The sequence below is a fragment of the Actinomycetospora corticicola genome, from assembly GCF_013409505.1.
GTDB classification, from domain to species: Bacteria; Actinomycetota; Actinomycetes; order Mycobacteriales; family Pseudonocardiaceae; genus Actinomycetospora; species Actinomycetospora corticicola.
On record NZ_JACCBN010000001.1, the window covers coordinates 3968025 to 4023200 of the forward strand.

General features: G+C 73.5%; 59 protein-coding genes and 4 tRNA genes (2 of these 63 running past the window's edge). 26 read left to right on the top strand and 37 right to left on the bottom strand.

Annotation, left to right across the window (positions count from 1 at the left end; all coding sequences use genetic code 11):
- From nusG to BJ983_RS19265, 3 genes are all read right to left on the bottom strand, one after another.
- Positions 1–303 carry the 5' portion of a transcription termination/antitermination protein NusG gene (gene nusG, locus BJ983_RS19255; RefSeq protein WP_179798007.1) on the bottom strand. 639 nt of this gene lie to the left of the window's left edge, so only the first 303 of its 942 coding nucleotides appear in the window; the start codon lies at positions 301–303; its stop codon lies off the left edge, out of view.
- Between the two features lie 128 nt (positions 304–431).
- Positions 432–809 (bottom strand): preprotein translocase subunit SecE, encoded by a 378-nt coding sequence (gene secE / locus BJ983_RS32435; RefSeq protein WP_179795293.1) that lies wholly within the window; start codon positions 807–809, stop codon positions 432–434.
- Positions 810–895: 86 nt separating this feature from the next.
- Positions 896–968: transfer RNA gene (locus BJ983_RS19265), tRNA-Trp, on the bottom strand.
- Positions 969–1196: 228 nt separating this feature from the next.
- Here BJ983_RS19265 and BJ983_RS19270 point away from each other — a divergent pair.
- Positions 1197–2447, top strand: coding sequence for a pyridoxal phosphate-dependent aminotransferase (locus BJ983_RS19270; RefSeq protein ID WP_179795294.1), 1251 nt, complete (start codon positions 1197–1199; stop codon positions 2445–2447).
- A gap of 61 nt (positions 2448–2508) precedes the next feature.
- Here BJ983_RS19270 and BJ983_RS19275 read toward each other — a convergent pair whose 3' ends face one another.
- The 6 genes from BJ983_RS19275 to BJ983_RS19300 form a co-directional block, all read right to left on the bottom strand.
- Complete coding sequence (locus tag BJ983_RS19275; protein WP_179795295.1) at positions 2509–2928, bottom strand: MaoC/PaaZ C-terminal domain-containing protein; 420 nt, start codon at positions 2926–2928, stop codon at positions 2509–2511.
- A complete protein-coding gene (locus BJ983_RS19280; protein ID WP_179795296.1) occupies positions 2925–3374 on the bottom strand; it encodes an FAS1-like dehydratase domain-containing protein in 450 nt (149 codons plus the stop codon). Before BJ983_RS19280 ends, BJ983_RS19275 begins: the two co-directional genes overlap by 4 nt.
- Before the next feature lie 13 nt (positions 3375–3387).
- Positions 3388–3552, bottom strand: a complete 165-nt coding sequence (rpmG, locus tag BJ983_RS19285) for a 50S ribosomal protein L33 (protein WP_179795297.1) — start codon at positions 3550–3552, stop codon at positions 3388–3390.
- A 40-nt stretch (positions 3553–3592) separates the two neighbouring features.
- Positions 3593–3665: transfer RNA gene (locus BJ983_RS19290), tRNA-Met, on the bottom strand.
- A 49-nt stretch (positions 3666–3714) separates the two neighbouring features.
- A tRNA-Thr gene (locus BJ983_RS19295) sits at positions 3715–3787 on the bottom strand.
- Between the two features lie 15 nt (positions 3788–3802).
- Positions 3803–5863 carry an EAL domain-containing protein gene (locus BJ983_RS19300; protein ID WP_179795298.1) on the bottom strand — a complete coding sequence of 687 codons (2061 nt, stop codon included), beginning with the start codon at positions 5861–5863 and terminating at the stop codon, positions 3803–3805.
- Positions 5864–6208: 345 nt separating this feature from the next.
- Here BJ983_RS19300 and BJ983_RS19305 point away from each other — a divergent pair, with 345 nt between their 5' ends.
- Positions 6209–7510, top strand: a complete 1302-nt coding sequence (locus BJ983_RS19305; RefSeq protein ID WP_179795299.1) for a competence/damage-inducible protein A — start codon at positions 6209–6211, stop codon at positions 7508–7510.
- On the opposite strand, the gene BJ983_RS19310 is transcribed toward BJ983_RS19305, so the two are convergent.
- A complete protein-coding gene (locus BJ983_RS19310; RefSeq protein ID WP_179795300.1) occupies positions 7495–7662 on the bottom strand; it encodes a hypothetical protein in 168 nt (55 codons plus the stop codon). The genes BJ983_RS19305 and BJ983_RS19310 overlap by 16 nt on opposite strands.
- Positions 7663–7787: 125 nt before the next feature.
- Between BJ983_RS19310 and BJ983_RS19315 the strand changes: the two genes are divergently transcribed.
- Entirely contained in the window at positions 7788–8618 is an 831-nt protein-coding gene (locus BJ983_RS19315) for an alpha/beta fold hydrolase (RefSeq protein ID WP_246325620.1), read from the top strand.
- Here the strand turns inward: BJ983_RS19315 and BJ983_RS19320 are convergent.
- The 3 genes from BJ983_RS19320 to BJ983_RS19330 are packed head-to-tail and all read right to left on the bottom strand — an operon-like array spanning position 8615 to position 12415.
- Positions 8615–9430: an alpha/beta fold hydrolase gene (locus tag BJ983_RS19320; RefSeq protein WP_179795302.1), complete on the bottom strand. Its 816-nt coding sequence runs from the start codon at positions 9428–9430 to the stop codon at positions 8615–8617. The genes BJ983_RS19315 and BJ983_RS19320 overlap by 4 nt on opposite strands.
- Positions 9427–10974, bottom strand: a complete 1548-nt coding sequence (locus BJ983_RS19325; protein ID WP_179795303.1) for an AMP-binding protein — start codon at positions 10972–10974, stop codon at positions 9427–9429. The genes BJ983_RS19320 and BJ983_RS19325 overlap by 4 nt, the downstream gene beginning before the upstream one ends.
- Positions 10975–10984: 10 nt before the next feature.
- On the bottom strand, positions 10985–12415 hold the full coding sequence (locus BJ983_RS19330) for an aldehyde dehydrogenase family protein (protein WP_179795304.1): 1431 nt from the start codon (positions 12413–12415) through the stop codon (positions 10985–10987).
- 90 nt (positions 12416–12505) lie between these two features.
- Here BJ983_RS19330 and BJ983_RS19335 point away from each other — a divergent pair, with 90 nt between their 5' ends.
- On the top strand, positions 12506–13078 hold the full coding sequence (locus BJ983_RS19335) for a TetR/AcrR family transcriptional regulator (protein ID WP_179795305.1): 573 nt from the start codon (positions 12506–12508) through the stop codon (positions 13076–13078).
- Here BJ983_RS19335 and BJ983_RS19340 read toward each other — a convergent pair.
- The 4 genes from BJ983_RS19340 to BJ983_RS19355 form a co-directional block, all read right to left on the bottom strand.
- On the bottom strand, positions 13075–14349 hold the full coding sequence (locus BJ983_RS19340) for a cytochrome P450 (protein ID WP_179795306.1): 1275 nt from the start codon (positions 14347–14349) through the stop codon (positions 13075–13077). The genes BJ983_RS19335 and BJ983_RS19340 overlap by 4 nt on opposite strands.
- A gap of 94 nt (positions 14350–14443) precedes the next feature.
- Complete coding sequence (locus BJ983_RS19345; protein ID WP_179795307.1) at positions 14444–14635, bottom strand: ferredoxin; 192 nt, start codon at positions 14633–14635, stop codon at positions 14444–14446.
- A 132-nt stretch (positions 14636–14767) separates the two neighbouring features.
- On the bottom strand, positions 14768–15058 hold the full coding sequence (locus tag BJ983_RS19350) for a hypothetical protein (protein ID WP_179795308.1): 291 nt from the start codon (positions 15056–15058) through the stop codon (positions 14768–14770).
- A gap of 74 nt (positions 15059–15132) precedes the next feature.
- Positions 15133–16656 (bottom strand): long-chain-fatty-acid--CoA ligase, encoded by a 1524-nt coding sequence (locus BJ983_RS19355; RefSeq protein WP_179795309.1) that lies wholly within the window; start codon positions 16654–16656, stop codon positions 15133–15135.
- Positions 16657–16823: 167 nt separating this feature from the next.
- On the opposite strand from BJ983_RS19355, the gene BJ983_RS19360 reads away from it, so the two are divergent.
- Both BJ983_RS19360 and BJ983_RS19365 read left to right on the top strand, forming a co-directional pair.
- Positions 16824–17966, top strand: a complete 1143-nt coding sequence (locus tag BJ983_RS19360) for an acyl-CoA dehydrogenase family protein (RefSeq protein WP_343054255.1) — start codon at positions 16824–16826, stop codon at positions 17964–17966.
- A gap of 43 nt (positions 17967–18009) precedes the next feature.
- Positions 18010–19050 carry an LLM class F420-dependent oxidoreductase gene (locus tag BJ983_RS19365; protein ID WP_179795311.1) on the top strand — a complete coding sequence of 347 codons (1041 nt, stop codon included), beginning with the start codon at positions 18010–18012 and terminating at the stop codon, positions 19048–19050.
- A gap of 71 nt (positions 19051–19121) precedes the next feature.
- Here the strand turns inward: BJ983_RS19365 and BJ983_RS19370 are convergent, their stop codons facing one another.
- Positions 19122–19700, bottom strand: coding sequence for a TIGR03086 family metal-binding protein (locus tag BJ983_RS19370; RefSeq protein WP_179795312.1), 579 nt, complete (start codon positions 19698–19700; stop codon positions 19122–19124).
- 152 nt (positions 19701–19852) lie between these two features.
- Between BJ983_RS19370 and BJ983_RS32440 the strand changes: the two genes are divergently transcribed.
- A complete protein-coding gene (locus BJ983_RS32440) occupies positions 19853–20725 on the top strand; it encodes a helix-turn-helix domain-containing protein (RefSeq protein WP_179795313.1) in 873 nt (290 codons plus the stop codon).
- A gap of 1 nt (position 20726) precedes the next feature.
- Here BJ983_RS32440 and BJ983_RS19380 read toward each other — a convergent pair whose 3' ends face one another.
- Positions 20727–21398, bottom strand: a complete 672-nt coding sequence (locus BJ983_RS19380) for a TetR/AcrR family transcriptional regulator (protein WP_179795314.1) — start codon at positions 21396–21398, stop codon at positions 20727–20729.
- A gap of 241 nt (positions 21399–21639) precedes the next feature.
- Between BJ983_RS19380 and BJ983_RS19385 the strand changes: the two genes are divergently transcribed.
- The 5 genes from BJ983_RS19385 (at position 21640) to BJ983_RS19405 (ending at position 28061) form a co-directional block, all read left to right on the top strand.
- Positions 21640–22848 (top strand): acetyl-CoA C-acetyltransferase, encoded by a 1209-nt coding sequence (locus BJ983_RS19385; RefSeq protein WP_179795315.1) that lies wholly within the window; start codon positions 21640–21642, stop codon positions 22846–22848.
- A gap of 47 nt (positions 22849–22895) precedes the next feature.
- Positions 22896–25064, top strand: a complete 2169-nt coding sequence (locus BJ983_RS19390; RefSeq protein ID WP_281376527.1) for a 3-hydroxyacyl-CoA dehydrogenase NAD-binding domain-containing protein — start codon at positions 22896–22898, stop codon at positions 25062–25064.
- A gap of 123 nt (positions 25065–25187) precedes the next feature.
- Positions 25188–26336, top strand: coding sequence for a CaiB/BaiF CoA transferase family protein (locus BJ983_RS19395; protein WP_179795317.1), 1149 nt, complete (start codon positions 25188–25190; stop codon positions 26334–26336).
- A 69-nt stretch (positions 26337–26405) separates the two neighbouring features.
- Positions 26406–27716, top strand: coding sequence for an alpha/beta hydrolase (locus BJ983_RS19400; RefSeq protein ID WP_179795318.1), 1311 nt, complete (start codon positions 26406–26408; stop codon positions 27714–27716).
- Between the two features lie 24 nt (positions 27717–27740).
- Positions 27741–28061 carry a hypothetical protein gene (locus BJ983_RS19405; protein WP_179795319.1) on the top strand — a complete coding sequence of 107 codons (321 nt, stop codon included), beginning with the start codon at positions 27741–27743 and terminating at the stop codon, positions 28059–28061.
- A gap of 56 nt (positions 28062–28117) precedes the next feature.
- Here the strand turns inward: BJ983_RS19405 and BJ983_RS19410 are convergent, their stop codons facing one another.
- Entirely contained in the window at positions 28118–28285 is a 168-nt protein-coding gene (locus BJ983_RS19410; protein WP_179795320.1) for a hypothetical protein, read from the bottom strand.
- 245 nt (positions 28286–28530) lie between these two features.
- On the opposite strand from BJ983_RS19410, the gene BJ983_RS19415 reads away from it, so the two are divergent.
- A complete protein-coding gene (locus BJ983_RS19415) occupies positions 28531–29529 on the top strand; it encodes an aldo/keto reductase (RefSeq protein ID WP_179795321.1) in 999 nt (332 codons plus the stop codon).
- A gap of 88 nt (positions 29530–29617) precedes the next feature.
- Here BJ983_RS19415 and dprE2 read toward each other — a convergent pair whose 3' ends face one another.
- Positions 29618–30361, bottom strand: coding sequence for a decaprenylphospho-beta-D-erythro-pentofuranosid-2-ulose 2-reductase (gene dprE2, locus BJ983_RS19420; RefSeq protein ID WP_179795322.1), 744 nt, complete (start codon positions 30359–30361; stop codon positions 29618–29620).
- 68 nt (positions 30362–30429) lie between these two features.
- On the opposite strand from dprE2, the gene BJ983_RS19425 reads away from it, so the two are divergent.
- The gene (locus BJ983_RS19425; RefSeq protein ID WP_179795323.1) at positions 30430–30753 is read left to right on the top strand and encodes a P-II family nitrogen regulator; all 324 of its coding nucleotides are present in this window, start codon (positions 30430–30432) and stop codon (positions 30751–30753) included.
- Positions 30754–30957: 204 nt separating this feature from the next.
- Here BJ983_RS19425 and BJ983_RS19430 read toward each other — a convergent pair.
- Positions 30958–31038, bottom strand: a tRNA-Tyr gene (locus BJ983_RS19430).
- Between the two features lie 126 nt (positions 31039–31164).
- On the opposite strand from BJ983_RS19430, the gene BJ983_RS19435 reads away from it, so the two are divergent.
- Entirely contained in the window at positions 31165–31656 is a 492-nt protein-coding gene (locus tag BJ983_RS19435; protein WP_179795324.1) for a YajQ family cyclic di-GMP-binding protein, read from the top strand.
- On the opposite strand, the gene BJ983_RS19440 is transcribed toward BJ983_RS19435, so the two are convergent.
- Positions 31640–32809 carry a DUF6596 domain-containing protein gene (locus tag BJ983_RS19440; protein WP_179795325.1) on the bottom strand — a complete coding sequence of 390 codons (1170 nt, stop codon included), beginning with the start codon at positions 32807–32809 and terminating at the stop codon, positions 31640–31642. The genes BJ983_RS19435 and BJ983_RS19440 overlap by 17 nt on opposite strands.
- Positions 32806–33198, bottom strand: coding sequence for a YciI family protein (locus tag BJ983_RS19445; RefSeq protein ID WP_218891328.1), 393 nt, complete (start codon positions 33196–33198; stop codon positions 32806–32808). The genes BJ983_RS19440 and BJ983_RS19445 overlap by 4 nt, the downstream gene beginning before the upstream one ends.
- A 131-nt stretch (positions 33199–33329) precedes the next feature.
- On the opposite strand from BJ983_RS19445, the gene BJ983_RS19450 reads away from it, so the two are divergent.
- Entirely contained in the window at positions 33330–34085 is a 756-nt protein-coding gene (locus BJ983_RS19450) for a TSUP family transporter (RefSeq protein ID WP_179795327.1), read from the top strand.
- Here BJ983_RS19450 and BJ983_RS19455 read toward each other — a convergent pair.
- Positions 34075–34497 (bottom strand): Clp protease N-terminal domain-containing protein, encoded by a 423-nt coding sequence (locus BJ983_RS19455; protein ID WP_179795328.1) that lies wholly within the window; start codon positions 34495–34497, stop codon positions 34075–34077. The genes BJ983_RS19450 and BJ983_RS19455 overlap by 11 nt on opposite strands.
- A gap of 153 nt (positions 34498–34650) precedes the next feature.
- Between BJ983_RS19455 and BJ983_RS19460 the strand changes: the two genes are divergently transcribed.
- Positions 34651–35673, top strand: a complete 1023-nt coding sequence (locus BJ983_RS19460; protein WP_343054256.1) for an oxygenase MpaB family protein — start codon at positions 34651–34653, stop codon at positions 35671–35673.
- Positions 35674–35722: 49 nt separating this feature from the next.
- Here BJ983_RS19460 and BJ983_RS19465 read toward each other — a convergent pair whose 3' ends face one another.
- The gene (locus BJ983_RS19465) at positions 35723–35980 is read right to left on the bottom strand and encodes a hypothetical protein (protein WP_179795330.1); all 258 of its coding nucleotides are present in this window, start codon (positions 35978–35980) and stop codon (positions 35723–35725) included.
- Between the two features lie 148 nt (positions 35981–36128).
- On the opposite strand from BJ983_RS19465, the gene rfbA reads away from it, so the two are divergent.
- The gene (rfbA, locus tag BJ983_RS19470; RefSeq protein WP_179795331.1) at positions 36129–37019 is read left to right on the top strand and encodes a glucose-1-phosphate thymidylyltransferase RfbA; all 891 of its coding nucleotides are present in this window, start codon (positions 36129–36131) and stop codon (positions 37017–37019) included.
- A 28-nt stretch (positions 37020–37047) separates the two neighbouring features.
- Here the strand turns inward: rfbA and BJ983_RS19475 are convergent, their stop codons facing one another.
- The gene (locus BJ983_RS19475; RefSeq protein ID WP_179795332.1) at positions 37048–37824 is read right to left on the bottom strand and encodes an SDR family NAD(P)-dependent oxidoreductase; all 777 of its coding nucleotides are present in this window, start codon (positions 37822–37824) and stop codon (positions 37048–37050) included.
- A gap of 28 nt (positions 37825–37852) precedes the next feature.
- Between BJ983_RS19475 and BJ983_RS19480 the strand changes: the two genes are divergently transcribed.
- Together BJ983_RS19480 and BJ983_RS19485 are read left to right on the top strand one after the other, a co-directional pair.
- Positions 37853–38758, top strand: a complete 906-nt coding sequence (locus BJ983_RS19480; protein ID WP_179795333.1) for a polysaccharide deacetylase family protein — start codon at positions 37853–37855, stop codon at positions 38756–38758.
- Between the two features lie 8 nt (positions 38759–38766).
- On the top strand, positions 38767–39957 hold the full coding sequence (locus tag BJ983_RS19485; protein ID WP_179795334.1) for a DUF998 domain-containing protein: 1191 nt from the start codon (positions 38767–38769) through the stop codon (positions 39955–39957).
- Here the strand turns inward: BJ983_RS19485 and BJ983_RS19490 are convergent.
- From BJ983_RS19490 to BJ983_RS19505, 4 genes are read right to left on the bottom strand one after another with little or no spacing between them, the layout of a single operon-like run.
- Positions 39944–40465 (bottom strand): RNA 2'-phosphotransferase, encoded by a 522-nt coding sequence (locus BJ983_RS19490; protein ID WP_179795335.1) that lies wholly within the window; start codon positions 40463–40465, stop codon positions 39944–39946. The two genes, BJ983_RS19485 and BJ983_RS19490, sit on opposite strands and share 14 nt — an antisense overlap.
- Positions 40462–40857: an EVE domain-containing protein gene (locus BJ983_RS19495; protein ID WP_179795336.1), complete on the bottom strand. Its 396-nt coding sequence runs from the start codon at positions 40855–40857 to the stop codon at positions 40462–40464. Before BJ983_RS19495 ends, BJ983_RS19490 begins: the two co-directional genes overlap by 4 nt.
- Positions 40854–41906 carry a glycoside hydrolase family 172 protein gene (locus tag BJ983_RS19500; protein ID WP_179795337.1) on the bottom strand — a complete coding sequence of 351 codons (1053 nt, stop codon included), beginning with the start codon at positions 41904–41906 and terminating at the stop codon, positions 40854–40856. Before BJ983_RS19500 ends, BJ983_RS19495 begins: the two co-directional genes overlap by 4 nt.
- Positions 41907–41957: 51 nt before the next feature.
- On the bottom strand, positions 41958–42416 hold the full coding sequence (locus BJ983_RS19505) for a hypothetical protein (protein ID WP_179795338.1): 459 nt from the start codon (positions 42414–42416) through the stop codon (positions 41958–41960).
- 236 nt (positions 42417–42652) lie between these two features.
- Between BJ983_RS19505 and BJ983_RS19510 the strand changes: the two genes are divergently transcribed.
- Positions 42653–43300: a hypothetical protein gene (locus BJ983_RS19510; RefSeq protein WP_179795339.1), complete on the top strand. Its 648-nt coding sequence runs from the start codon at positions 42653–42655 to the stop codon at positions 43298–43300.
- Complete coding sequence (locus BJ983_RS19515) at positions 43297–43914, top strand: hypothetical protein (protein WP_179795340.1); 618 nt, start codon at positions 43297–43299, stop codon at positions 43912–43914. The genes BJ983_RS19510 and BJ983_RS19515 overlap by 4 nt, the downstream gene beginning before the upstream one ends.
- On the opposite strand, the gene htpX is transcribed toward BJ983_RS19515, so the two are convergent.
- Together htpX and BJ983_RS19525 are read right to left on the bottom strand one after the other, a co-directional pair.
- Entirely contained in the window at positions 43905–44735 is an 831-nt protein-coding gene (gene htpX, locus BJ983_RS19520; protein ID WP_179795341.1) for a zinc metalloprotease HtpX, read from the bottom strand. The two genes, BJ983_RS19515 and htpX, sit on opposite strands and share 10 nt — an antisense overlap.
- Positions 44736–44810: 75 nt before the next feature.
- Positions 44811–45386: a PaaI family thioesterase gene (locus BJ983_RS19525; RefSeq protein WP_179795342.1), complete on the bottom strand. Its 576-nt coding sequence runs from the start codon at positions 45384–45386 to the stop codon at positions 44811–44813.
- A 27-nt stretch (positions 45387–45413) separates the two neighbouring features.
- Here BJ983_RS19525 and BJ983_RS19530 point away from each other — a divergent pair, with 27 nt between their 5' ends.
- From BJ983_RS19530 to BJ983_RS19540, 3 genes are all read left to right on the top strand, one after another.
- Positions 45414–46256 (top strand): enoyl-CoA hydratase-related protein, encoded by an 843-nt coding sequence (locus tag BJ983_RS19530; protein ID WP_218890360.1) that lies wholly within the window; start codon positions 45414–45416, stop codon positions 46254–46256.
- A gap of 134 nt (positions 46257–46390) precedes the next feature.
- A complete protein-coding gene (locus BJ983_RS19535; RefSeq protein WP_179795343.1) occupies positions 46391–48313 on the top strand; it encodes a 2-oxoacid:acceptor oxidoreductase subunit alpha in 1923 nt (640 codons plus the stop codon).
- Positions 48310–49404: a 2-oxoacid:ferredoxin oxidoreductase subunit beta gene (locus BJ983_RS19540; RefSeq protein WP_179795344.1), complete on the top strand. Its 1095-nt coding sequence runs from the start codon at positions 48310–48312 to the stop codon at positions 49402–49404. Before BJ983_RS19535 ends, BJ983_RS19540 begins: the two co-directional genes overlap by 4 nt.
- A 195-nt stretch (positions 49405–49599) precedes the next feature.
- Here the strand turns inward: BJ983_RS19540 and BJ983_RS19545 are convergent, their stop codons facing one another.
- A complete protein-coding gene (locus tag BJ983_RS19545) occupies positions 49600–50532 on the bottom strand; it encodes a patatin-like phospholipase family protein (protein ID WP_179795345.1) in 933 nt (310 codons plus the stop codon).
- 434 nt (positions 50533–50966) lie between these two features.
- On the opposite strand from BJ983_RS19545, the gene rarD reads away from it, so the two are divergent.
- Entirely contained in the window at positions 50967–51920 is a 954-nt protein-coding gene (gene rarD / locus BJ983_RS19550; RefSeq protein ID WP_179795346.1) for an EamA family transporter RarD, read from the top strand.
- Here rarD and BJ983_RS19555 read toward each other — a convergent pair.
- The 3 genes in view from BJ983_RS19555 to BJ983_RS19565 are tightly spaced (at most 4 nt apart) and all read right to left on the bottom strand, a layout consistent with a single transcriptional unit that may run on beyond the window.
- Positions 51896–52921: a polyprenyl synthetase family protein gene (locus BJ983_RS19555; protein ID WP_179795347.1), complete on the bottom strand. Its 1026-nt coding sequence runs from the start codon at positions 52919–52921 to the stop codon at positions 51896–51898. The genes rarD and BJ983_RS19555 overlap by 25 nt on opposite strands.
- Before the next feature lie 4 nt (positions 52922–52925).
- Entirely contained in the window at positions 52926–54554 is a 1629-nt protein-coding gene (nuoN, locus tag BJ983_RS19560; RefSeq protein WP_179795348.1) for an NADH-quinone oxidoreductase subunit NuoN, read from the bottom strand.
- Positions 54554–55176, bottom strand: the end of a protein-coding gene (locus tag BJ983_RS19565) for an NADH-quinone oxidoreductase subunit M (RefSeq protein WP_179795349.1). Its footprint extends 1036 nt past the window's final position; 623 of the gene's 1659 nt are visible here — the last part of the coding sequence; its start codon lies off the right edge, out of view; it ends in the stop codon at positions 54554–54556. The genes nuoN and BJ983_RS19565 overlap by 1 nt, the downstream gene beginning before the upstream one ends.

The window sequence follows — 55176 nt, forward strand, 5'->3', positions numbered from 1 at the left end:
GGGCTCGGTCGGCACGACCACCGGGGCGCCCTCGGCGTCGACGACGGCCGCGTCACCGGTTCCCGCCGCCTGCGAGGGCAGGTCCTCGGCCTCCTCCTCGGGGGTGCCCCCGAGCGCCTCACGGGCCGCGGCCAGGTCGGCCTCCGGGTCGACCTCGTCGTCGCCCTCGGGGACCTCGCCGTCCGCACGCGCCTGCGCGGCGGCCCGGGCGACCTCGGCGTCGTCGAGGGTGGCCGGGGCCTCCTCGGTGCTGAGGTCGGAGCCCTCGCGGATGATCACACCGCGCGTGCGGGCCTCGCCCACGAGTTCGGGCTCACCGCCCTCGGGGCCGGTGGCGGGAACATCTGCGGAGGTCACTTCTTCTCTCACTTCCTTCGGGTGCGCGGCGTCGGACCGCACGGCGGGGCCGGCCGTGGCCGGTGGGCGGGCGGTCAGCCGAACAGCGTGAAGGTCAGCTTCTGGAACCCGACGTCCAGGAGCCCGACCAGGGTGACCATGAACGCCACGAAGACCAGGACCACCGCCGTGTACACGACGATCTGCCGGCGCGTCGGCCAGTGCACCTTGCGCAGCTCGGCGACGACCTCCCGCAGGAAGCGACGCAACCGCGCGATGACGGAGCCCTCGGACCCCGTCGACCGGCCGTCGCGGGACGGGGTGGCCCCGCCCTTCGTGGCGACCGACCCGGTCCCCGACTCGTCACCCGCGCCACGACGGCGTCGACCGGCGGCCGTGGTGGGACGGGCGTCGGCACGCGCGTCGTCGCCGTCGGGCCGATTGGCCCCGCGGCCGCTGCGCTCCTCGCTCACTGTTCCGTCCTCACCCGGCCCTCCGGCCGCCGAACGCTCGGCGGCCGGCAACCGGGCGCCGTCTCGATGTCTGCACCGTCGCAGTGCAGGGGCGACAGGACTTGAACCTGCAACCTGCGGTTTTGGAGACCGCTGCTCTGCCAGTTGAGCTACGCCCCTGTGGCGACCCGTCGGGGGCCGCCGGGTGACGGGAACCCCGGGGCCGGACGTGCAGGTACGCACGCCGGACCGAGGACTCATCGCCCTTCACCGACCATGCTACGGCACCCCGTCCGCGCCGATCGCGACGACCCCGCGGGCCGGGCACCGGCCCGACCTCCCGGCCCGACCTCCCGGCCCGACCTCCCGGCGGAATCGGCGTGCGCGTGCGTGGGAGAATCCCATGACATGACCGCAGTCACGTCCTCGTCCTCGGGGGGCTCCTCCCCCGCCGCCACCGATCGGCGCATCTCCGAGCGCATCGGAGGGATCGCGGAGTCCGCGACGCTGGCCGTGGACGCCAAGGCGAAGGCGCTCAAGGCGGCGGGCCGCCCCGTGATCGGGTTCGGCGCCGGCGAGCCCGACTTCCCCACCCCGCAGCCGGTCGTCGACGCCGCGATCGCCGCGTGCAGCGACCCGAAGAACCACCGCTACTCCCCGGCCGGCGGGCTGCCCGAGCTGCGCGAGGCGGTCGCCGCCAAGACGCTGCGCGACTCCGGCTGGGAGGTGTCCGCCGCGCAGGTGCTCATCACCAACGGTGGCAAGCAGGCGGTGTTCGAGGCCTTCGCGACCGTCGTCGACGAGGGCGACGAGATCCTGCTGCCCGCGCCCTTCTGGACGACCTACCCGGAGGCCGCCCGGATGGCCGGCGGCGTCCCGGTGCAGGTGGACACCGACGCCACGACCGGCTTCCTGCCCACGGTCGAGGCCCTCGAGGCGGCGCGCACGCCGCGGACGAAGGTCCTCCTCTGGTGCTCGCCGTCCAACCCGACCGGCGCCGTCGCCCCGCGCGAGCTCGTCGAGGCCGTCGGACGCTGGGCCGAGGAGCACGGCATCTGGGTGATCGCCGACGAGATCTACGAGCACCTCGTCTACGACGGCGCCGAGCACGTGTCCATGCCGGTGGCGGTCCCCGGGATCGCCGACCGCTGCATCGTCGTGAACGGCGTCGCCAAGACCTACGCGATGACCGGCTGGCGCGTCGGCTGGCTGATCGGCCCGACGGACGTCGTCAAGGCGGCGGCGAACATGCAGTCGCACGTCACCTCGAACGTCTGCAACGTCGCGCAGCGGGCCGCCCTCGCCGCGGTGTCCGGGCCGCTCGACGCGGTCGAGGAGATGCGGGCCGCCTTCGACCGTCGCCGGCGGACCATCGTCGAGATGCTCTCCGCCATCGACGGCGTCGAGTGCCCGACGCCGAAGGGCGCCTTCTACGCCTACGCCGACGTCCAGGGACTCCTGGGCAGGGAGCTGCGCGGGGAGCGCCCGAAGACGTCGGTCGACCTCGCCGCCGCGATCCTCGAGCACGCCGAGGTGGCCGTCGTCCCCGGTGAGGCGTTCGGGACGCCGGGCTACTTCCGGCTCTCCTACGCCCTCGGCGACGACGACCTGCGGGCCGGCGTCAGCCGGATGGCCGATCTCCTCGCCGAGATGTCCTGAGTCCACGACGGACCGGCACGGGGGGACGCCCCTCGTGCCGGACCGCGGGGCGGGAGTCCGCTCAGCGGCCGCGGACGACCGCGACGGCCTTGCCCAGGACGGCCTTGCCGTCCGGACCGACGGCGGTGACCCCGAGGGTCACCGACCCGTCGTCGTCGACCGCCTTCACCGTGGCGCCGAGGATGACCGTCGCGCCCGCGTCGTCGTCCGGGACGACGACCGGGCGGGTGAAGCGCGTGCTGAACGACCGGACGGCCGCGGGGTCCCCGGCCCAGTCCGCGACGAACTGTGCGGCGAGCGCCATCGTCAGCATCCCGTGGGCGATGACGCCGGGGAGGCCCACCGCCGTGGCGGTACGCTCGTTCCAGTGGATCGGGTTGAGGTCGCCGGACGCGCCCGCGTACCGGACGAGGTCGGCGCGGGTGAGCGTGACCGGGCGATTCTCGAGCTCGTCGCCGACGGAGACCGCAGGCACGCTCATGCGTCCGCCCCGGCCCGCCCGACGAGGGTGGCGGTGCTGACCAGCACCGCGACACCGTCGGGGTCGGTCACGTCGCACCGGAAGGTGACGACGTCGTTGCCCGCGAGTTCCTTGATCTCCGCGACGGTCACGACCGTCGTGAGCACGTCACCGGCCACCACGGGCCGGTGCAGCTCGAACGACTGGTCGCGGTGGACGACGCGGGTGAAGTCCAGGCCGAGGGCCGGGTCGTCGACCACCTCACGCGTGGCCTCCCAGGTGAACACGACCGGGAAGGTCGGCGGGGCCACCACGTCCGCGTGACCGGCCACCCGGGCCGCCTCCACGTCGGTGTGTACCGCATCGGTGGCCCCGACGGCCCGTGCGAACTCACGGACCTTCTCGGCCCCCACCCGGTAGGTGCGGGCCGGCCAGGTGCGACCGACGAAGGAGGCGTCCAGCGGCACGGCGGGCGTCGACCTAGCGGGTCTCGCGGTGCCCGCGGTGGGTGCCGCAGTTCGGGCAGAACTTCTTGATGGTGAGCCGGTCGGGGTCGTTCCGCCGGTTCTTGCGCGTGATGTAGTTGCGGTTCTTGCACTCCTCGCACGCGAGCGTGATCTTCGGGCGCACGTCGGTTGCGGCCATGGGAGTGTCCTCTCGAGTACTACGACTTCGTCTGTTCCGGTAGCGGTGGCCGGACTTGAACCGGCGACACAGCGATTATGAGCCGCTTGCTCTGCCACCTGAGCTACACCGCCACGGCATGACGAAACCGGCGGGTACGTTCCCGCCGGTCTCCTCTCGCCGAGCCCCTTTACGGAATCGAACCGTAGACCTTCTCCTTACCATGGAGACGCTCTGCCGACTGAGCTAAAGGGGCCAGTCCTGCTGCAGTTCAGGCCGCCCCGGGAGTGCCGGGCGCCGTCTCTGCGGGCGGTGACCAGCGTACAGGGCCGCCCTCCGCGCCCTGTGCGGCACCCCCTGCCTCGGCGAGCGCGTCCAGCCACTGCTCGAGACACCCGGCGGGCAGGGGCCGGGAGACCAGGTACCCCTGGGCCACGTCGCATCCCATCTCCGCGAGCGCGGTGCGCACGGCGGCGCTCTCGACGCCCTCGGCGACCACCGTGAGGCCCAGCGTGTGGCCCATCTCGACGATCGCCCGCACGACGGCGACGTCCCCCGACTCCGTGCCCATGCCGAGCACGAAACTCTTGTCGATCTTCACCGTGTCCACCGGCAGCCGGCGCAGGTGTGCCAGGGAGGACTGCCCCGTGCCGAAGTCGTCCACGGCGAGCCGGCACCCGAGCGCGTGGAGGCGGCGCAGGGCGGGCAGGGCCTGGTCCCGCTCCACCGAGACCCCGCTCTCGGTCACCTCCAGCGTCAGCAGTTCGGGCGGCACGCCGTGGCGGGTGAGCGCCGCGGCCACCACCTCGGGGAAGTCGTCGTCCAGCGATCCCACCGACAGGTTCACCGCCACCGAGAGCCGGCGGCCCCGGTCGAGCCAGCGGCGGGCCGCGGCCAGGGCCTCGTCGAGGACGAAGCGGGTGAGCCCGCCGATCTGCCCGGTGGCCTCCAGGACCGGGACGAACTCGTCGGGCAGGAGCGCCCCCAGCTCCGGGTGCTCCCAGCGCGCGAGCGCCTCCACCCCCAGCACCGTGCGGCCCTCGAGGGAGACGGTCGGCTGGTAGTGCACGCGCAGGTGACCGTCGGTGACCGCGGGCCCGAAGCCGCGGATCACGGCGAGCCTCCGGTCCGCGCGTTCGCCCATGCTCGGCTCGTAGCAGCGCACCGGACCGGCGGCGCGGGCCGCGGTGAGCGCGACGTCGGCGCGGGCGAGCAGGCGCGACGCGAGCGCGTGCGGGTCGCGCTCACCGGCGAGCCCGGGGACCCCCGCCGCCGCCACGCCCACGAGGACCGGCGCCTCGAACGGGATGCCCTCGAGGAGCAGCGGCCGCGCGAGGTGCTCGCGCATCTCCTCCGCGCTGAGCTTCGCGGTGCCCGGGTCGACCCCGGCGACGACGACGGCGAAGGTGTCGCCCTCGAGCCGCGCCGCGAGGCGGGCGCCGGGGGCGACGCTCGCGGCCCGCACGCTGTCGCAGACCGCGCCGAGACGGCGGGCCGCGAGGGCGACGAAGTGCTCGCCCCCGGCGTGCCCGAGGGTGTCGTTGACCTGGTCGAGGAGTCCGAACGAGACGACCGCGACCGCCCCCGTGCCGTCGCCCAGCTCGCGCGCGCACGCCTGGAGGAACCCGGACCGGTTGAGCAGGCGGGTCTGCGGGTCGAGATGGGCGTCGCGCCGCAACCGCGCCTCGAGCCGGGTGTTCTCCACCTCGGCGCCGACCTGTCGGGCGATCGTGGCCAGGAGGGCGAGCTCGCCCCGGACGACGGACGGCCGCGGGCGGGCCCGGCCGCCCGGCCGGCGCGACCCGCCGCGACCGGGGTCGTGGATCTCCACCACCCCGCGGCGGGCCCGGACCACGTGGGAGGACATCGGTTCGCCGGCGGCGTCGTAGAGCTCGGGCGCGGCGACGGGGGCGACCAGCACCTCGGTCGCGCGTCGGGCCGCCATCCAGCCCCGGACCGCGGGCGGCGCGGTGCGGCGGTGCCAGCGGGAGGCCCCCCGGGCGGGGCTGAACGCCTCGTCCGGGGCGACGAGGTCGACGGCCCGGACGTCCCCGGGCAGTGGCACCCCCGCGTACTCGACCACGGAGGCGACGGCGAGGACCACGCGCCGGGCGTCGTAGCGGACCCGCAGCGCCTCGGCGACCGCCCGGGCCGCGATGCGCCCGTCGTCGGCGCCCCGGCGGCTCGCGTGCGCAGCGAGGGCCCGCCCGACGGCACCCAGCGTCCGCAGGTCGGACGAGCGGCGGCGCCGGGACGCCCGCAGCGCCGCGGCGACGACCACGAGCAGGCACACCGCACCCGCCGCGACGCTCGCGAGGACCGGCCCGGTCACCGCCGGGCCCCGCTGGCGGGACGGGCCGGGCGGGCACGGGTCGACCGTGCGGGGCGGAGCGTGGGCGTCGACGACCGCACCGCTCCCACCTCCGCCTCGTCCCGACGCGCTCCGGCGTCACCCCATCAGGTACCCGCTCACTCTACGCAAGAATCCTGGCGAATCCGGGGCGCCGTACATCACCCGGATGAACCAATTGTGGGAAACCGAGCGTCCGAGCGACCCGGAGCGTCACGCTGAGGTGCGTCTCCCCCACGGTCGGGCACCGCTGCAGCCGTCCGGCGGACCGGGCTCGGCCCTGGTGGGATGACGGGGTCGCAGCGTCGTCGCCACGAGGAGGAGCGGATGGCCGCGGGAGCACGGGTCACGGCGGGCATCGTCGCCACCGGCAGCGAGTTGCTCGCGGGCCGGGTGCGGGACGCCAACGGGCCCTGGATCGCCGAGCGTCTCGGTCGGCTGGGGATCGACGTCACCGAGATCGTCCTGGTGGGCGACCGTCCCGAGGAGATGGCGGCCGCGCTGCGGTCCCTCGCGGGCCTCGACCTCGTCGTCACCAGCGGCGGTCTCGGTCCCACCGCGGACGACCTGACCGCCGCCGTCGTCGCGGACCTGACCGGCCGACCGCTCGAGCTCGACGAGCACATGGAGAAGGTGGTCGGCGACATCATCGCCCGCTTCGCGGACCGCCTGAACTGGGACGCGGACGCCCTGGCCGAGGCGAACCGGAAGCAGGCCATGGTCCCGCGGGGGGCCACGGCCATCCCGCCGGTCGGGACCGCGCCCGGGCTCGCCGTACCGCCCGGGGACGACTACCGCCCCACCGTGCTGGTGCTCCCCGGCCCGCCGCGCGAGGTGCAGGGGATGTGGGACGACGCGGTCGCCTCCGCGCCGGTCCAGGCCCTGCTCGAGCGCACGGAGCCGTTCGCCGAGACCCACCTGCGGCTGTTCGGGGTGCCGGAGTCCGAGATCGCCGCGACGCTGCGCGCGGTCGGGGAGCACACCGACCTCGCGCCGTTGGAGATCGTCACCTGCCTGCGCGACTTCGCCCTCGAGGTCGACCTGCGCCGCGCCCCGGGCGACGAGGCCGCCGCGGTCGCGCACGACGCCGTCGTCGCCGAGATCGACGCCCGCCACGGTGCGGCGGTGTTCTCCCGGACCGGCGAGACCATCGACGAGATCCTGTTCGACCTGCTCTCGGGCCACACCATCGCCACCGCCGAGTCCTGCACCGGCGGCCTGCTCGCCGGTCGGCTCACCGAGCCCGCCGGCGCGTCCGCCCACGTGCAGGGCGGCATCGTCTCGTACTCGAACGAGGCGAAGGCGAACCTCCTCGGCGTCCCGCAGCAGGTCCTCGACACCCACGGGGCGGTGTCCACCCAGGCCGTGCAGGCGATGGCCCGGGGGGCGATCGAGCGGTTCGGGGTGGACGTCGCGGTGGCGATCAGCGGGATCGCGGGGCCGGGGGGCGGCACCGAGGAGAAGCCGGTCGGCTACGTCTGCTTCTGCGTGCGCACCGCGGACGGCACCGAGATCGTCCGCGACCCGGTGCTGCCCGGGGCGCGCGGCGACGTGCGGGAGCGCTCCGTCGTGCTCGCGATGCACCTCGTCCGGCGCATCCTCACCCCGCGGGATCAGGCGGTCAGCTGACGGAAGAACCGGATGATCTGCTCGACCGCCTGGCCGATCGCGGCGAGGACGGCGCGGACGAGGGCGGCGGCGTTGTCGGGCTGGGCGATGACGAAGTAGAGCACGATCGCGACGACGGCTAGGATGATCAGGAGCCGCACACGGGGGTTCATCGCGTCCTTCCGACGGTCTCGCACACCCACCCGGGTCGCGTCGGCGCCGACCGTAACGTGACCACCCCCTCGCGGGGGGTCGTTCGGCGACGTGTCGCGGGGTCGGCTCGGGCACCATGTCCGCCATGACCCGGCTGACCGCGTTCACGCACGGCTCCCTGCGCTTCGAGGTCGTCGACGCCGGGCCCGCGGACGCCGATGAGACGGTGCTGCTGCTCCACGGCTTCCCGCAGACCTCGGCGTCCTGGGGCCCGGTCGCCGCGCACCTGCACGCTGCCGGCCTGCGCACGCTCGCCCCGGACCAGCGGGGCTACTCCCCCGGCGCCCGGCCCGCGGGGCGGCGGGCGTACCGCATCGAGCACCTCGTGGACGACGCCGCGGCGCTGGTGGAGTCGTCCGGCGCCGGATCGGTGCACGTGGTCGGGCACGACTGGGGTGCGGTCGTGGCCTGGGCCCTGGCGGCGCACCGGCCGGAGCTGGTCCGCACCGTCACCGGGGTGTCCGTGCCGCACCCCGCCGCGTTCCTCCGGGCAATGTACGCCGGCCCGCAGCTGCCCCACTCCTGGTACATGGGCGCCTTCCAGCTGCCCCGCCTGCCCGAGCTGCTGGTCGGCGACGAGCGACGCTTCGCCGCGATCCTGCGCCGGACCGGGGCGGGCCGCGAGCAGGCCGCCCGCGACGCGGCGGCCGTCTCGCCGTACCCGACCGGACCGCTCAACTGGTACCGCGCGCTGCCGTTCGCGGCCCCCGGCTACACCCGCCGGCCGGTGCAGCGCCCCGCCCTGCAGGTGTGGAGCGACGGCGACGGCTTCATCACCCGCGCCGCCGTCGAGAACAACGACCGGTTCGTCCTCGCCCCGCACCGGCTCGCCGTGCTGTCCGGCGTGTCGCACTGGATTCCCGACGAGGCCCCCGACGAGCTCGCGGACCTCGTCCTGGAGCACGTCCGGGGCTAGATCGCCTCCCGCTCGCGGCCGTCGACGGCCCGGGTGACCCCCAGGACCGCGTCGACGACGAGGGCGGGGTCGTCCCACATCGGCACGTGGCCGACGCCGGGCAGGCGCACGAACTCGGCGTCCGGGACGACACGGCGCATCGGGGCGCCGTAGGACCGCCACGGGATCATCCGGTCGTGCTCGGCCCAGGCGATCCGCACCGGACAGGGCAGGTCCCGCAGCACCCGGGTGGACCCGTGGTCCACGGCGGCGTCGAGCAGCGGCAGCAGGACGTCGCACTGCCGGACGTCGGCGATCATGTCCGGCACCAGCTCCGGGCCGACCCGTTCCCCGTGCTCCATCGTCTTGCGCAGCAGGGCACGCCGCAGGCGCGGGCTCCCGGCGAGCGCCGACGCGAACGACGGGCGGGCCACGACCCGGAGCACCCGGAAGGTCCACAGCAGGCGACGCAGGTCCCAGCCCGAGCGCCAGGCGCCGGCCGGCGAGAGCGCCACCGCCGAGCGCGCCCGGCCGCGCCGGACGAGCTCGAGGGCCACCCAGCCGCCGAGGGAGTTCCCGACGACGTGCGCGGTGTCGATCCCCTCCGCGTCGAGCTGGGCGCAGACGCCGTCGACGAGGCGGTCGATCGTGAAGGGGCCCAGCGCGGTGTCCCACACCGGACCGCCCCGGTGCCCCGGCATCGTCGGCGCGAACACCCGGTGCTCCCGCTCGAGCGGCGTGAGCACCGGTTGCCACGACCGCCACGACACCGAGGCGCCGTGCAGCAGCACCAGCGGCGAGCCGGCACCGCCCCGGTGGGCGTCGGTGCTCACGCGGCGCCCGCCGCCGCGTAGCGCTCGCGCAGCTGTCCCTTGACGAGCTTGCCGGTGGGGGTCCGGGGCAGGTCGTCGTCGAACACGAGCCGCTTCGGCACCTTGTAGCCCGCGATGCGCGCGCGCAGGTGCGCGAGGAGCTCTTCGGCCAGGTCGTCGGACGGCTCGCCCTCCGGACTGACCACCGCGAGCACCGACTCGCCCATGTCCTCGTCGGGGACCCCCACCACGGCCACGTCGAGCACGGCCGGGTGCAGCGCGAGGGCGTCCTCGATCTCCTGGGGGTAGATGTTCACGCCCCCGGAGATGATCATGAAGCTCTTGCGGTCGGTGAGGTAGAGGAAGCCCTCCTCGTCGACGCGCCCGAGGTCACCCGTCGTCGTCCAGGTGGGGTGGTCGGGGTGCTGCGCGGCCCGCGTCTTCGCCTCGTCGTTGTGGTAGGCGAAGGGGAGTTCCTCGCGCTCGAAGTACACCGTGCCCACGTCGCCGGTGGGGACCTCGTGCCCGTCGTCGTCGCAGATGTGGACGACGCCGAGCGCGGCGCGGCCGACCGAGCCGGGGTGCTCCAGCCAGGTCGGCGAGTCGATGAGCGTGACCCCGTTGGCCTCGGTGGAGGCGTAGTACTCCTGCAGAACAGGGCCCCACCAGTCGATCATGGCCCGCTTGACGTCCACCGGGCACGGCGCGGCGGCGTGCACGACGACGCGCAGGCTCGACACGTCGTAGGCGTCCTTCGTCTCCTGCGGCAGCTTGAGCAGGCGGACGAACATCGTCGGCACGAACTGCCCGTGGGTGACGCGGTGGCCGGCGATGGCGGCCAGGGCACCCTCGGGGTCGAAGCGCTGCATCAGCACCACGGTCCCGCCGGTCGACTGGATCATCCCGCAGTAGCGCAGCGGCGCGGCGTGGTAGACCGGCGCCGGGGAGAGGTAGACCGTGTCCTCGTCGAAGCCGTAGAGCCGGCCGAACACGGCGAGCATGAGGTCGCCGGGCTCGTCGACCTGGCGGTCGGGCAGCGGCGGCTTGATGCCCTTGGGCCGACCCGTGGTGCCCGAGGAGTAGAGCATGTCGGCGCCCCGGGGCTGGTCGGACAGCGGTTCCGCGGAGGTCGCGGCCAGCAGCGCCGCCCCGTCGTCGTACCCGTCGAGGGCGCCGTCGAAGGAGATCCGGTGCGCCACCCCCGGGGTCCGGTCGACCAGGGCGACGGCGAGCTCGCGCAGCGCCCGCCGCTGCCCGGCGACCACGAGCACGCGGGCGCCGCAGTCGTCGACGATGTAGGCGGCCTCGTCGGGCGAGAGGTGGTGGTTGATCGCCGTGATGTAGAGCCCCGAGCGCTGCGCGGCCCAGTAGACGACGAAGGCCCACGGCGTGTTGTCGGCGAGCATGGCGACGACGTCGCCGCGGCGCAGGCCCTGGTCGTGCAGGGCGCGGGCCAGCCGGGTCGACTCGCGGTCGAGCTCGGCGTAGGTCAGCGTCTCGCCGGTCTCGGCGACGACGACGGCGGGCCGCTCCGGGGCGGAGGCGGCATAGGTCCCGGGGTACACGCAGGTCCTCCTAGAAGATCTTGCGGAGCAGCTTCCTCGTCGACTCCGCGTACGGCGGGTAGACGAGCGACGGGTCGGGCCAGGTCGGCTTGTGCAGGGTCGGGCGCCGGTGGCTGAGGGCCTCGAAGCCCCACTTCCCGTGGTAGGCGCCCATCCCGCTGCGCCCGATGCCGCCGAAGGGCAGCTGCGGGACGAGCACGTGGAACATCGTGTGGTTGGTGACGATCCCGCCGGTCGCGATCCGGTCCCGGACGGCCTCGACGGTCGCGCGGGTCCGGGAGAAGACGTAGGTCGCGAGCGGCCGCGGCCGGGCCTCGACGAAGTCGACCGCCTCGGCCATGGAGTCGACGGTGAGCACCGGCAGGACCGGCCCGAAGATCTCCTCGCGCATCAGGGCGGAGTCGGGGTCGGGGTCGAGGACCACGGTGAGGTCGACCCCCGGGCCCGCCAGGTCGCCCGCCCCCGCCGTCGTGACCCCGGTGTCCCCGCCGAGGACCACCCGGCCACCGTGGCCGGTGAGCAGGCCGCGGACGCGCGCGGCGTGCCGCTCGTCCACCACCCGCATGGCGAGGTCGCCCCTCCGCATCTCCTGGGCGGCGGCAGTGAACGCCGCGAGGAACTCCTCGGCGACCCCGCGGTGCACGAGCACGTAGTCCGGCGCGACGCAGGTCTGTCCGGAGTTCATCAGCTTCGTCCAGGCCACGCGACGGGCGGCGACCGCGACGTCGGCGCTCGCGTCGACGATCGTCGGGCTCTTGCCGCCGAGCTCGAGCGTGACCGGCGTCAGCGTGCGGGCGGCGGTCTCCATGACCTTCGCGCCGACCTCGGGGCTGCCGGTGAAGAACACGTGGTCCACCCCGGCGCCGATGAGCTCCTGGGTCTCGGCCGGGCCGCCCGGCACCACCGTGACGGCCTGCGGGTCGAGGTAGCGGGGCACCAGCCGCCCCAGCGCGGCCGCGGTGGCCGGCGCGTACTCGCTGGGCTTGAGCACCGCGGTGTTCCCCGCCGCGAGGGCGGCCACGAGCGGCGCGAGCGTGAGGTAGACGGGGTAGTTCCAGGGTCCGATGATCGCCACGACCCCGAGCGGCTCCGGACGCCAGGTCCCGACGGCGGGGGCGACGCCCAGGGGCACGCCGGTCACCCGGGGGCGGGCCCACCAGCCGAGGTACCTCCGCGCGTAGCGCGACTCGGCCGCGGTCGAGGACAGGTCGGCGAGCCACGCGTCGACCGCCGGACGCCCGAGGTCGGCCGCGAGCGCGCCGACGAGTTCGTCCTCGGCCTCGGCGAGCAGGCGCTCGAGCGCGGCGAGCTGCGTCCGGCGCCACCGCAACGAGCGGGTGCGCCCGGAGTCGTAGGCCGTGCGCGCGGTACGCACCGCGACCTCGACCGGCGACCCGGTGACGGCCGCGGGCGCCGGGCTCCGCCGGACCGTGTCTGACATCGGTGTCCTCCTCGGCGTCCTCGCGTCGGCGAGAACAGAACGTATAGTGCGTTACGGTCGTGGATCAAGACCGTGGGGAAGGAGCTCGCCATGTCCCGCACGGCGTCGCCCGAGACCTATTACGACGCGGCGATGCGCCTGCTCGCCGGACCCGGCCTGCCCGCCCTGCGCATCGGGCGGCTCTGCCGCGAGGTCGGCGTGACCAGCGGGAGCTTCTACCACCACTTCGGGAGCTGGGACGGCTTCGTGGCGGGCCTGCTCGAGCACTGGGCCGAGGAGGAGGTGCACCGGCTCATCGAGCTGGTGCGCCGCGAACCCGACCCGGTCGGACGCGTCGAGCTGATGAAACGCCTGGCGCTCACCGTGCCGCACGACGCCGAGACCGCGATCCGCCGGTGGGCGGGCACCGACGAGGTGGTCGCCGCCGCGCAGCAGCGGGTCGACGACCGGCGGCGGGAGGCCCTGCGGGAGGTCCTCGCCCCGCTGATCGACGACGGCGGGCTCACGGCGACGCTGGCGGAGGTCGCCCTGAGCCTGCTCGTCGGCCACCAGCAGCTCCACCACTCCGGCCCGCCCGTCGACCTCGCCGCGCAGCTCGACCAGTTCGAGGTCCTCGTGCGTGCCCACGCGACGGAGGCCCTGGAGCGACGGGTCGGTTCCTAGCGGTTCAGCCGGATCGGCAGCGTCTTCACGGCGTTGACGAAGTTGCTCGTGAGCCGGGCGGGTTCGTCGACCTCGAAGTCGGGCGCGACCGTGAGCAGCCGGCGCCAGATCTCGCGCAGCTGGGTGCGCGCCAGCATGTTGCCCATGCAGAAGTGCGGGCCGCCGCCCCCGAAGCCCTGGTGGGGGTTCGGGTCGCGCCCGACGTCGAGACGCAGCGGGTCGGTGAACACCTCGGTGTCGCGGTTGCCGGACTCGTAGAACATGACGACCTTGTCGCCCGCGGCGATCCGGTGCCCGCCCAGCTCGGTGTCCTCGGTGGCCGTCCGCCGGAAGGTCAGCACCGGGGAGGCCCAGCGCACCATCTCCTCCACCGCCGTCGGCATCAGACCGTCGAGGTCGCCGGCCAGGCGACGGCGCTCGTCACGGAACTCGGTGAGCGCGACGGCGGTGTGGGCGATCGTGTTGCGGGTGGTGTCGTTCCCGGCCACGGAGAGCAGCACGAAGAACGCGCCGATCTCCTCGTCGGTCAGGGACTGCCCGTCGACCTCGGCCTGCACCAGGTTCGTCATCAGGTCGTCCTGCGGGTGCGAACGCCGCTCCTCGGCGATCTGCAGACCGGGCCCGAGCAGGGCGAACAGCGCCTGCCCCATGAGCTCCAGCGGATCGTCGACCCCGTGGGCCCCGCGCACCTCGGCGTCGTTGGCCGCGACGAGCAGGTCCGCCGCCTCGGCCAGATCGCTCTGCTGCTCGACCGGCAGGCCCATCATGTCGTAGATCATCCACATCGGGAGGCGCCGGCAGACCAGCTGCACGAAGTCGCCGTCACCGTGCTCGAGCAGCTCGTCGACGATCATCTCGGCCCGCTGGGCGATCGTCTCCTCGAGCCGGGCGATGCGCTTCGGGGTGAAGGCCGAGCCGACGATCTTGCGCAGCTGCGTGTGCCGGGGCGAGTCCATCGCCAGGAAGGACTGGCTCGCCTCGAGCAGCTCGGGCGGCGCGTCCTGGAACTGCACGCCCTGCCCCGAGCAGAACAGCTTCGGGTTCTTCGAGACGTACGCGATGTCCGCGTGGCGGACGACGGCCCAGAAGCCACCCTCGCCCTCGGGCTTGCCCATGACCCCCTCGGCGGGCGGGTGCCAGGACACCGGGCGCTCCGCCCGCAGCTGCGCGAAGGTCTCCTCGCGCTCGGCGGTCGACCGTGACCAGAAGTCCAGCGACGACACGTCGAGCCCGTCGTGGTCCGGCTTGCCGGGGGCGCTGGCGGTGGTCATGGTCGGGCGTCTCCTCGCGTGGTGTCGGCGGTGACGGCCCCCGCCGCGGCGTGGTGGCGGAGCGACGGGGGCGCGAGCAGGTCGGTCCTGCCCCTCAGTCCTGCAGCGACAGCGCCTCGGTCGGGCAGGCCTCGCAGGCCTGCCGGATCTCGTCCTCCCGACCCTCCGGCACCTCGGTGAGGTGCAGGGTCAGGGAGCCGTCGTCCTCGACCTCGAAGACGTCCGGGGCCATCGACTCGCACATCCCGAGTCCGCTGCACTTGTCGTAGTCCACGACGATCTTCATGGCGAAGTCCTCCGTTCGAGACGACGACGTCGGGCCGCGACCGTAACATGCTGTACGCTACGGAGGCGAGCGACGTCACATCCCGGTCCTGTACCCCGGTCCCCCGACGACGAGTCGGGCCGGGCGGGCGGTTCAGTCGGGCAGCCGCCACGCGCGGCGGAGCTCCCGGCTCTCGACGCGCTCGCTCTCCGCCATCGACCGGGCACGGCGCGCGGACGCGCGGAACACCTCCGCGGCCGCGCCGCCGACCTGTGCGGCGCGCGCCTCGCGGGTGGCCGCCACGCGGTCCAGCGTCGCGGCGACGTCGAGCGCGGTCCGGGCGAGCCGGGCGGCGAGCACGCGGGCGTCGTCGTCCGCCTGCACCGCCCGGCCGGTGAGGTCCGCCGCCCGCCCGGGGTCGGGTCCGGCCCCATCGTCGGTCATCGGCCCCTCCCGGTCCCGACCCGTGGCGCCGCCCGGGCCGGGACCTCCCGGCCCGGGGCCGCGCCGACCCGTCGTCAGGACCCGCTCCCGCCGTACTGCGCCCGCAGGTCCTTCTTGAGGATCTTGCCGGTGGCGTTGCGCGGGAGGGCGTCGACGACGTCGACCGAGCGGGGGCGCTTGAAGCCCGCGATCCGCTCCTTGGCCCAGGCCACCAGCTCGTCCGGGTCGATCGTCTCGCCCTCGTTCGCCACGACGACGGCCTTGACCTCCTCGCCCCACTTCTCGTGCGGCACGCCGATGACGGCCACGTCGGCGACGGCCGGGTGCTGGGCGACGACGTTCTCCACCTCGATCGGGTACACGTTCTCCGCACCGGTGACGATCATGTCCTTGATGCGGTCGGTGAGGAACAGGTAGCCCTCCTCGTCGAGGTAGCCGCCGTCGCCCGTGCGCAGCCAGCCGTCGGCGGTCAGGGCCTTCTCCGTCTCCTCGGGCCGGCGCCAGTACCCCGCGGTGACCTGCGAGGAGCGGATGTAGACCTCCCCGATCTCGTTCGGCCCGCGGTCCTCGCCGTCCACGACGATCTTGAGCTCCACCCACGGGTAGGCCTTGCCCGCGGAGCGCATAAGGTGGGCGCGGGGACCGTCCGGGTCGTGGTCCTCGGGGTCGAGCTGGGTGATCGCGCCGGTGGTCTCGGTGGCGCCGTAGACCTGGAAGAGCGGCGCATCGAAGGTCTCCAGCACCTTGTTCAGCACGGCTCCGGTGATCGGCGACGCGCCGTAGGCCACGGCGCGCAGCCGCGACCAGTCGCGGTCGGCCGCCCCGGGCACCGCGCAGAGCATCTGCAGCACCGCGGGCACGAGGAAGGCGTTGGAGACCCGCTCGTGCTCCATCGTGTCGAGCAGCTGGTCGGGGACGATGTCGGCGACGAGCACCACCCGCGCCCCGAACGACAGGCACACGAGCGCGAAGCCGGACCCGCCGATGTGGAAGAGCGGCATGGCACACAGGCCGACCGAGTCGTCGTCGAACCCCCAGTGCCCGCCGACCGAGAGCAGCGCGGCGAAGTTGCCGTGCGAGAGCAGCACGCCCTTGGCCCGGCCCGTCGTGCCCGACGTGTAGAGCTGCAGCACCGCGTCGTCGTCGCGCAGGTCCGGCGACGGGTCGACGCGCTCGGTCAGGCCGTCCACCCAGGCCTCGTAGTCCTCGCCGACGACGAGGACCTTCCGGTCGGACATCTTCTCCCGCAGCCCCGCGAACTCCGGGCCGAGCACGACCAGGCCCGCCTCGGCGTCCCCGGTGAGGTCGATCAGCTCGGCCGGCGTGAGCCGCAGGTTCAGCGGCGCGACGGCGGCACGCACGGCGGCGGCACCGAACAGCAGCTCGAAGAACGGCGTCGCGTTCTTGCCGATCCACACCACGCGGCCGCCCTCGCCGAGCCCGAGGTCGCGCAGTCCGCCCGCGACCCGGGCGGACCGGTCCTCGAGCTCGGCGTAGGTGAGCCGGGTGTCGCCGGCGGTCAGGGCGACCCGGTCGCCGTGGTCACGCGCGTGGTCGCGCACGACGTCGGTGAGGCGGAACGGGGTGGACGCGGTCACGACGTCTCCTCGGCTGACGGAAGCGGACGAATCGGGAGCACGGTGACTGGCGACACACCGCGAGCGGCACCGTAGCCCGCCGCCTCGGGGAGCGGGAAGAGTCAGGCTTGACTGTTACCGTTCGGTCCGGGGACCCTGAGGTCTCCCCCCGTGAGAGGAGCATGCTCGTGGAGCGCACGATCTTCACCGACGAACACCAGGCGTTCCGGGAGATGGTGCGCGACTTCCTGGAGAAGGAGGTCGCGCCCCACCACGAGGAGTGGGAGTCCCAGGGCCACGTCAGCCGCGAGGTGTGGCTGCAGGCGGGCAAGACCGGACTGCTGGGCCTCGACGTCGAGGAGCGCTTCGGCGGCGGCGGCTCCGACGACCTGACGTTCCTCTGGATCCTCTCCGAGGAGATCGCCCGCGGCGGCTTCTCCGGCCTGGGGTTCCCGCTGGCCAACGACGTCGTGACGCCCTACCTCACCGAGCTGACCACCGACGAGCAGAAGGAGCGCTGGCTCCCGCGGTTCTGCTCCGGCGAGATGATCACCGCCATCGCGATGACCGAGCCGGGCACCGGCTCCGACCTGCAGGGCATCCAGACCCGCGCGGTCCGCGACGGCGACGACTGGGTCATCAACGGCGCCAAGACCTTCATCACCAACGGGATCCTGTCCGACCTGGTGATCGTGGTCGCCAAGACCGATCCCGACGCCGGGTCCAAGGGCTTCTCGCTCATCGCGGTCGAACGCGACACCCCCGGCTTCGAGCGGGGCCGCAACCTCGACAAGATCGGCATGAAGGCCCAGGACACCGCCGAGCTCTCGTTCACCGACTGCCGCGTGCCCGCCTCCAACCTCATCGGCCAGGAGGGCCAGGGCTTCATCTACCTGATGCAGAACCTGCCGCGCGAGCGCCTCTCCATCGCCATCGCCTCGACGGCCGGCGCGGAGAAGGTCCTCGAGGACACGATCACCTACGTCAAGGACCGCAAGGCCTTCGGCCGGCCGATCGCCTCGCTGCAGAACACCCGCTTCAAGGTCGCGGAGCTGACGACGAAGCTGGCCGTCACCCGCGCCTTCGTCGACCGGTGCATCACCGAGCTCAACGCGAAGAAGCTCGGGCCGGCCGAGGCGTCGATGGCGAAGTACTGGGCCTCCGAGACCGCCAAGGAGGTCATCGACGCGTGCCTCCAGCTGCACGGCGGCTACGGCTACATGCGGGAGTACCCGGTGGCCAAGGCCTTCATGGACAACCGCATCCAGACCATCTACGGCGGCACCACCGAGATCATGAAGGAGATCATCGGTCGGATCGTGCTCGCCTGAACCAGCCCCGACCGTTTCTCCAGCCCCGGGAAAGGAACCAGCAGTGAAGATCGGGATGAGCCTCGCCTACAGCGGTGAGGGGTTCCGCGAGACCGTCGACCAGCTCGTCGAGCTGGAGAAGGCCGGTCTCGACGCGATCGCGGTCCGCGAGGCGTACACGTTCGACGCCATCAGCCAGATCGGCTACATCGCGGCCCGCACCGAACGCCTCGAGCTGGCCAGCGGGATCATCCAGATCTACACCCGCACCCCGTCGTTGACGGCGATGACGGCGGCCGGTCTGGACTACGTCTCGAACGGGCGGTTCACGCTCGGGATCGGCGCGAGCGGCCCGCAGGTCATCGAGGGCTTCCACGGCATCAAGTACGACGCCCCGCTCGGCCGGACCCGCGAGATCATCGACATCTGCCGTCAGGTGTGGCGTCGCGAGAAGGTCCAGTACTCCGGCAAGTACTACGAGGTGCCGCTGGCCCCCGAGAAGGGCACCGGCCTGGGCAAGCCGCTGAAGCTCATCAACCACCCGGTCCGGGCGGACATCCCGATCCTGCTCGCCGCCCTCGGCCCGAAGAACGTGCAGCTGGCCGCCGAGCTCGTGCAGGTGTGGGAGCCGTTGTTCTTCCACCCGGGCAAGGCCGAGGAGATCTGGGGCGAGTCCCTCGCGGCCGGGAAGGCGAAGCGGGCGCCCGAGCTCGGCCCGCTCGGCATCTCGACCGCGGTCGGGCTGGCGATCGGGCCGGGCGCGGGCGAGATGCTGCAGTACGTCAAGCCGACCATGGCGCTCTACATCGGCGGCATGGGCGCGAAGGACAAGAACTTCTACAACCAGCTCATGCAGCGGTACGGCTACGTCGACGAGGCCGAGGAGATCCAGAACCTCTACCTCGCCGGGAAGAAGGACGAGGCCGCCGCCGCGGTGCCCGACGAGCTGGCCCACGCCGTGTCGCTGGTGGGCAGCGAGGACGAGGTCCGCACGCAGCTCAAGCAGTTCGCCGAGGCCGGGGTCACCCAGCTCAACATCATGCCGCTGAACCCCGAGCACGAGGCCGTGAAGTCCCAGCTGGAGACGCTGAAGTCCCTGATCTAGGTGGCGTACCGCCCTGTGAGTACTCATCCGCGCTGAGGCACGGATGAGTACTCCCAGGCGCGCAGCGCACCTCAGGTGGGCGGCGTCCACCGCGGGTCGCGGCCGGAGATCGCGACGAGGCGGTCCAGCGCCGGCGCGTCGTCCGGCACCGGGACGCGCGGGGCGAACGGCTTGCCCTCGCCCTGGTAGTCGTCGGTGAGCATCATCGGCGCGAAGGCGAGCGACGCCTCGAGCCCCTCCTCGGCGGGCTTCCACGGCCGGCCGAGCGCCACCGCCAGATCCCAGCCGTGCACCTGGTACTCCCAGAGGATCATCGACAGCGCCATCTCCCCCGGCATCGCCGCCTCGCCGAGGGACAGCGGGCGCTCCGCGGCGCCGCCGGCCAGCGCGCTGTCGAGCGTCGCGGCCGCGGCGCGGATCGCCTCGCCCCGGTTCCCGTCGACCTCGGTGGGGCCGGCCGGCGCCCGTCCCTGAGGGTCGGCGTAGCCCGCGGCGAAGGTCGTCGACCAGCCGACCACGTGGTCGGTCAGGGTCGCGACGTCGAGGTCCGTGCAGGGCGTCGGGGCGTGCCACCGGTCGCCGTCGACCGTGTCGACCAGCGCGGCGAGGTCGGTGAGGACGTCGTTCAGCTCTCTCCGGGTGTCGGTCATGACGACGAGCCTGGCGGGCGGACCCGTCGTCGGGATTGAACTTCCGCGACAGCGTGGTGAGCGGAGCGACGGGCCGAGGGCGACGTGGTGAGCGGAGCGACGGGCCGGGGGCGACGTGGCGAGCGGAGCGACGGGCCGGGGAGACTGGCGCGGTGACCGGTCCGCGCCCCGTGGCCCGCGACAGCCGCGGGATCCTCGATCCGTGGCTGCTGCAGCAGCGGGTGTCGTTCGTGCGCCACGGCGTGCCGACCGACCTGGCGGGCCTCGTCGACTTCGTGTGGGCGGTGCGGTGGTCGCTGCCGCCCGGCGGCAACCATCGCCAGGAGGTCCTCCCCCACCCGTCGCTCAACGTCTCGGTGGGCACCCCGGACGCGCGCACCGGCCGGACGGAGCCGGAGGCCCTGCTCAACGGCGTGTTCCTCGACCTGGTCGACCGCGAACTCGCCGGGACCGGGTGGACGGTCGCAGCGAAGTCGACCGTGGGCGGCTTCGGCGCGTTCGTCGAGGACGTCTCGACCCTGCGGGACCGCGTCGTGCCCCTCGACATGATCGCCGGTCTGGACGCGTCGACGCTGCTCGCGGCCATGGGGCCGGACTCCGAGGACAGCGCGGCGGCCGAGCCGCACCGCGTCGCCGTGCTCGTCGACGGCCTCGGGGAGGCGGTCTCGCGGGCCGCTCCCGACCGTGTGGCGCAGGCCCGGGAGGTCGCCGCGGTCGCCCGGCTCGCCGAGACCGACCGGGAGGTGCGACGGCTCGACCAGCTCGCGGCCCGGGCGGGGATCGGCGGCCGCAGCCTGCAGCGCTCGTTCGCCCGCTGCGCCGGGGTCTCCCCGACGTGGGTGATCCGGCGCTATCGCCTGCTGGAGGCCGCGGAGGCGGTCCGCGACGGGGCACGGGTCAGCTGGACCGAGGTCGCCGGCGCCCTCGGCTACGCCGACCAGGCCCACCTCGTGCGGGACTTCCGGACGGCGCTGGGACGCACTCCGGAGGCCTACGCGCGGGAGGTCCGGCAGGGCCGCACGTAGGTCAGAGCAGCAGGACCCGGCACATCTGCTTCCACTGCGCGACGTGCGGGTCGGTCGCCGCCTCGCGCGGGTCGAAGCCGTAGGTCAGGGCGACGCCCCGCATGCCGGTGAGCAGCATCTCGCGGACCATCGGGTAGTTCTCGTGCTCGGCGTACGCCTCGAACACCGCGTCGAGGGTCTGCCGGATGGCTGCGCCGAGCCGTCGCTCGGCGGGCAGCAGGGCCGCCGCGAGGGCCGGGTCGGTGCGCGCCGCGGTCCACAGCTCCGTGGAGGCCCAGAAGTAGGGCTCCTGGTAGGTCGTCCACATCACGTCGACGATCCGGTCGAGGCGGGCGCCCGGGTCGTCGGCCTGCGGGGGCAGCTCCGCCGAGGCGAGGCCGTCGCTGGCGAAGCGGGTGGCCGCGAGGTGCTGGGCCGCCGCGACGAGCAGCGTCTCCTTCGACGGGAAGTGGTGCAGCAGGCGCCCGCGCGAGACGCCGGCCCGGGCCTGGATGGTCAACGTCGTCGTGCCCGCGTAGCCCGACTCGACGAGGCAGGCGACCGCGGCGTCGAGGATGCGCAGGCGGCTGTCGGAGGTGCGCTGCTCGCGTGAGCGCCGGACCGTGGCCCCGCGTCGCGTGCCCGTCTCGGCGCCCGGCGACGTCGGCGCGCTCGCCCCGTTCCCTGCGGCCATGCGGTCCTCCTCTCGGCTCCCCGGCGACGACCGATCGTCGCCGACGGTCGCCTGACGGTCAACGTTGACCGTCAGTGCGGCGAGCCGACCGCCTCCGGGGCGGAGGCGGCTCACTCCTCGTGCCTACCCGCCGGTAACGTCACCGGGCACCCCGTTGACACCTGACACAAACAGTCCATCATGACTGCCAGGAGCGCGGAGCATTCCGGTGCTCGACGCCGCTGGAGAAGGGACACCACCCGTGACCGAGGCATTCATCTACGACGCCATCCGCACGCCGCGTGGACGGGGCAAGGCGACCGGGTCCCTGCACTCGGTCAAGCCCGTCTCGCTGGTCGTCGGCCTGCTCGACGAGCTCAAGGCCCGCAACCCCGAGATGGACGTCGACCAGATCGAGGACGTCGTCCTCGGCTGCGTCTCCCCCGTCGGCGACCAGGGCGGCGACATCGCCCGCACCGCGACCATCGCCGCCGGCTACCCCGACACCACGGGCGGTGTGCAGCTCAACCGCTTCTGCGCCTCCGGCCTCGAGGCCGTGAACCAGGTCGCGCAGCGCGTCGCCTCCGGCTGGGAGGACCTGCTCATCGGCGGTGGCGTCGAGTCGATGTCCCGCGTGCCGATGGCCTCCGACGGCGGGCCCTGGGCCATGGACCCGGAGACCAACTTCAAGACCGGCTTCGCCCCGCAGGGCATCGGCGCGGACCTCATCGCGACGCTCGAGGGCTTCTCCCGCGAGGACGTCGACGCGTACGCGCTGGAGTCGCAGACCCGCGCCGCCAAGTCCTGGGCCGACGGCGCCTTCGACCGCTCGATCGTGCCCGTCAAGGACCGCAACGGCCTGACGATCCTCGACCACGACGAGCACATGCGTGAGACGACGATGGAGGGCCTCTCGGGCCTCAAGCCGTCGTTCGCCGGCATCGGCGAGATGGGCGGCTTCGACGCCGTCGCGCTGCAGAAGTACCACTGGGTCGAGCAGATCAACCACGTGCACCACGGCGGCAACTCGTCGGGCATCGTCGACGGCGCCGCGCTCGTGCTGGTCGGCAGCGAGGAGGCCGGCAAGAAGAACGGCCTCACCCCGCGGGCCCGCGTGGTCGCGACCGCCGTCTCCGGCGCCGACCCGACGATCATGCTGACCGGCCCGACGCCCGCCTGCCACAAGGTGCTGGCGAAGGCCGGCCTGACGGTCGACGACATCGACCTGCTCGAGATCAACGAGGCGTTCGCCGCCGTGCCGATGAAGCTCATGAAGGACCTGGGCTTCCCGCACGAGCGCACCAACGTCATGGGCGGCGCCATCGCGCTGGGCCACCCGCTGGGCGCCACCGGCGCGATGATCATGGGCACGATGGTCGACGAGCTCGAGCGCCGCGACCTGCGCCGCGCCCTCGTCACGCTGTGCATCGGTGGCGGCATGGGCGTCGCCACCATCATCGAGCGCGTCTGAATCCCCCCGGAACCTCTGCACGGAAGGACGAGTAGTTGAGCGAGAACATGTTCCGGTGGGAGCAGGACGGCGACGGCATCGTCACGCTGACGATGGACGACCCGGACGCCTCGGCGAACACGATGAACGCGCGGTTCGGGACGGACCTCGAGGCGACGCTGGGTCGCCTCGAGGCCGAGAAGGACTCGATCTCCGGCGTCGTGCTCACGAGCGCGAAGAAGACCTTCTTCGCCGGCGGCAACCTCGAGGACCTGCGGAGCTACGGCCCGTCGGAGGCCCAGAAGGCCTACGACCAGTCCCAGGCCATCAAGACGGCGCTGCGCCGCCTCGAGACCCTCGGCAAGCCGGTCGTCGCGGCGATCAACGGTGCCGCCCTGGGCGGCGGCCTCGAGATCGCCCTCGCGACCCACCACCGCATCGCCCTGGACGCCAAGGGCTCCAAGATCGGGCTCCCCGAGGTCTCCCTCGGCCTGCTGCCCGGTGGCGGCGGCGTGGTGCGCACCGTGCGCCTGCTCGGCATCGCCGACGCACTGCTGCAGGTGCTGCTGCAGGGCCAGCAGCGCAACCCGCGCGCCGCGCAGGAGGTCGGCCTCGTGGACGAGGTCGTGGACTCCCCCGAGGAGCTGCTGAGCAAGGCCAAGGAGTGGGTGAAGGCCAACCCCGAGGCCGTGCAGCCGTGGGACGTGAAGGGCTACAGGATCCCCGGCGGGACGCCGTCGGTGCCGAAGTTCGCGGCGAACCTCCCCGCGTTCCCGGCCAACCTGCGCAAGCAGCTCAAGAACGCCCCGATGCCGGCGCCGTACAACATCATGTGCGCCGCGGTCGAGGGGTCGCAGGTCGACATCGACAACGCCGCCAAGATCGAGTCGCGCTACTTCGCCGACCTCGTCGTCGGGCAGGTCTCGACGAACATGATCAACGCGTTCTTCTTCGACCTGCAGGCCATCAACAAGGGCGGCTCCCGCCCCGACGGCTACGAGAAGTACTCCGCCCGCAAGGTGGTCGTGCTCGGCGCCGGGATGATGGGCGCGGGCATCGCGTACTCGTGCGCGGTCGCGGGCATCGAGGTCGTCCTCAAGGACGTCGCCCTGGCCAACGCCGAGAAGGGCAAGGACTACTCGAAGAAGATCCTCGACAAGGCCGTCTCGCGGGGCAAGCAGACCCAGGAGAAGGCCGACGCGATCCTCGCCCGGATCACGCCGACCGAGAAGCCCGAGGACGCGCAGGGCGCCGACCTCGTCATCGAGGCCGTCTTCGAGAGCCCCGACCTCAAGAAGAAGGTCTTCGCGGAGATCATGCCGCACCTGGCCCCCGACGCGGTGCTGGGCTCGAACACCTCGACCCTGCCGATCACCGACCTCGCCACCGGGGTCGAGCGGCCCGAGGACTTCGTGGGCCTGCACTTCTTCTCGCCGGTCGACAAGATGCCGCTGCTCGAGATCATCTCCGGCGAGAAGACGTCCGACGCCACGCTGGCGAAGGCCGTCGACATCGCGCTGCAGATCCGCAAGACGCCGATCGTCGTCTCCGACTCGCGCGGGTTCTTCACCAGCCGCGTGATCGGGACGTTCCTCAACGAGGCCATCGCCATGCTGGGCGAGGGCGCGTCGCCGGCGGCGATCGAGCAGGCCGGATCGCAGGCGGGCTACCCCGCGCCGCCGCTGCAGCTGATGGACGAGCTCACGCTCACGCTGCCGCAGAAGATCCGCCAGGAGACCCGCAAGGGTGTCGAGGCCGCGGGCGGCGTCTGGGACGAGCACCCCTCGGAGCCGATCGTCGACCGGATGGTCGAGCTCGGACGCAAGGGCCGCTCGTCGGGCGCCGGGTTCTACGAGTACGACGAGGCCGGCAAGCGCACGAGGCTCTGGACGGGCCTGCAGGACGAGTTCCACGGCGCCACGGACTCGGACGGCCTGCCGTTCGAGGACATGAAGGAGCGGATGCTCTTCGCCGAGGCCCTCGAGACCGTGAAGTGCTTCGACGAGGGCGTGCTGCACACCGTCGCCGACGCCAACATCGGCTCGATCATGGGCATCGGGTTCCCGGCCTGGACCGGTGGCGTGGCGCAGTACATCGACGGCTACCCGGGCGGCCTGCCCGGCTTCGTCGAGCGCGCGCGCATCCTCGCCAAGGGCTACGGCGACCGGTTCACCCCGCCGGCGTCGCTGGTCGAGAAGGCCGAGAAGGGTCAGAACTTCCGCGACTCGATCGGCTGATCGAAGCAGTACCGGTCTGGACGAACGGCACTCTCGCGCACATCGATGCTGCGAGGGTGCCGTTCGTTCGTTCCGGGGGCGGACCACTTCCGGTCAGCGCTGACTGTCACTAGGGTGACGGCCATGGGTGTCCTGGACGGCGTCAAGGTGATCGAGGTGGCCGGGATCGGTCCCGGCCCGTTCGCGGCGATGGTGCTCGCGGACCTGGGTGCCGACGTGCTGCGCATCGACCGTACGAAGGCCGGCGGCCTGCAGCTGGGCGACCCGGCGAAGGACGTGCTGAACCGCAGCCGCCGCTCCGTGGCCCTGGACCTCAAGTCGCCCGAGGCCGTCGAGGTGCTGCTCGACCTCGTCGGTGAGGCGGACGTGCTGCTGGAGGGCTTCCGCCCCGGCGTCGCCGAGCGCCTCGGCATCGGTCCGGAGGTGTGCCGCGAGCGCAACCCGCGTCTGGTCTACGGGCGGATGACCGGCTGGGGCCAGGACGGCCCCCAGGCCCAGCGCGCGGGCCACGACCTCACCTATCTCGCGACGGCGGGGGTGGTCGGCCACGTCGAGGGTCCGGACGGCTCCCCCGGCATCCCGATGAACCTGGTCGGGGACTTCGGCGGCGGCGGGATGCTGCTCGTCGTCGGCGTCCTGGGCGCGCTCGTGGAGCGGGCCACCAGCGGGCAGGGCCAGGTCGTCGACGCGGCGATCGTCGACGGCGGCGCCCTGCAGATGGCGATGATCTACGGCATGCGGGCGCAGGGGCTCTGGCCCGGCGGCCGTGGCCGGAACCTGCTCGACGGCGGGGCGCCGTTCTACGAGACCTACCGCTGCGCCGACGACAGGTACGTCGCCGTCGGGGCGATCGAGCCGCAGTTCTACGCCGCCCTGATGACCGGGCTCGGGCTCGACGGCGAGGACATCGCCACCAACCAGTGGGACATCTCCCGCTGGCCGGAGTTCACCGCGCGGCTCACCGAGGTGTTCGCCACCCGCAGCCGCGACGAGTGGGCGGCCGACCTCGAGCCCACCGAGTCGTGCGTCGCCGCCGTGCTCGAGATGGAGGAGGCCGCGGAGCACCCGCACATCGCGGCGCGCGGCACGATCACCGAGGCCTTCGGCGTGCGCCAGCCCGCTCCGGCGCCGCGCTTCGACCGGACGCCGAGCGCCGCCCCGAGCACCCCGCCGCTGCCCGGCCAGCACACCGTCGAGGCGCTGACGGGCTGGGGCCTGGACGCCGACCGCGTCGAGAAGCTGCGCGCGGCCGGGGTCGTCAGCCAGACCTGAGCCGTTCCACCCGGCGTGGGCGACGGGCGGGATGGCACGATCACCGCACCGACGGCGACGGGGGGCCACGTGATCACGCCGAGGACACTCGCGCGGGCCCTGACGAACGTCCGGGACCGGGTGATCGAGGGCCCGCTGGCCGACCTGCGGCGGATGCCCCGGGTCGCGATCGACACCGGGCCGAGCGATCCGGACGCGTGGGCCGTGGGCCGGGCGCACGGCCTGGCCCGCGCGGGCCAGGTCAGCACCTACCGGTACGCCGTGCACCCCACCGCCCGGCTGCGCGGTGCGCCGGTCCTGCTCGTCTCGCCGCTCGGGGCGTGCGGGGTGGCGTTCGACCTGCGCCGCGGGTGCAGCCTCGTGGAGCACCTCGTCGGCGAGGGCCGGCACGTCCACCAGGTCGACGACGAGGACGTGATCGGCCACGACGCGCCGATCTCCGCGTCGCCCGCAGACCTCGCGCGGTGGGTCGAGGACATCCTCCCGCACGTCATCCGGACCGTCTCCGCCCATCACGACGGCGCTCCCGTGCACGTCGTCGGCTGGTCGATCGGCGGGCTCGCGACGCTGCTGACCGCCGCGGACGACGCGCGCCTGCCGATCGCCTCGGTGACCGCCATCGCCACACCGTTCGCCCTCGACCAGGTGCCCGAGCGGGTCCCGGTCCGGCCGCTGGCGCTCGCCGCCGGCGGGCCGGTGCTCGCGACCGCCCAGACCCTGCTCGGGCTGCTGCCGAGCCCGCCCGGGATCCCGGAGGCGCTGACCGTCGCCTCGGTCGGCACGTTCCTCACCACGCCGCTGACCGTCCTGTCGCACCTCGCCGACCGGGATTTCCTCGCCCAGCTCGAGGCGATCGACGACGTGCGGGCGATCCTGGGGGCACAGGCGGGCCTCGTCGGCTCGTCCTTCCACGCCATGGTCGACGGCCGGGAGCTCGCGTCCGGCCGCGTGCACGTCGGCGGGCACGAGATCGACCTCGGGCGCCTCGAGCGTCCGGTCCTGCTGGTCGCCGGCGAGGACGACACCGTCGTGCCCCCGCGGTCGGTGCGGGCCGGGTCGACCGTGTTGTCGTCCGCGGACGCCTCGCTGATGACGGCACCGGGCGGGCACCTCGGCGTACTGTGCGGGCGGGCGTCGCGCGACCGCCTCTGGCCGGCGCTGTGCGCGTTCCTCGACCGCCACGACCCGCCGGTGCCCGTGGAGTCCGGGCTGCCGTCGCGCCGGCCGCGCCGGGCCGCCCGGCGGCCCCTCCCCGCCGTCGGGACGACGCCGACGCCCCCGGAGATCCCGGCGACGGAGGGGTCGACGCCGGCGACCCGCGGCGGGCGCCGGGCCCGTCCGGCGCCCAAGCGGGCGACGCGCACCCGGGGACGGGACTGAGGACCCCTCGTCTAGGCTCCGGCCGTGGTGACCCTCCGCGAAGCCCGACGGGACAAGGGTTGGTCGCAGACGGCGGCGGTGTCCCGGCTCCGCGCCCTCGCCGAGGCGGGTCGCGTCGAGGTCGCCTCGGCCGCCAGCCTCAAGACCCAGCTCTCCCGCTGGGAGAACGGCACCGTGCCCGAGGAGCCGTACCGCACGCTGCTCGCGGAGCTCTACGAGCGCGATCTCGCCGATCTGGGCATCGACGTCACGCCGCACTGGGAGCGCAGCCACGAGATCCCGGGCCTGCTGGTGGAGATCCGGGACGAGCTGCGCGCGATCCGGGCCCTGCTGGCCGACCGCTGACACACGGACGCCCGCCGGGACCGGGTCCGGGCGGGCGTCGGTGGAGGCCGTGCGACTCAGGAGCGGGGACGCTCGACGGAGTGCAGCGGGGGGTAGTCGTCGTCGTCGGAGGCGAGCAGCAGGCTCAGCGCCCCGACCGAGAGCGTGCCGAGCGCGACCACGGCCTCCGAGGTGAGGTCGATGACGTCGGCGAGCGGGCGCAGCGGTGCGGTCAACAGGGTCACGCCTCGGTGCCTCCTAGACGAGTGATGGTGACCGGCGGACCAGACGGTGTCCGCCGCGGGCGTCACCCATCCTGTCGGACAGGTGTCACCCGTACCAGCGGACGCGGACAGAGTTCACACCCGCGTTTCAACGTCGTGCGACGAACGGGGGCGTGAGCGCGACGAACGGAGCAATGTCTCCGGTGGGCGGTAACGCCGCCCTTCCGGACGGCGGGTCGCGGACCCCGGTCCGTAGGGTCGAGGTCGTGCGCTTCCGCAAGCTGGGATCCAGCGACCTGCAGGTGTCCGAGATCTCCCTCGGCTCCTGGCTGACCTACTCCGGCGGGGTCGAGGCCGACGCCACCGCCGCCTGCACCCGCGCCGCCTTCGACGCCGGCATCACCTTCTTCGACACCGCGAACGTCTACGGCCGCGGGGCCGCCGAGACCGCCTGGGGCGAGATCCTCGCCGACTACCGCCGCGACGAGTACGTACTCGCGACCAAGGTCTACTTCCCGATGTCGGACTCCGACTCCGGCCTGTCGCCCGCGCAGATCGCGAAGCAGATCGACGCGTCCCTGCAGCGGCTGCGGACCGACCACGTCGACCTCTACCAGTGCCACCGCTACGACTCCCGCGTGCCGATCGAGGACACGATGGAGGCCCTCGCCGAGGTCGTGCGCGCCGGGAAGGCCCGCTACCTCGGCGTCAGCGAGTGGACGCCCGACCAGATCCGCGCCGGGCTCGAGGCCGCGCCGGACGACGTCACCTTCGTGTCCTCGCAGCCGCAGTACTCGATGCTCTGGCGTTCGCCGGAGGACGGCGTGTTCCAGACCTCGCAGGAGAACGGGATCTCCCAGATCGTCTGGTCCCCGTTGGCCGAGGGCGTGCTCACCGGCAAGTACCTCCCGGGCGAGGAGGTGCCCGTGGACTCGCGGGCCGCGTCGGACGAGATGAACGGGTTCATCAAGCAGAAGCTCACCGACCGCACCCTCGAGGCGGTCCAGCGGCTCCGTCCGGTCGCGGACGGGGCCGGACTGTCGATGGCCGAGCTCGCCCTCGCCTGGGTGCTGCGCCGCCCGGAGCTGGCGTCGGCGATCGTCGGCGCCTCCCGGCCGGAGCAGGTGCACGCCAACGCGAAGGCCGCCGGCATCGAGCTCACGCCCGACACCCTCGCCGCGATCGACGAGGCCCTCGGGGACGTCCCGGTGACCTCGCTCCAGCTGGGGCCGGGCGCCTCGGCGGAGATCACGCACCGCTCTTGAGCCCGGCCGTCCCCCCCGTGGCAGGGAAGCGTCGTTGCTGCCACCGGCTGACAGCAACGACGCTTTCCTGCCATCTGGGGGGAGGCGCTCAGCGCGGCATCCGGCGCCACACCGCGGCCGGGAGGACCCGCATGACGACGGCGAGCAGACGCAGCCGACCGGGCACCCAGACGACGTCGCGACGCCTCGCCAGGCCGTCGGCCACCGCGTCCGCCACCTGCTCCGGGGTGGAGGACAGCGGCGCGGGCGACAGGCCGCTGTCCGCCGTCATCCGGCCGATCACGAAGCCGGGCCGGACGAGCGTCAGGTGCACCCCCGACCCGCGCAGGGCGTCCGCGAGCCCGCTCGCGAACCCGTCGAGGCCCGCCTTCGCCGAGCCGTACACGTAGTTCGCGCGCCGGACGCGCCAGCCGGCGATCGACGAGAACACGACGATCTCGCCCCGCCCGCGTCCGCGCATCCGCGCCGCGATCCGCGTGAGGACGCCGACCTGGGCCGCGTAGTCGGTGTGCACCACGGCGAGCGCGTGGTCGGCGTCGGTCTCGGCGCGCTGCTGGTCGCCGAGCACGCCGAAGGCGACGATCACGACGTCGGGCGGGCCGTACTCCTGCTCGACCCGCGCGAGGACGCCGTCGTGGGCGGCGACGTCGTCGGCGTCGAACTCGACGGTGCCCACCCGCTCCGCCCCGAGGCTCGCGGCCTCCGCGCCGAGCGTGTCGGAGCGCCGCGCGGCGAGCACGACGGTGGTGGCGCGGCCGTCGCGGACGAGGCGGCGCGCGAGGGCCACCCCGATCTCGCTGCGGCCGCCGAGGACGAGCACGGTGGCGGACACGAGCGCAGAGCGTCCCAGGACCGGGGTCCAGGGCCTACCGTGGGCCCCTCGGATCCGGGGAGGGCCGCGTGAAGCTGGTGACGGCGGTGGTGCGCCCCCACGCGCTCGACGGCGTGCGTCGCGCGTGCGAGCGCCTCGCGGTGCTCGGCATGACGATCAGCGAGGTCCGGGTGCACGAGGCCGGTCACGTGCAGGTGCACAAGGGGGCGCGGGTCGCGGTCGACCTCGTGCCCCGGCTGCGGATCGAGACCGTGGTCGACGACGACGTGGTGGAGCGCCTGCTCGACCAGATCCGCGCGAACCTCGGCGACGCCGACGGCCGGCTCTCGGTGCTCCCCGTCGACCTCGTGCTGCGGGTCCGCACCGGGGAGCGCGGCCGCGACGCCGTGTGAGGGTGGCCCCGGGGACACAGGGGGGGGCGTGGCCCCGGGGCCGAGCCGGCCGCGGGGGGCACGACCGACATGAGTCAGATTACGCCACGAAGCGCCTCGGCGTCGTCGGGGGCCGCACGACACGACACGGTATTCGACGACCCGGACGACCGGCCCCGGACGCAGCAGAACCCCTGACCGTTCGCGCTGGTCAGGGGCTCTGTGTGGCGGGTGAAGGATTCGAACCTTCGAAGCTTTCGCGACGGATTTACAGTCCGCTCCCATTGGCCGCTCGGGCAACCCGCCGGGGTGCCGTCTCGCCGGACGGCGACGAGAAGACTACAAGCCGGTGCACCTCTGGGGCGCACCCGGGGGGTGGGTGTAGACCGGACCCGAACCGCCGTGAACCGAACACCCGAGGAGGAGCCCCGGATGGCGAACCCGTCCTTCGACGTCGTGAGCAAGGTGGACCGCCAGGAGGTCGACAACGCGCTCAACCAGGCCGCCAAGGAGCTCTCCCAGCGCTACGACTTCCGCGGCACCGGCACCTCGATCGCGTGGGCCGGCGAGGAGGCGATCACCATCACCTCGGAGACCGAGGAGCGGTGCACCGCGGCCATCGACGTGTTCCGGGAGAAGCTCGTGCGCCGCGACATCTCGCTCAAGGCCTTCGACGTCGGCGAGCCCGCGGTCTCCGGCAAGACCTACAAGGTCACCGGCAGCCTGGTGCAGGGCATTACCAAGGAGAAGGGCAAGGAGATCAGCAAGGTGATCCGGGACGAGGGCCCGAAGGGCATCCAGGCCCAGATCCAGGACGACCAGCTCCGCGTCACCGGCAAGAAGAAGGACGAGCTGCAGGCCGTCATCTCGCTGCTCAAGGGGCAGGACTTCGGCATCGCCCTGCAGTTCACGAACTACCGCTGACATCCCGACGGCGGGTCGCGGCCGCCCGCACCCGCGCCGCCTGCCGGGTGAGGTGGTCCCGCTCTCCGACGCTGTCCGCCGCCCGGGCGGCCTCGACGTAGAGCCCGGTGGCCGCGTCGAGGTCGCCGGACCGTTCCCGCAGGTGGGCGAGGACGGCGGTACGCCGGGGCACGTCGTCGGGGACCTCCGCGAGCGCCGCGAGCCCGGCCTGCGCACCATCGGCCTCGCCCACCGCGACCGCCCGGTTCAGGCGGACGACGGGGGTGTCGGTCAGCGCGAGCAGCTCGTCGTACCACTCCACGATCTGCGGCCAGTCGGTCTCGTCCGCGGTCGGCGCGTCGGCGTGCAGGGCCGCGATCGCCGCCTGCACCTGGTACTCGCCGACCCGGTCGCGGGCCAGCGCGGCCTGCAGCACGGCGACCCCCTCGGTGATCAGCGCGGTGTCCCACCGGTCGCGGTCCTGCTCGGCGAGCGGGACCAGCCGACCACCCGGCCCCGTCCGCGACGCGCGCCGGGCGTGGTGGAGCAGCATGAGGGCGAGCAGCCCCGCGACCTCGGGCTCGTCGGTCAGCGCGGCCAGCTGCCGGGTCAGCCGGATCGCCTCGGCCGCCAGGTCGAGATCGCCTCCGTACCCCTCGTTGAACACGAGGTAGAGCACCCGCAGCACCGTGGGGAGATCCCCGGGCCGGTCGAGCGGCAGCCCCTCGAGCTTCTTCTTGGCCCGGCTGATCCGCTGCGCCATCGTCGCCTCGGGGACGAGGTGGGCCACGGCGATCTGCCGGGTGGTGAGGCCCCCGACGGCGCGCAGGGTCAGCGCCACGGCGGCGGCGACCGGGAGCGTCGGGTGCGCGCAGAGGAAGTAGAGCCGCAGCGTGTCGTCGATGCCCGGCACCGGATCGACGGGCGGCTCCGCGTCCACGACGTCCTCGCGGTCGCGGCGGGAGGCCTCGGAGCGCACCGCGTCGAGGAACCGGCGCCACGCCGCCGCGACCAGCCAGGCCCTGGGGTCGCGGGGCGGGTCGTCCGGCCACGTGTCGAGCGCCCGGATGAGGGCCTCCTGCACGGCATCCTCGGCCGACGCGAAGTCCGCGCCGCGCCGGACGAGGACGCCGATGACCGCGGGGACGAGCTCCCGGAGCAGGGAGGGCGTCACTCCTGCCCCGGGACACCGGTGAGCATCGGCCGGACCTCGAGCCACTCGTCGATCGCCGCGCCCCCCGCGCCCGGGGCCGCGGACAGCTCGCCGGCGAGCTCGACCGCCCGGTCCCACGACTCGACGTCGATGATCATCCACCCCGCGATGAGGTCCTTCGTCTCCGCGAACGGGCCGTCGGTGACCGGCGGGCGCCCCGCGCCGTCGGCGCGGACGAAGGCGCCGCGGTCGGCGAGCGCCTGGCTGTCGACGAACTCGCCGGTCTCCCGCAGCCGGGCGGCGAAGTCGCTCATGTACTGCATGTGCGCGTCGACCTCCTCGGGCGTCCAGCGGTCCATCGGGGGCTGGTCGTGCGCCGGGGTCGGGCCACCGCGGTAGTGCTTGAGCATCAGGTACTTCACGGGGTTCTCCTCGCTGCTCTCCAGCGGCCCGGGTGGCCGCTCGCACCCCGGGGACGGAGCCGCCGGCGCGTTCTCGACAGGTCCCGACGACAATTCTTCGCAGCGTAGGGTCGCCCGCCGTGACCCGGTGGGAGATCGCGCTGATCGCCCTCGCCGGGGTCTGGGCCGGGACGATCAACACCGTCGTCGGCTCGGGCACGCTCGTGACCTTCCCGGTGCTGGTGGCACTCGGCTACCCGCCCGTCACCGCGACGACGTCGAACGCGATCGGTCTGATCACCGGGACGATCACCGGTGCCTACGGCTACCGCGCGGAGCTGCGGGGTCACGGGCGCCGACTGGTCCGCTACGGCGTCGCGTCGTTGTTCGGCGCGATCGGCAGCACGATCCTGCTGCTCTCGCTGCCGGCCGACGCGTTCGAGACGATCGTGCCGGTCCTGGTAGGACTCGCCGTCCTGCTCGTCGCGGTGCAGCCGCTGGTGACGCGGCGGTTGCGGAGCCGGGAGAGCCCGTCGTCGGGGCGGCCCTGGCTGCTCTATCCACTGATCTTCGCCGTCGGCGTCTACGGCGGGTACTTCACGGCGGCGCAGGGGATCATGCTCGTCGGCGTCATGGGCCTGCTGCTCACCGACCCGCTGCAGCGGCTCAACGCCTTCAAGAACGCCCTCGCCGCCGTGGTCAACGTGGTCGCCGGCGCCATCTACGCGGTGGTCGCGCCGATCGACTGGTGGGTCGTGCTGATCCTCGCGGTGAGCTCGACCGTCGGCGGGCTGCTCGGGGCGCGCGTGGGTCGGCGGCTCTCCCCGCTCGTGCTGCGGGTGGTGATCGTCGTGATCGGCGTGGCCGCGATCGTCGACCTCGTGCTCACGGCCTGACGAGCAGCGGGATCGGGGCCGACGCGACCGACCGGGCCCGTGCCCACAGGTGGCCCGGGTCGATCCCGAGCCGCTCCAGGACGCCCACCGCGTCCGACGACGGATGGGTCAGGACAGCGGCGAGCAGGTGCGCCACGTCGACCCGGGCGCCCCCGACGTCGCGGGCGGCCACCGTGAGGGCCGCGGCCGCCCCGGGGGTCAGCGGCAGCGACCCGCCGTCGGGAACGCGCATGGGCAGCAGGCCGCGCACCCGCTCGGGGTCCACGTCGGCGAGGAGCGGATCGGCGCGCTCGCGGCCCTCGCGGACGAGTCCGAGCAGCAGGTGCGCGGTGCCGATGCCCTCGGCGCCGAGGCCGACGGCCTCGGACCGGGCCAGGTCCAGGGACCGCGAGGAACGGGAGGTGAGGCGCATGGCGACCACCCTCGTCGTCGGGACGGCGTCGTCGCCTCCGGTGAAACCCTGATCCCACCAGGGGGAACAGCATGTACCTCTTACCGGGGGTAGCCGTTACACGATGTATAGGGTTACCGTGCGTCGCACATACTTGCGACGGAGGTGGGCGGCGTGGCTCGACGGCAGCAGGACTACGGGTTCTTCGGTCCGGAGTCGGTGACCTGGAAGGTCTGGGGCTACCCGACCTCGATCGTGCTCGGCTTCCTCCGGGCGGTCGTCATCGAGGAGCTCGACCCGCACCTGGTGGCGTCGGTCGACCAGTCCGGGCAGGTCAAGCAGCGGCCGCGGCTGCGCTACGACCGGACGATGCAGTACTTCGCGACGGTGAAGTTCGGCGACGCCGAGTCGGTCCTCCGCGCCTCGGACACGCTCGTGAAGATCCACTCGCGCGCGGTCGGGCACGACCCGGTGACCGGCGGGACCTACGACGCGAACGACCCGGCGTCCCAGCTGTGGATCCACCTCACCGCGTGGCACTCGATCCTCTACACCTACGAGGTGTTCGGCCCCGGGAAGCTCACCGCGGCCGAGGAGGCGCAGTACTGGGAGGAGTGCGCGCGGGCCGCGGAGTTCCAGACGATCGACCCCGCCGACGTCCCCCGGAGCCGCGAGGGCATCCGCGCCTACTTCGCCGCGTACCGGCCGCGGCTGGTCGGCTCCGAGGTCGCGCAGGACATGATGGACTTCCTGCTCGACAGCAGCACCACCGTCGTCCCGGAGAAGACCCCCGCCGTGCTGCGGTTCGTCTTCAACGCCGTCGTCCGCCGCGCGGTCATCGCGACGATGCCGCGCTGGATGCGCAAGCTCGGCGCCACCGGGCAGTCGACGTTCACCGACCGGCTCGCGATCGCCCTGACCCGACCCGTCGTCCGGCTCGTTGCGGCCAGCAGGCTCGTGGAGATCTGGGCCCTCAGGCTGGCGAGCCCGCGCACGGTGCCGATCCTCGAGCCCGTCCTGCGGGGCACGAGGCCGGTGAACCCCGTCGTCCGGGAGCCGGCCGAGGCCCGCGAGCAGTACGGCGTGGTCGACCCCCGCACGCAGTACGCGGAGATCCTGGCGGCCCGGGCCGTCGAGGCGGGACCGGCCCCGTACCCGTTCCACCACCGCGAGGAGCTCGTGCCCTTCCCGGCGTGAGTGCGGCGGTTCCCCGGGACCGCGCCCCCCGGGGAACCGCCTCCCGCCGTCAGGCGCGGCGAGGCCGGCCGACGAGCTGGTGCGCCCCGGCCGCGCCGGCGAGCGCGGCGGCGGAGAGCAGGCCGTACCAGAGGACGTCGTCGTGGTCGGCCGACGTCACGGGGGACGCGGTCGGGGCGATCTCCAGGGGCGTCGAGACGGCGACGGTGGCGCCCGGGGCGGCGGACAGGCCGGCGAGCGCCACCCCGACCAGGGCGACCCGTCCGACGACGGGGCGGGCACGACGGGTGCGGCGGTGTGCAGACACAGGTGTCCCCCGGGAGGTGCGCTGGGCGATTGTCGGCGAGCGATGCGCTCGTACCGGGGTGTCGATGGCCGCGACCGCATCGTTATCGCACCTTGACCCGAGGCACTCGAAGGAGTGACGGCGACTGCGCCATCTAGAGTCGTCCGGCGTGAAGGGAATCGTGCTCGCCGGGGGCAGCGGCACCCGACTGCACCCGGTCACCCGGGCGGTCTCGAAACAGCTGCTGCCGGTCTACGACAAACCGATGATCTACTACCCGATCTCGGTGCTCATGATCGCCGGGGTCCGGGACATCCTGATCATCTCCACCCCGGTCGACCTCCCCGCCTTCCGCCGCCTGCTCGGCGACGGCTCCGAGTGGGGCGTGCGGTTCTCCTACGCCGAACAGGCCGAACCCAACGGCCTGGCCGAGGCCTTCCTCATCGGCGCCGACCACATCGGCGACGACACCGCCGCCCTCGTGCTCGGCGACAACATCTTCCACGGCCAGGGCTTCTCGACGATCCTGCAGCGCGCCGTGGCGCAGGTCGAGACCGAGAAGGGCGCCACCCTGTTCGGCTACCCCGTCGGCGACCCCGAGCGCTACGGCGTCGGCGAGGCCGACGCCGACGGGCGGCTGATCTCCATCGAAGAAAAGCCGGTGCAGCCCCGGAGCAACCGGGCGATCACCGGGCTCTACCTCTACGACAACGACGTCGTCTCCCTCGCCCGCACCCTGACCCCCTCCGAGCGCGGCGAACTCGAGATCACCGACCTCAACCTCGCCTACATGCACCGCGGCGACGCCCGCCTGATCGACCTCGGCCGCGGGTTCGCCTGGCTCGACACCGGCACCCACGAATCACTGATCGAGGCCGGCCAGTACATCTCGGTCCTCGAGCACCGCCAGGGCGTCCGCATCGCGTGTCTCGAGGAACTCGCCCTGCGCGAGGGCTGGATCACCCCCGACCAGGCGCTGCGCCTCGGCGAGGCCCAGGGCAAGTCGCGCTACGGCGAGTACGTCATGGACGTCGCCCGCCGGGCGGGGGCGACGTCGTAGCGGCTGTCGTCGCGGCTGTCGTCGCGGCTCAGGACGCGGTCCACCCGCCGTCGACCATCAGGTTCGTGCCGTTGACGTAGCGGGCCTCGTCGGAGGCGAGGAAGAGCGCCGCGTGCGCGACGTCGTCGGGCACGCCGAGCCGCGGGGCCGGAGTGCGGTCCCGCCAGTGGCGCTGCCAGACCGGGTCGTCCTCGCGGCCGCCGGCACCGGTCAGGATCTTGCCCGGTGCGACGCCGTTGCAGACGATCCCGGCCGCGCCGTAGTCGGTGGCGACCTGTCGGGAGAGGTACACGACCGCGCTCTTCGAGGTCCCGTAGGCGGCGTCCCCGCGCGCCCCGATCATCCCGTGCTGGCTGGACACGTTGACGATCCGGCCGCGGACGCCGTGCTCGTCGGCCTCCCGCGTGAGCATGTGCGCCACCGCGCTCCGGGTCAGCAGGAAGACCGCCGTGACGTTGACGGCGAACACCGCGTCCCACTGCTCGACGGTGGTGTCGAGCAGTGGGCGTCCGACCGAGATCGCGGCGTTGTTGACGAGCACGTCGAGGCGCCCGTGCTCGGCGACGACCTCGTCGACGAGTCCTGCGGTGGCCGCGGCGTCGGCGAGGTCGACGAGCACCTCGTGGGCGCGCCCGCCCTCACGGCGGACGAGGTCGACGGTCGACTCGCCGCCCCCGTCGGGCGTCGAGCGACGGTCGGCGCACACCACCGTCGCCCCCTCGCGGGCGAACCGGACGGCGATCGCACGTCCGATCCCCGACGCGGTGCCGGTGACCAGACAGACGCGGCCGGCGAGTCGCTGCATCGGTGCTCCCCTCGGGTAGACCGTACCCATGATCGACCGTGACTTCGTCGGCTACGGCCCGACCGCACCGCTGGACCGGTGGCCGGACGGGTCACTCGTCGCGGTCAACGTCGTCGTCAACGTCGAGGAGGGGGCGGAGGCCTCCTGGGCCGACGACGAGGGCAACGACAGCTGGGGCGAGTACACGCTGCCGATCGACCCGGCGGTGCGCGACCTCGGGACCGAAGGGCACTACGAGTTCGGCTCCCGCGTCGGCATCTGGCGGCTGGTCCGGCTGTTCGAGCGGTTCGACGCCGCCGTGACCTTCGGCGTCTGCGCGCGGGCCCTGGAGCGCAACCCGCCGTTCGCGGCGTGGCTGCGCGACAGCGACCACGACGTGCTCGGGCACGGCTACCGCTGGGCCGAGGTCAGTCGGATGACCGAGGACGAGGAGCGCGCGGACCTCGAGCACGCGATGCGGGTGCTCCCCGAGCTGGTCGGCCGCCCGGTCCGCGGCTGGTACGCGCGCTCGTTCCCGTCGCAGCGGACCCGGCGGCTGGCGGCGGACCACCCGGAGCTGACCTACGACAGTGACTCGGTCAACGACGAGCTGCCCTACCGCGTCGAGGTCGACGGGCGGCCGTGGCTCGTCGTGCCGTACTCCAAGGTGCACAACGACACGCGATACTTCCTGCCGCCGACCTACGCGACCCCCCGGCACTTCGCGGAGACGCTCATCGGGGCGGTCGACCTCCTGCTCGAGGAGGCCCGCGCCGGCGCGGGGGCCCGGCTGCTGACCGTCGGCCTGCACCCGCGCTGGAGCGGCCAGGCCGCGCGGGCGGTGGCGGTGCGGGACTTCCTGGCGTGGGCCACCGCGCAGCCGGAGGTGTCCCTGGTGCACCGCCAGCAGGTCGTGGACTGGTGGGAGGAGTACGTGCCGGGGGGCGCCGGGTAGCTCGCGGCATGATCGCCCACCGGCTCCGGGGGCCCCTGACGCTCCTCCTCGCGGCGGTCGCACCCGTCGTCCTGGTGGTCGGGGTCCTGCTCGCGCAGGCGGTCCAACGTCCGGGCGGCTACACGCCGCTCCGCCAGACCGTGAGCACCCTCGCGGGCCGCGGCGCGGACGACCGCTGGATCATGACGGCGGGTCTGCTCGCGCTGGGTCTGATCTACCTGGCCGTCGCCGCCGGGCTCTGCGCGCCGCGCCCGGGACGCTGGATCCTCGGGGTGGGGGCGCTCGCCCTCGTGGTGGTCTCCCTCTCGCCGCAACCCGCCCACGGCAGCTCGGCAGTGCACATGACGGCGATGGCGCTCGGCTGCGCGGCCTTCACGCTGTGGCCGCTGGGCCTGCTGCGCGCGCCGCACCTCCGCGCGGGGTCGCTGGTGATGACCGGCGTCGTGGCCGCGACCGTCGTCTGGCTCTGCGCCCAGGCGTGGACCGACGGCACGTGGCTCGGAGCGGCGGAACGCACCGTGCTGCTGGCCCAGACCGCGTGGCCGCTGCGGGTGGCCCTCGGGGCCCGACCCCTCGGCGCGTCGGCGCGGTGGACCGTCCTGCTCGCCCTGGTCCCGTTCGTCGTGTTCCCCGTGGGTCTCGTCGCGGCCCAGTCCGCGCAGCCCACGCCGGACCCGTCGGCCATGTCGCTGAGCGCCCTCGAGAGCCTCGGGGCGGTCGATCGCTGGATCATGACGACGACGGTGCTGGCGGTCGGGCTGACCTACGTCGCGGTGGCGGCACGCCTGCACCACGTGCCGCGGGTCGGTCGCGTCCTGCTCGGCGCCGGCGGCGGCTTCCTCGCGCTCGCGGCGCTCTTCCCCCAGCCCGCGCAGGGCACCTCGTGGCCGCACATGATGGCGGGCGGGCTCGCCTGGGCCGGCTTCGCGACCTGGCCGCTCGCGCTCGCCGCCGTCCCGACGACGGGCCCCGTCCTGCGGCGGGGGTCGCTGCTCGCGGTGGCGGTGATGGGGACGCTGCTCGCCTGGTTCACCGTGCAGCTGGTCGCCGGGGGCACCTGGTACGGCGTCTCGCAGCGCGTCACGGTGGCGGCGATGGGGATCTGGCCGCTCGTGGTCGCCGTGCACGGCGCGGATCGGCGCGCGCGGGTGCCGTCGGTGGCGGTCGACCCACGGACTGCGGCGCTCAGCGCGCGCTGAGGAACTCCGGTCCGATCCCCGCGACGAGCCAGGTGTCGTCGTTCCCGCGCCGGAAGACGACCCCGGCCTCCGCCGCTGCGGCGGCGTCCACCACGAACACGACGGGGACACCCCCGTGCCGGGCCCCGACCTGCCGGGCGGTGGCCTCGTCGCCCGACAGGTGCACGTACTGCCGGCCCATCGGCCGCAGCCCCTCCTCCCGGACCGCACCCGCCGTCGTCGGGCCCGTGCCGTGGAACAGGACCGCCGGCGGGTCAGCGACCGGCAGCTCCACCCGCCCGGCGACCGAGTGGCCGTAGCGGGCCCGGATGCGTCCGCCGTCGAGTTCGTAGCGCGGCTTGCTGCCGTGGTGGACGACGTCCTCGACGTCGGCCCGCGTGACCCCGAGCACCGCGACGAGCGCCTCGACGGACGTCCAGCCCTCGTCGTCGAGCTCGATCCCGATCCGGGCCGGCTCGTGGCGCAGCGCCCGCGACATGCGCTTCGACAGCCGCACCCGGTCGGTCACGGCGCCATCGCCATCAGGCGGTCCCAGACCTCGTCGGGCACCGGCGAGCCCGTGCGCACGAACGAGGCCCGCAGCGCGGACCAGCCGGCGACGACCGGGTCGGCGCGCAGGTCGGCCAGCGGGATCGACGGCTCGAGGCGGCGGACGACCTCGGCGGCGCAGTTCCACGGGCGCGGGCCGGGTTCGTAGGCGGGCTCCGACGTGGCCCGCAGCAGGTAGGCGAGGTCCTTGGCGCGTCGCGAGCGGTAGAGCACGGCGAGGTCGCCCGGGCGGGTGTCGCGGTGACAGGCCCACCGCATGGCGGAAGCCCCGGGGACGAGCTTGGGGTGCTCGCGCCCGTCGTCGTCGAGATAGCAGTCCGGCCCGACCACCCAGACCCAGTGCCCGGTCACGGCAGCCGCTCCGACAGCGCCGGGAGGTCGAAGGGGACGTGCGGCTCCGCCTGGTACCAGTAGGCGACCGACGACCAGTCGTCGCTGCGCCGGTTCGCGTGCCCGTGCTCGATCGTCACGCGGATGCTCCGCTCGAACACGACCGGATCCTCGACGTGGAAGCGGTAGAGCGACACCGGGCCGCGCCAGTTCCGGCCGCCCGGCAACGTGACCCCGTGGTACGGCGCGGAGTACGACTGCGTCGGGCACCAGGCGGTGTTCACGTAGTCCTCGGTGCCCGTGCCGTGCAGGGTGGGCGGCCAGTCGCCGGGCTCCTGGTCGACGAAGATCATGTCGTCCCCCTCGCCGTACCAGTTCCAGCGACGCCGGCGCCGCGGCCGGACGTTGAGCACGCAGCCCACGTAGTGCCCGTGCCCCCGGGCCTCGAGGACCGTGTAGTTGCCGTCCCCCGTCAGGTTCGTGCCCCCGAACTGGTAGCGGGAGTTCAGCAGGCCCGGCCGCACGCCCCGGGTGCGCTCGCGGTGGAACTGCGCGTGGAACCGGCCGATGTCCGGGCCGACCTCGTCGAGCTCCTCGTGGTCGACGTAGAAGTAGACCCAGACCTCTCCGGGTGCCTCGTTCTGCACCTCGATGCGGGCGCCCGCGGCGAAGGGCATCGCGAACCAGCAGTTCAGCGCCCGCCCGTCCTGGGGGCTCATCTGCAGGGGCGCCGAGACGAAGTTGGTGGTGCGGCCGTGCCCGACGCCGAAGAAGTCGCCGAGGGGCACCGCCACGCTCGGGGACTCCTCCCCGTCCCACCACATGCGGATCGTCAGCCGCCGCAGCAGCTCCGCGCGCCGCCGTCGGGGGCCGTTCACGGTCATCCAGAGGTGGGTCACGACGCCGGCCCCGTCGACGTCGAGCAGCGTCACCGACTCCCCGGCGCGGACGTGGGCGCGGTCGTCGTTGCCTCCTGTGCGGTCCCAGCTCGAGGCCCGACGACGACGGGAGCGGCGCAGGCGGGGCAGGTCCCGGAGGCTCGAACCGTGCGCGCCGTAGGGGGCGGTCATGGTCGTCCGGTTCCCGCCCGGGCGGCGGGGGAAGCGTGGGGTCTCGTCTCGTCAGCGGTGGCGCGGTGCGGCGTACGGGCGCGCGCCGGCCTGGACGTAGGGCGGCCGGCCGTGAGGCGGCTGGTCGTAGCCGTAGCCCACCGGCGGCGGGACGGTGACGATGCGGACGTCGGCGGGGGCGCGACGCTCGCGCTCCCGGTCGGCCGCACCGCCCCGCGCGAGGGCGTAAGCACCGCCGCCGGCGACGACGGCGATCCCGAGCCCTCCGAGCAGCAGCGGCAGCACCGAGCCGGAGTCGGAGCCCGACGTCGTGGTGGACGGGGTCGCGTGGGACGGGTGGTGCGTCCCCGACCCACCGGAGGGCGTCACCGGGTGGACCGGGGCCACGGGTGTGACGGGCGTCGTCGGGGTGACCGGCGGGGTGGCGGCCAGGGCCGTCCCGGCCCCGACCCCGGACAGGGAGACGACGGTGGCGGCGGCGAGGACGGCGGCACAGCGGCGGACGTTCATGGTGGCTCCCGGAGGGTCTTCTGGATCGCGGGGAGCGTCCTGACCTGAGCGTTCTCCGTGCTGACGGGAGAAGCATGGCTCCGCGGCCGACCCGGCCGGGTCCTTCATCCGGACCCGACGTGGGGGGACCACGACGTCCCCCCGTCGAGGGACGGGACACCGCGCGAGAAAGTCGGAACCGATCGGCGCCCGGCGCAGTCCAAGCCCCTGAGGACGGGACGAGCCGGGGAGGCGCGATGGGTACGCGACGCAGGACGGGACGGATCGCCGGAGGGACCGCGCACGACCGCACACCGGGGGCCACGGCCGTGCAGCTGCTGCCGCACCTGCTGCTGGGCGGGGACCTGGGACGGCCCCGGGTCGGGGACCGCCTCGAGGTGGCGCCCGCGATCTACGCGGGCGCGATCCACGCCGACGCGGCGCACCACGGAGTGGCGGGCACCGGGCACTGGTGGGTGGACGAGTTCGGGTGCGTGGACGCCCGGGGGCGGCTCACCACCGTCGCGCTCGATCCCACGGGCGGGTGCACGTGCCGGATCGAGGTCCTCGACGCCGGGGGCTGGCTCGCCCCGGTGAACTGGGCGGCCACCCGCCCGCCGGAGGACGACGGGCCGGCGCACGTCGACGGGTCGCTGTACCTCGACCCGATGCTGGACGCGGGCACCGAGCACGGCGAGGCCGTCGCCCTGTGTCGCCGGCCCTTCCGGCTCACCGCGCTGCGGCGCTACCGGCGGACCGCCTCGGTCCCGGTGCGCCCGGTCCGGCTGGGGCGGTTCCCCGCACCGTCCGAGGTGTCCGACGACGCGGTGTACGTCGCCGACCTGGTGGCCGATCGGCCGTTCGCGTTCCCCGCGCCGGTCCTGCGCGACGAGGCCGACGCGTGACCGCGGCCGCGCACCGCTGCGGGGGCTGGACCTCGCGGGCGGAGGTCCGGCGGCACGAGGTGACCACCGTGCAGCTGCTCCCCCACCACCTCCGCGCCGGGCAGCTGCCCCTCGCCGCGGTCGGGGAGGTCGTGCACGTCACGCCGATGATCTACGCGAGCGAGGTGGACGCGCTCCGCTGCCGGCCCGCCCGACTCTGGGACCTCGACCCGTACGGCACCGTGGTCGCCTGCGGGGTGCTGGGCGTGGACACCGTGCCGGCCCTCGACGGCGACGGCGTGGGTGACCTCGGCGTCCTGGTGGTCGGGGAGCGCTCCCTCCCGCTCAACTGCGCGGGGATGAGCACCGCGCCGGACCTCGGGGCGGGCCGCCCGGTGTACGTCGAGGGGTCGGTCTACCTCGACGTCGACGTCCGCGCCCACGCCGCGACCGACCGCGCGTTCCGTCTGCGGGCGGTGCGGCGCTACCGGCTCCGCCCGGGCGGCGCTCCGCCGCGCACCGAGCACCTCGACCGCATCCCGGGCGCGGAGGGGATCGACGACGACGTGTTCCTGCACGTCGCCGACCTCGTCGATCCGGCCGTGGACGCGGACGTGGCGGCGGCTCAGCCGTGACGGGACATGGCCTGGAGGCGGGCGATCCGGTCCTCGATCGGCGGGTGGGTGGAGAACATCCGCGACAGACCCTCACCCGCCCGGAACGGGTTGGCGATCATCAGGTGGGACTGCGAGACGAGGCGCGGCTCGGGGGGCAGCGGTGCCGCCTGCGTGCCGTACTCCAACTTGTGCAGGGCCGAGGCGAGCGCGAGCGGGTCGCCGGTGAGGTGGGCGCCGCTGGCGTCCGCCTGGTACTCCCGGGTGCGGCTCACGGCCATCTGCACGATGCCGGCCGCGACCGGCCCGACCAGGGCGAGCAGCATCGTCGCCAGGACGTTCCGGCTCCCGCCGAAGAGCTGCGCGCCGAGGGCGACGTAGGTGACCACGCTCGACAGCGCGCCCGCCACCGAGGAGATCAGGATGTCCCGGTTGTAGACGTGGGAGAGCTCGTGCCCGAGCACACCACGCAGTTCCCGCTCGTCGAGCAGCCGCAGGATCCCGGTGGTGGCGCAGACCGCGGCGTTGCGCGGGTTGCGCCCGGTGGCGAAGGCGTTGGGTGCCTCGGTCGGGCTGACGTAGAGCCGCGGCATCGGCTGGTGCGCTGCCGACGCCAGCTCCCGCACGATGCGGTACATCGCGGGCTGCTCGGCCTCCGTGACCGGCACGGCGTGCATCGCCCGGAGCGCCAGCCTGTCGGAGAAGAAGTACGAGTAGCCGTTGACGCCGAGCGCGACCAGCAGGGCGAGGAACAGCCCGCCCCGGCCGAACAGCGATCCGATCAGCAGGATGAACGCGCTCAGCGCTCCCAGGAGCAGGGCGGTCTTGAGCCCGTTGCGCACCGTCGTCGCCTTTCGTTCCGATCCGGGAGGTCCTTCGCCCGGATCAACGAACGGGTGCGGGCGCGCGTTCCCGGGTCAGGCGCGGGCGGCCCGGATGCGCTCGGCCGGAACACCGAGGGCCTCGAGGTCCTCCGGGCGGCTGTTGCGCAGGAAGTGGTCCATCTCGACCTTGAGGAACAGTGCCGACGCGGTCCCGACGACGGGGCCGTCGGGGGCGTCGAGGTGGGCGCGCCCGCTGACGTACAGCTTGCGCCCGAGGCGGCCGTCGACCCGTCCGCGCAGCCACAGCGTGGAGCCGATCGGCATCGGCGCCCGGAAGTCGGTCTCCAGCCGGGCCGTGACGCACGGGCGGGTGACGAGCGCGACCACCGAGCCGAGCACCTCGTCGAACGCCGCGGTGAGCAGCCCGCCGTGCAGCAGCCCGGGGGCGCCCTGCTGCTCCTCACGCAGCACCATGCGGCTGCTGATCGCCGCGGCGCCCGCCTCGTCGTCGGTCACCCAGGACTCCAGGCGCAGCCCGTGGGGCAGGTCGGCGCAGCCGAAGCACACCGCCGAGTGCACGGGGATGCGCTCGCCGACCGCGGGCGCCTTCTCGTGCCGCTCGGCGACCGTCGCCTCGGCGGGGAGTTCCAGGCTGGGGGACGCGACCATGAGCGCACGCTAACGGTCTTCGGCAGGATGGCGGCCGTGGCAGACAACACCCCGGACGTCCTGCTCGAGCGGATCGCGCCGGAGGGCGCGCAGGAGGGCGGTGGACTCACCGCGCTGCTGACGCTGCGCGACCCGAAGCGGCGCAACGCGATGAGTCGGGCCCTCTCCGACGCGCTCCTCGCGGTCCTCGACGAGGTGGAGGCCGACGAGCGGGTGCACGCCGTCGTCGTCACCGGCGCGGCCGACCGCGGCCCCGCGTTCTGCGCCGGCGGGGACCTCGACGAACTCGCCGCGGTGGGTGCGACGACGGGCCAGGACGGCGAGGACGCGATCCGGGGGGTCTACGCGGGCTTCCTGCGGCTCGCGGCGTGCCCGCTGCCCACCATCGCCGCCGTCGACGGGCCGGCGGTCGGCGCCGGCATCAACATGGCCCTCGCCGCCGACATCCGGCTCGCCGGGGACACCGCGCGCTTCGAGCCCGGCTTCCTGCGCCTGGGGATCCACCCCGGCGGCGGCATGACCTGGATGACACAGCGCCTGGTGGGGCAGCAGACCACCATCGCGATGCTGCTCGGCGGCGAGGCGATGGACGCGGCCGCCGCCGAACGGGCCGGGCTCGTGCTGCGGCGGGTCCCCGGCGAGGTGCCCGAGCAGGGGCACTCGCCCGTCGTCGTGGAGGCGCTGCGGATGGCGGCGTTCTCCGCCCGGGCCCCGCGGGACCTCGTCACCACGACGAAGGCGTCGATCCGCACCACCTCGGCGCTCACCGACCACGCCGAGGCCGTCACCGTGGAGGTCGGTCCGCAGCTCACCTCGCTGCGCTCCCCGGCGTTCGAGGAGGGCCTCGACCGGCTGCGGAAACGGTCCTGACGGCACTTGTTCGGTCCAGCCGTTGTGACTCGTGACGAACCGGGCCACTGCGGCGATCACCACAGGGTTAGCGTGGATGTTTGACGTGGTGACGTCGCGCGCCACGACGGACGAGGAAGGACACCGATCGCTCGATGAGCACTGACACCGAGGTCGGGGCCGATCTCCCTGATCGACTGGTGGCCCACGGCGAGATCCGGCAGACCGAGGTCCGGCAGACCCACCGCGTCGTCATCCGCTTCGCCGGTGACTCCGGGGACGGGATGCAGCTGACCGGGGATCGGTTCACCTCGGAGGCCGCGGCGTTCGGCAACGACCTCGCCACGCTGCCGAACTTCCCCGCCGAGATCCGGGCCCCTGCCGGGACGCTGCCGGGGGTGTCGAGCTTCCAGCTCCACTTCGCCGACTACGACATCCTGACGCCGGGTGACCGGCCGGACGTCCTCGTCGCGATGAACCCGGCCGCGTTGAAGGCGAACCTCAAGGACCTGCCGCACGGCCAGGTGCTGATCGTCAACACCGACGAGTTCACGAAGCGGAACCTGGCGAAGGTCGGCTACGAGTCGAACCCGCTCGAGGACGACTCGCTCGAGCCCTACCAGGTGCACCAGGTCGCGATGGCGACCATCACGCGGACCGCGCTCGAGCCGACCGGCATGTCCAAGAAGGACGCCGAGCGGGCGAAGAACATGTTCGCGCTCGGGCTGCTGTCGTGGATGTACCACCGCGGCACCGAGGGCACCGAGCAGTTCCTGCGCGAGAAGTTCGCGAAGAAGCCCGACCTCGCCGAGGCCAACATCCTCGCCTTCCGCACCGGCTGGAACTACGGCGAGACCACCGAGTCGTTCGCGGTGACCTACGAGGTGGCGCCGGCGGCCCTGCCGACCGGCACCTACCGCCAGATCACCGGCAACCTGGCGCTCGCCTACGGTGTGGTCGCCGCCGGGCAGCTCGCGAAGCTGCCGGTGTTCCTGGGCACCTACCCGATCACCCCGGCCTCGGACGTGCTCCACGAGCTGTCCAAGCACAAGGGCATGGGCGTGACCACGTTCCAGGCCGAGGACGAGATCGCCGGCATCGGTGCGGCCCTGGGCGCGTCGTTCGGCGGCGCCCTGGGCGTCACGTCGACCTCCGGGCCGGGCGTGGCGCTGAAGTCCGAGACGATCGGTCTCGCGGTCGCCCTCGAGCTGCCGCTGCTGATCCTCGACGTCCAGCGCGGTGGCCCCTCGACCGGCCTGCCGACCAAGACCGAGCAGGCCGACCTGCTGCAGGCGATGTACGGCCGCAACGGGGAGGCCCCGGTGCCGATCATCGCGCCGGCCTCGCCGAGCGAGTGCTTCGCCGCGGCGATCGAGGCCGCGCACATCGCGATCAAGTACCGGACGCCGGTGTTCCTGCTCTCCGACGGCGCGATCGCCAACGGCTCCGAGCCGTGGAACGTGCCCGACGTCGCCGACCTGCCCGACATCTCGACCACGTTCGCCACCGAGGCGAACGCGCCGGACGGGTCCGGGGAGTTCTGGCCCTACCTGCGCGACGACGACACGCTCGCCCGTCCGTGGGCGGTGCCGGGCACGGCCGGTCTCGAGCACCGCATCGGCGGGCTGGAGAAGGCCGACGGCCGCGGGTCGATCTCCTACGACGGCGACAACCACGACCGCATGGTCCGGCTGCGTCAGGCCAAGATCGACGGCATCACGGTCGACGACGTCACCGTGGACGACCCGTCGGGCGAGGCCGAGGTGCTCGTGCTCGGCTGGGGCTCGACGTTCGGACCGATCGGTGCGGCGTGCCGCCGCGTCCGGGCGGCGGGGATGAACGTGGCGCAGGCGCACGTCCGCTCCATGAACCCGCTGCCGGGCAACCTCGGCGACGTGCTGGCGCGCTACCGCCGCGTCGTCGTCCCGGAGATGAACCTCGGCCAGTTCGCGATGATGCTGCGCGCGAAGTACCTGGTCGACGTCCGCTCCTACACCAAGGTGGCCGGCCTGCCGTTCCAGGCCGAAGAGCTCGCCGGTGTCCTCACCGACGCCGTGAAGGGGGACCTTCCCGCATGACCGCCGTGGACCTGCCCACCCCCCAGCTCGGGGGCCTGGACCTCGTTCCCACCACTGACGCCCCGCAGAAGGCGAAGGACTACACCTCCGACCAGGAGGTGCGCTGGTGCCCGGGCTGCGGCGACTACGCCGTGCTCGCCTCCGTGCGGTCCTTCCTGCCCGAGCTCGGCCTCAAGCGCGAGAACATCGTGTTCGTGTCCGGGATCGGCTGCTCGAGCCGGTTCCCGTACTACCTCGACACCTACGGGATGCACTCGATCCACGGCCGTGCGCCGGCGATCGCGACCGGCCTCGCGGTGTCGCGACCGGACCTGTCGGTGTGGGTCGTGACCGGTGACGGCGACGCGCTCTCGATCGGTGGCAACCACCTGATCCACGCGCTGCGCCGCAACATGAACATCACGATCCTGCTGTTCAACAACCGGATCTACGGGCTGACCAAGGGCCAGTACTCGCCGACCTCCGAGGTCGGCAAGGTCACCAAGTCCACCCCCATGGGCTCGGTCGACGCGCCGTTCAACCCGGTCTCGCTCGCCCTGGGCGCCGAGGCCACGTTCGTGGGGCGCGCCCTGGACTCCGACCGCAAGGGCCTCACCGAGGTGCTGCGCCAGGCCGCCGCCCACCGTGGTGCGTCGCTGGTCGAGATCTTCCAGGACTGCCCGATCTTCAACGACGGGTCGTTCGACGTGCTCCGCAAGGGCGACGACGTCGCCCAGCGCCTCATCCCGCTGGTCGACGGCGAGCCGATCCGGTTCGGCAACGACGGCGAGTACGGCGTCGTCCGCTCGGAGTCGGGCGGGCTGAAGGTCGTCCCGGTCGCCGAGGTGGGCGAGGACGCCCTCGTCGTCCACCACGCCGGCGAGCAGGACCCGACGCAGGCGTTCGCGCTCTCGCGCCTGTCCGACCAGGACCTCACCCACACCGTCACGGGCATCTTCCGCAAGGTGGACCGCCCGACCTACGACGACGGGGCCCGGGCCCAGGTGAAGGCCGCCACCGAGCAGGCCGAGCAGCGGGGCGACAACCTGCAGGCCCTGCTCAAGGGCAAGGACACGTGGGCCGTCATGCCCACGCCGGAGCAGGAGGCGTAAGTCTCTTCCCGACGACGAGGCCGGTCCCCTTCCGGGGCCGGCCTCGTGTCGTCTCCGGGTCCGTTCCGGGCGAGGTCCACGCCATGCAGGGCCGGGCACCCCGGGACCTGCCCCACGTCACCCTCGCGACCGCGCGACCCGCTCCCCCGACCGCGAGGTCCACACCATGCAGGGCCGGGCGCCCCGGAACCTGCCCTATGGACGTCTCGCGCGGGAGGTGTCGGCGCCGAGCGCGTCCAGCGCGACCGCGCGGCCCACCTCGACGGCGTCGCGCAGGACGGTCTCGTCGGTCTCGCGCTGGCCGACGTCACGGCTGCCGGCCGGCGGGCGCAGCGCGTGCACCGTGTCCGCGCAGCGGCCGAGCAGGTCCTCCTCGTCGGCCAGCTGCCGCTCGTACCGGTCCCGCCAGGCCGCAGCGGCGCCCGGCGTGCCGAGGCGCAGGACCAGCCGTGCCAGCAGGTCCCCGGAGCGCCAGGGCGGGCGCACCGGGTCGTCCGCGCGGCGGGTGCGCAGCAGGAGCACGTGCGTCATGCCCTGGGCCAGCGGGGTCCGGTACGGGAGCGTCTCGGCGAGCGCGGCGTCGAGGAACCGCCGTCCCGCGAGCTCCACGGGCGGGCCGCCGAGGATCGGCAGGTGCGTGGACGCGCGGACGGCGGCCCGCAGCGAGGCGTCGTCGTGCACGAACGGGAGCAGGTCGACCGAGGCGCCGGTGTCGGCGTCGGTCGCCATGGGGTGCAGCGGGACCTCCGACGACCGCACCGCCGACCAGTCCAACGGCACCACGTCGCGGTACAGCTCGTCGGTCACCCACCGGATGTCCACCAGCGGGCGGCCCCGCAGCATCCGCGCGATCCCGGTGACCCGTCGCATCACACCTGGCCGGTACCAGGCCGGGATGCCGCGCGCGGTGTCACCGGCGACGAACCAGGCCCCGTTGATCGTTCCCGCCGACGCGCCGTACACCGCGTCGAAGGCCCCGGAGAGGCCCGCCTCCGCCAGGCCGAGCGCCATCCCGCCCGACAGCGTCGCCCGCGACCCACCGCCCTCGATCGCGAGCGCGACCCGGTGCCCGTCGTCGCGATCGCCCCGCTCACGGCGGGCCCGCAGGATCTCGATCACCGGGTGCACGGGGTCATGTTCGTCCGTCCCCGGCCCCCGGATCGACCGCGGAACCCCGAGGGTCACGTGGGGCAGGTCCCAGGACGTCCGGACCTGCATGATGTGAACCTCGCGGAAGGGCTAACAGAGCCTGGCGTTCGCGAGGGTCACACGGGGCAGGCCCCAGGACGCCCGGACCTGCCTGATGTGATCCTCGGCGAGGGGTAGCACGACCGTCGCCCGCGAGAGTCACAAGAGGCAGGCCGAGCGGCCCACGGACCTGCCTGAGGTGAACCTCGCGCACGAGACGGCACGACCGCTGCCGGCGAAGGTGACACGGGGCAGGTCGTCGGGCCCGCGCGCCTGCCTGACGTGAACCTCGGGAGGAGGGGCGCCCCTGCACCTGCCACCCTCTCGCGAATAGCAGGTGCGTAGCGCACGTATCGCGTGATGGGCTCGACGTCGTGCCCGACGAGCAGGCTGCGGCCGACCCGACCACCCGCCCACCCCGGTCCGGTCTGGTGGCGGCGCTCGGCGCCTACGTGCTCTGGGGTGCGTTCCCCGCGTTCTGGCCGCTCCTGGCGCCGGCGGGGGCCGTCGAGATCCTCGCCCACCGGATCGCGTGGACGCTCGTGGGGATGCTCGTGGTCCTCACGGCGGTGCGGGGCTGGTCGCAACTGCGGGGACAGTCGCTGCGCACCTGGCTGACGATCACGCTCGCCAGCGTGCTCATCACCGTCAACTGGGGCGTCTACATCTGGGGCGTCACGCACGGGCGGGTCGTGGAGAGCGCCCTCGGCTACTACGTGAACCCGCTGGTCTCGGTGGTGCTGGCCGTGTTGGTCCTCGGCGAGCGGCTGCGGCGGACGCAGTGGGTCGCGGTCGGCGTCGCGACGATGGCCGTGGCGGTGCTCTGGGCGGGCACGGGTGCCCTGCCCTGGGTCGCGCTCGTCCTCGCCGGCAGCTTCGGCTTCTACGGGCTGCTGAAGAAGCGGGTGCCGCTCGCCCCGGTGGCCGGCCTGACCGCCGAGGGGTTCCTCCTCGGGCCGGTCGCGATCGGCTACCTGGTCTGGCTCCAGACGACCGGGGTGGGCACGTTCGGCCAGGGCACCGGGCACACCCTGCTGCTCATCGCGGCCGGGCCCGTCACCGCGCTCCCGCTGCTGCTGTTCGCGTTCGGCGCGAAGCGGCTCCCGCTCGCGACCCTCGGGCTGCTCCAGTACGTGAACCCCACCATGCAGTTCGCCTGGGGCGTCCTCGTCGACCACGAGCCGATGCCGCCCGCGCGGTGGGTCGGCTTCGTCCTCGTCTGGGTCGCGCTGCTGGTCTTCGCCGTGGACGGGTGGACCTCGTCCCGACGGCGGGCGTCGGGCCCCCTCGGGGCCCGACCCGCTCAGCCCACCCGGTCCACGGTGTAGTCCAGCAGGGACGCCAGCGCGTCGCGGGCCGCCCCGGCGGGCAGCCCCGCGAGCTCGGCACGCGCCGCGTCGGCCTGCTCGTCCAGGGCCGCCCGGGCGCGGGCGAGCCCGTCCGAGCCCCGCAGGATGTCGAGCGCCTCGGCGACCACCGCGTCGTCGGTGATCTCCTTCTCCCCCACCCCGAGGGCGCGCAGCCGCTCGGCGTCGGGCCCGGCGTCGGCGAGCGCGTAGAGCACCGGCAGCGTCGCCACGCCCTCGCGGAGATCGGTGCCCGGGGTCTTGCCGGAGTCCCCCGACGGCGACGCGATGTCGATGATGTCGTCGGAGACCTGGAACGCCGTCCCGATGATCTCGCCGAAGCGCCGCAGCGCCTCCACGTGCTCGGCAGGCGCCCCCGCGAACATCGCACCGAACCGGCCCGCCGTCGCGATGAGGGAGCCGGTCTTCTCGGCGATGACCGCCATGTAGTGCTCGACGGGGTCGTCGCCGCGGGCGCCGCGGGTCTCGCGCATCTGGCCGGTGACCAGCTCGGCGAACGTCTCGGCGATGATCCGCACCGCGTCCGGGCCGAGCTGGGACACCAGCCGCGAGGCGTGGGCGAACAGGTAGTCGCCGGTGAGGATGGCGACCGTGTTGTCCCAGCGCGCGTTCGCGCTCTGGGCGCCGCGGCGCATCACGGCCTCGTCCATGACGTCGTCGTGGTAGAGCGTCGCCAGGTGCACCAGCTCGACCGAGGTCGCCGCGACCACCACGTCCTCGCTGGTGCCGCCCGCGAGCTGGGCGGCCAGCAGCGTCAGCAGCGGCCGGAACCGCTTGCCCCCGGCCTCGATGAGGTGCAGCGACGTGTCCGCCACGAAGCGGTAGTCGCTGTGCACCTCCCGACGGAGGAGGTCCTCCACCTGCTCCAGGCCCGACGACACCTCTGTCGCCAGCGCCTCGTCACCGATGGGGAGACCGGCGACCTGGGTCAGGGTCACCGGAGTTGGCCTCTGCGCGCTCACGACCTCAGCCTAGGAAGTTTCCGGCGCCGGCCCACTCCAGGGCGGCCGTCGGGAGCACTCCCAGGAGCAAGGTCACGGCGACGCCCAGCGTGATGGCCACCGTGGTGAGCGGTCCGGGGAGGCTCACGGTCGGTCCGTCGGGCGCCGGGTCCGAGAAGTACATGAGCACGATCACGCGCAGGTAGAAGAACGCGGCGATCGCGCTGCACACCAGCCCCACGATGACCAGCGGCGCCAGCCCGTCGGCCAGACCGGCCGAGAACACCGCGAACTTCGCGGTGAACCCGCTGGTCAGCGGCACCCCGGCAAGGGCGAGCAGGCAGAACGAGAGCGACCCCGCCACGACCGGCGACCGCTGGCCCAGCCCCGCGAACCCCGACAGGTGCCCGGCCTCGCCGTCGCCGGAGCGCACCAGCGAGACCAGTCCGAGGATCGCGATCGTCGTGAAGCCGTAGGCCAGCAGGTAGAACAGCGTGCCGGACAGGCCGGCCGGGGTGATGGCCAGGCAGCCGATGAGCAGGAAGCCGGCGTGCGCCACCGAGGAGTAGGCCACCATGCGCTTCAGGTCGGTCTGGGTGAGCCCCAGCACGGTGCCGATCACCATCGAGGCGATGGCCACGGCCCAGAGCACGCCACGCCACTCCAGCGCCGTGGTGCCGAACGCGACGGTGAAGACCCGCAGGATGGCGCCGAACGCCGCGACCTTGGTGCAGGCCGCCATGAAGGCGGTGACCGGGGTCGGGGCCCCCTGGTAGACGTCCGGGGTCCAGGTGTGGAACGGGCCGACCGAGCCCTTGAACATCAGGCCCACCACGATCAGGGCCAGGCCACCGAACAGCAGCGTGTCCGAGCGCAGGGGCCCGGCCGCCGCCGCGGCGATGTCGGAGAGCCGCACCGACCCGGCGTAGCCGTAGAGCAGGGCGACGCCGTAGATGAAGAACGCCGACGCGAACGCCCCGAGGAGGAAGTACTTCACGGCCGCCTCCTGGGACAGGAGACGGCGGCGCCGGGCGAGCCCGCACAGCAGGTACAGCGGCAGGCTCAGGACCTCGAGGGCCACGAACATCGTGATGAGGTCGTTCGACGCGCAGAACGCGAGCATGCCCAGCAGGGCGAAGAGCACGAACGGGAAGACCTCGGTGTGCATCTCCGGCGCCGGACCGCCCTCGCCCGACGACGAGCCGCCCCGGGAGCCACCCGTCGCGCCCCGACCGGCGTCGGAGCCTCCGGTGGCGAGCGCACCGACCCGGTCCCGCGCGGCGGCGAGCGCCTCGGGGTCGGGCAGGAACACGCCGCCGGCCTCGATCGAACGGTCGGCCAGCAGCAGCACCGACGGGATCGCGAGGGCGAGCAGGGTGCCCCAGAGGAAGAGGCTCGGGGCGTCGACCGAGAGCGCGCCCGCGAGGACGACGACGTCGGTGGCGCCGCTCGTCGCACGCAGGATCACCGCCACGAGGGCGAGGACCACCACGGCGAGGGTGAGCACGAGCTGCACCGGACGGCGCCGGTGGTGCGGCAGCACGGTCTCGACGAGCACCGAGACGATGGCGCCGACGAAGAGGATCAGCAGCGGCGACAGGGCGGCGTAGTCGACGCCCAGGGCGGCGGCGGTGATCTGGCCTTGCGCGGGCATCAGCGGGCGACTCCGTTCGGACCGACCGGGTCGGCCACGCCGACCTCGCTCATCGTGGCGGCGACCGCCGGGTTGATGACGTCGAGCAGCGGCTGCGGGAAGAACCCGAGCAGGAAGACGAGCAGCACCAGCGGTGCCAGCACCCCGATCTCCCGGCCGGACAGGTCACCGAAGCGGGCCTTCGTCGTCGAGGTCCCGTCCGGCGGGTCGAGGGTCTCGGAGAACCCGGGTCCGCCGGCCAGCGCCCGCGCCGACGCCGCACCCGGGCCGCCGCCGACGACGGCCTCGCCGCGCAGCGGGCCCGTCATCGTGCGCTGGTAGACCCAGAGGACGTACAGCGCGGCGAAGATGATCCCGACGGTGGCGATCACCGTGTAGACCGGCTGGCGCGGCCACGAGCCGAGGAGCACCAGGAACTCGGAGACGAACGAGTTCGTGCCCGGCAGCGACAGCGTCGTCAGGCCCGCCAGGAGGAACAGCCCGGCGAGCACCGGCGCGATCCTCCCGACGCCGCCGTAGTCGGCGATCCGCGTCGAGCCGCCGCGGGAGGCGAGCATCCCGACGACGAGGAAGAGCATCGCCGTCGAGATGCCGTGGTTGACCATGTAGAGCGCCGAGCCCG

Bases quoted from the DNA above. Each gene is read 5' to 3' on its own strand.
- BJ983_RS19275 (WP_179795295.1), bottom strand. From the start codon at position 2,928: ATGAGCGTGCCTGCGGTCTCCGTCGGCGACGAGCTCGAGAATCGCCCG.
- BJ983_RS19315 (WP_246325620.1), top strand. From the start codon at position 7,788: ATGACCCGGCTGACCGCGTTCACGCACGGCTCCCTGCGCTTCGAGGTC.
- BJ983_RS19305 (WP_179795299.1), top strand. From the start codon at position 6,209: ATGGCCGCGGGAGCACGGGTCACGGCGGGCATCGTCGCCACCGGCAGC.
- BJ983_RS19530 (WP_218890360.1), top strand. From the start codon at position 45,414: ATGGCGGCCGTGGCAGACAACACCCCGGACGTCCTGCTCGAGCGGATC.
- rpmG (WP_179795297.1), bottom strand. From the start codon at position 3,552: ATGGCCGCAACCGACGTGCGCCCGAAGATCACGCTCGCGTGCGAGGAG.
- BJ983_RS19455 (WP_179795328.1), bottom strand. From the start codon at position 34,497: ATGCGCCTCACCTCCCGTTCCTCGCGGTCCCTGGACCTGGCCCGGTCC.
- BJ983_RS19500 (WP_179795337.1), bottom strand. From the start codon at position 41,906: ATGACCGCCCCCTACGGCGCGCACGGTTCGAGCCTCCGGGACCTGCCC.
- BJ983_RS19390 (WP_281376527.1), top strand. From the start codon at position 22,896: ATGTTCCGGTGGGAGCAGGACGGCGACGGCATCGTCACGCTGACGATG.
- BJ983_RS19340 (WP_179795306.1), bottom strand. From the start codon at position 14,349: ATGACCACCGCCAGCGCCCCCGGCAAGCCGGACCACGACGGGCTCGAC.
- BJ983_RS19475 (WP_179795332.1), bottom strand. From the start codon at position 37,824: ATGCAGCGACTCGCCGGCCGCGTCTGTCTGGTCACCGGCACCGCGTCG.
- nuoN (WP_179795348.1), bottom strand. From the start codon at position 54,554: ATGCCCGCGCAAGGCCAGATCACCGCCGCCGCCCTGGGCGTCGACTAC.
- BJ983_RS19345 (WP_179795307.1), bottom strand. From the start codon at position 14,635: ATGAAGATCGTCGTGGACTACGACAAGTGCAGCGGACTCGGGATGTGC.
- BJ983_RS19445 (WP_218891328.1), bottom strand. From the start codon at position 33,198: ATGCTCAAGCACTACCGCGGTGGCCCGACCCCGGCGCACGACCAGCCC.
- BJ983_RS19480 (WP_179795333.1), top strand. From the start codon at position 37,853: ATGATCGACCGTGACTTCGTCGGCTACGGCCCGACCGCACCGCTGGAC.
- BJ983_RS19335 (WP_179795305.1), top strand. From the start codon at position 12,506: ATGTCCCGCACGGCGTCGCCCGAGACCTATTACGACGCGGCGATGCGC.
- BJ983_RS19435 (WP_179795324.1), top strand. From the start codon at position 31,165: ATGGCGAACCCGTCCTTCGACGTCGTGAGCAAGGTGGACCGCCAGGAG.
- BJ983_RS19270 (WP_179795294.1), top strand. From the start codon at position 1,197: ATGACCGCAGTCACGTCCTCGTCCTCGGGGGGCTCCTCCCCCGCCGCC.
- BJ983_RS19395 (WP_179795317.1), top strand. From the start codon at position 25,188: ATGGGTGTCCTGGACGGCGTCAAGGTGATCGAGGTGGCCGGGATCGGT.
- BJ983_RS19380 (WP_179795314.1), bottom strand. From the start codon at position 21,398: ATGGCCGCAGGGAACGGGGCGAGCGCGCCGACGTCGCCGGGCGCCGAG.
- BJ983_RS19510 (WP_179795339.1), top strand. From the start codon at position 42,653: ATGGGTACGCGACGCAGGACGGGACGGATCGCCGGAGGGACCGCGCAC.
- BJ983_RS19505 (WP_179795338.1), bottom strand. From the start codon at position 42,416: ATGAACGTCCGCCGCTGTGCCGCCGTCCTCGCCGCCGCCACCGTCGTC.
- BJ983_RS19485 (WP_179795334.1), top strand. From the start codon at position 38,767: ATGATCGCCCACCGGCTCCGGGGGCCCCTGACGCTCCTCCTCGCGGCG.
- BJ983_RS19330 (WP_179795304.1), bottom strand. From the start codon at position 12,415: ATGTCAGACACGGTCCGGCGGAGCCCGGCGCCCGCGGCCGTCACCGGG.
- BJ983_RS19540 (WP_179795344.1), top strand. From the start codon at position 48,310: ATGACCGCCGTGGACCTGCCCACCCCCCAGCTCGGGGGCCTGGACCTC.
- BJ983_RS19370 (WP_179795312.1), bottom strand. From the start codon at position 19,700: ATGACCGACACCCGGAGAGAGCTGAACGACGTCCTCACCGACCTCGCC.
- BJ983_RS19535 (WP_179795343.1), top strand. From the start codon at position 46,391: ATGAGCACTGACACCGAGGTCGGGGCCGATCTCCCTGATCGACTGGTG.
- BJ983_RS19350 (WP_179795308.1), bottom strand. From the start codon at position 15,058: ATGACCGACGATGGGGCCGGACCCGACCCCGGGCGGGCGGCGGACCTC.
- BJ983_RS19310 (WP_179795300.1), bottom strand. From the start codon at position 7,662: ATGAACCCCCGTGTGCGGCTCCTGATCATCCTAGCCGTCGTCGCGATC.
- BJ983_RS19525 (WP_179795342.1), bottom strand. From the start codon at position 45,386: ATGGTCGCGTCCCCCAGCCTGGAACTCCCCGCCGAGGCGACGGTCGCC.